Origin of the sequence: Mycobacterium sp. E1386 (assembly GCF_001672745.1) — a bacterium.
In the GTDB taxonomy this organism is placed as follows: domain Bacteria; phylum Actinomycetota; class Actinomycetes; order Mycobacteriales; family Mycobacteriaceae; genus Mycobacterium.
The window spans coordinates 1-50,574 of the sequence record NZ_LZKH01000141.1 but is presented as its reverse complement, the minus strand read 5'-3'; the positions used below and the strand labels follow the sequence as shown (position 1 = coordinate 50,574).

Here is a 50,574-nt window from a genome sequence, read left to right as displayed (position 1 = left end):
CAGATCGGGGTATGGGCGCCGCTGTTGCTGTTGGCCCTGCGAATCCTGCAGGGCTTCGCCCTGGGCGGCGGTGGGCAGCACCCCGATCAACGCCGTGGCGACGCCCATGATCAGCATGGTCAGCGCGAGGCTGCGCTTGCGGCCGATCCGGTCGCCGATGTGGCCGAAGACCAGCCCGCCGACCGGCCGCATGACGAACCCCACGGCGAACGTCGCGAAGGCCAGCAGCGTGCCGACCAGTGAGCTCTCGCTGGGAAAGAAGACCTTGTTGAACACCAGGCCCGCGGCGGTCGCGTAGAGGAAGAAGTCGTACCACTCCACGGTGGTCCCCAACAGGCTGGCCGCGACGACGATGCGCAGCCGCCCGCGTTGCTGCGCGGCGGACTCGTCGACCGCGCCGGCGCTCGCGTCGAGGCCTGCGCCGGTCGCCGGCGCGGGCAAGGTGGCGGCCATGGTCTTAGTGGGCCGAGGCGACCGCGAACGGCGTCGCCGATACCGGGTGCGACTGGCGGTTGGGATGGCGCCACAGGCCCATTCGCTCCAGCAGCGGCAGGACGCCCTCGCCGAACCAGTAGGCCTCTTCCAGGTGCGGATATCCCGACAGGATGAAGTGGGTGATGCCGAGTTTGGCGTATTCGGCCAGCCGTTCGGCGACCTCGGCGTGCGACCCGACCAACGCGGTGCCCGCTCCGCCGCGGACCAGCCCCACGCCGGCCCACAGGTTGGGCCCGACCAGCAGCCGGCCGCTGCTGCCGCCATGCAGGTCCAGCATGCGGCGCTGCCCCTCCGATTCGCTGCGGGCCAGGCTGGCCTGTACCCGCTCGACGTCGGCGGGGTCGACGGCGGCCAACAGCCGGTCGGCCTCGGCCCACGCCTGCTCGGACGTGTCGCGGCTGATCACATGAATCCGCAAGCCGTACTGCAGGATTCGGCCGGCGTCCACGGCCAGCCCACGGATCCAGTCGAGCTTCTGCGCGACCGCCGTGGGCGGCTCACCCCAGGTGAGGTAGACGTCGCTGTGCTTGGCGGCAACCGGGCCGGCCGCCGCCGACGATCCGCCGAAGAACACGGCCGGCACCGGGTCGGGCGGATTGTTCAGCTGCGCGCCCTCGACGCGAATGTGCTCTCCCGCAAAGGTGACCGGCGCCGACGAGGTCCACAGTTGACGCACCACGTGCAAGAACTCGGCGGTGCGCGCATACCGCGCCTCTTTGTCCAGGAAGTCCCCGTAGGCCCGCTGCTCGTGGGGTTCGCCGCCGGTCACGACATTGAGCAGCAGCCGCCCGCTCGAATGCCGCTGGAAGGTCCCGGCCATCTGCGCGGCCAGGGTGGGGCTCAGCAGCCCGGGCCGGAAGGCGACCAGAAACTTCAGCGTCTCGGTGGCCTCGACCAGCATCGCCGTCGTCAACCAGGCGTCCTCACACCACAATCCGGTGGGGGTGAGCACGGCCTCGAAGCCATTGTCCTCGGCGGCCGCACAAATCTGGTGCAGGTATTTCAGCGTGGCGGGCCGGTCCCCGGACATCGGAGTCCCGTGTCCGCCCGCCACCAGGTTCCGGGAATCACCGTAGGTCGGCAGAAACCAATGGAACGCCAAACTCATCCTCAACCTCTTTCAATCCACGACGCCGGGCACGAAAGCTCCATCCTGCGAAACTTGCGGCCGGCACGGGAGGGTTGAAACCGTCGAGATTGCATCCCCGTCCGGCGGCCGTGCCGCCGCGGCGGGTGGCGCCCGCCCGGGCGAACAGACGTCCCCGCCGCATATCGCTTGTTACCTTGTGGCACAAAGGAATAGCAGCGCGTGGAGACACCCGGCGGGCGTCGCGATGATGGCCGTAGCACGGTACCGCAACTCGGCCGGCAGACCCGCCGTCCGGTGCACCGCAGGTAACCGGTTCATGACCGATCGGTCACGCGAGATCACACAAACATTCCATTTCGGCGTGGCTCGGGCGGGAATTCCCGGTCAGCGCGGCATCATTGCGATCATGCCTGACCTGACACGCCGGGCGGTGCTGAGAATGGGAGCCAGCACCGGCCTGGGAGCCGCTGGCGTGTTCGCCTTAAGCGCCCTGCTCGACCCGGTCAGGCCGCTAGCGGCGACGTTGCCGCAGGCCCCCGCCCCGTTCGAGCCGTCGGCGGCCAGCAGCAACCTGCCCACCAGGCTCACGGGTTCGTTCGTGTCTGCCGCCCGCGGGGGGGTGAAGACGAATTACGTGATCGCGTTGCCGCCGGGCCAAACCGGGATGCTGCGACCCGTGATCGCGCTGCACGGCAAGGACGGCGACGCGAACATGATGCTCGACTGCGGTGTCGAGCATGGCCTGGCCCAGCTGGTCAAGGAGGGCAAGCCGCCGTTCGCGGTGGTGGGCGTCGACGGCGGCAGCGACTCCTACTGGCACAAGCGGGCCGACGGCACCGACTCCGGCGCGATGGTGCTCGACGAGCTGCTGCCGATGCTGTCCACGATGGGCTTCGACACCTCCCGGGTGGGATTCATGGGCTGGTCGATGGGGGGCTACGGGGCGCTGCACCTGGGTGCCAAGCTGGGGCCGGCGCGGACCGCGGGGATCTGCGCGATCAGCCCGGCGTTGTACGCCTCGTTCGCCGACAGCGCTCCGAAGGCGTTCGACAGCGAGGACGACTTCACGCAGAACAGCGTGCTGGGCGTGCCCGCGCTGTCGCAGATCCCGCTGCGCGTGGACTGCGGCACCTTCGACCGCTTCTATCCCGCCACCCGCCAATTCGTCAGCCAACTCAAAACGCCACCGGCGGTCAGCTTCACGGTCGGCGGACACGACATGACCTGGTGGCGTCTCATGTTGCCCGGCGAACTCGCCTGGATGGCGACCTAGCGGAGACCCCATGAGCGTCCGGCCTAGCGAACTCCCCACCCGCCACACCGAGCGGGCGGTGAAGCGGACCGGATTTCGCCCCGACATCGAGGGCCTGCGGGCAGGTGAACGGCTATGAACTTCTGGCGGTCGACGTACGTCATATCAGCGAAGGGTTTTGGGAGGTTGTGGAGATGACTCCGCTGCTGCTGGCCTGCATTGCGGCCGCCGCTCCGATCGCCGGGTTCGGCTTGCTGAACTTGCAAGCCCGCCTGGAGCGATGGGACTACGAGCGGCACGCCGAAGACTGAACCCGGGTCGTAGCTGCGCGTAGCGGCCGGCGGAGTTGCGCGTTTTCGCTGATGTTTTCCCCCTCAACGTCCCCGCATGCTGGCTAACATGATCGACATTCATTCGTCGGCGGACACGCCGCTGCTGGACTGGAGCGAGCAGAGCGTGAGCGAGCTGCCCACAGGGACCGTGACTTTGCTGCTCGCCGACGTGGAGGGCTCCACCCGGCTGTGGGAGACGCAGTCCGACACCATGACCACGGCGCTCGAGCAGCTCAATCAAACCGTGAACGATCTCGTCGCCGCCCACGATGGGGTGCGGCCCGTCGAGCAGGGCGAGGGCGACAGTTTCGTGGTCGCCTTCGCCCGCCCCAGCGACGCCGTCGCGTGCGCGCTACGACTCCAGCTGGCCGTGCCGCCACCGATCCGGTTACGCATCGGCCTGCACACCGGGGAGGTGCAGCTGCGCGACGCCGGCAACTACGCCGGGCCCACCATCAACCGGACCGCGCGGTTGCGCGACCTTGCTCACGGCGGGCAGACCGTACTGTCCGGTGCCACCGAACCGCTGGTGCTCGACCGGCTACCGGCGGATGCCTGGCTGACCGACCTGGGCGTCCACCCGTTGCGCGACCTGCCGCGGCCGGAACGCGTCGTGCAACTCAACCACCCCGGCCTGACCAACGACTTCCCGCCGTTGCGAGGGGCGAATGACGTTGCCAATGCCCATCTTCCGACACAGCTGAGCAGCTTCGTCGGCCGGGGCACGCAGATCAGCGACATCGGGCAGATCTTGAAGGAAAACAGGTTCGTGACCCTGACTGGGGCGGGGGGTGTCGGCAAGACGCGGTTGGCGGTGCAGGTCGCCGAGCAGGTTGCCGACGTCTTCCCCGGCGGGGCCTGGTTCGTCGATCTCGCCCCCGTCACCAATCCCCTCGTCGTGCCGGTCACCCTCGCGCGCACCCTGGGTCTTGCCGACCAACCGGGCCGCTCCACCATGGAGACGGTGTCGAAGTTCGTTCGGGACCGCAAAATGCTGTTGGTACTCGACAATTGCGAGCACCTACTGGATGCCAGCGCCGCTTTGGTCGTGGCCCTGCTTGATGCGGGCCCGGAGGTCACGGTGCTGGCGACCAGCCGGGAGCCGGTCGGCGTCGCCGGAGAGCTGACCTGGCGCGTGCCGTCGCTGTCGGTCGACGACGAGGCCGTCGATTTGTTCGTCGACCGCGCCCGCCGCACCAGACCGGATTTTCAACGCACCGAAGACAATTCGCCCGCCATCGCCGAGATCTGCCGGCGCCTGGACGGCATGCCGCTGGCGATCGAGCTGGCGGCGGCGCGCACCCGCACCCTGTCCCTGACCCAGATCGTCGACAGCCTCCATCACAACTTCCGCCTCCTGGCCGGGGGTGCGCGCAACGCGGTTCGCCGCCAGCAGACGCTGCGCGCTTCCATCGACTGGTCCCACGCCATGCTCACCGAGCCGGAGCGCGTCCTGTTCCGCCGCCTGGCCGTGTTCATGGGCGGTTTCGACCTGGACGCCGCGCACGCCGTGGGCGCCGACGCCGGCGTGGAGCACTTCCAGCTCATCGACCTGCTCGGGCTGCTCGTCGACAAGTCGCTGATCGTCACCGAGGAAATCGACGGCGCGATGCGATACCGCCTGCTGGAGACCGTGCGCCAGTACGGCCTGGAAAAGCTGGCCGAGTCGGGCGAGGCCGAGGCCGTCCGGATCCGGCACCGCGATCACTACACCGCGGCCGCCGTGACGCTGGAAGCCCGGATGCGCGGCGACGGGACACCGTTGGTTCCGTGGGCCGAACTCGAGATGGCCAACCTACGGGCGGCCCACGCGTGGAGTTGCGACGCCGGGGAGTTCGAGTCGGCGTTGCGGCTCGTCTCGGCCTTACAGCGGCTGTGGGTGACGCGTGCACGGTTCCGCGAGGGCGTAGCCGGGTTCGAGGCCGTCTTCGGCGACGAGCGTTACCGCGACGCGGACGTCGCGCCCGAGGTCTGGATACGGGCGGTCGCCGACGCGGGCTTGCTCGCGGTCTGGTACTCCGTTCCGGCCAGCCTCGAGCGAGCGGAGGAAGCGCTGGCCGCCGCGCGGCAAGTCGGCGATCAGAAACTCATCGCCCACAGCCTGCGCACCTGCTGCATGCTGGCCTTCAACGACCCCGAGCTGGCCGCGCCGCTGTTCGCCGAGGCCGTCGACATGGCTCGCGCCTCGGGGGACCTTTCGGCCCTTTACCACGTGCTCGCCTACCAGTGCTTCGCCGGCAACGTCGCCGGCGATCCGGTCGCCTCGCAGGCGGCCGGCGAGGAGGCACGAGACCTTGCCGACCGGCTCGGCGACAGCTTCATGTCGCGGTATAGCCGAACGTTCCTCAGCAGTGCGCTGTCGATGCAGGGCAAGCTAGCCGAGGGCCTCCTCGTATCCACCGCGCTGGTCGAGGAGGCTCGAGCCGCCGACGACCGCCCGATGGAGGTATTCGGTCTGATCACCCTGGCACAGGCGCTCTCGTGGACCGGTGACGCCGCGGCGGCGAGGGCCGCGGCCGAAGCCGCGCTGGAAATCTCGGCCACTCTGGGGGGTTTCCACGAGGACACGATCTACGTGGCCTTCGCCAACGCCGCCCTGGCCCGCGGTGATGCCGCGAGCGCGACACGGGCCTGCGAGGCGGCGTGGCGGCACACCTATCCGTTGAAGGAGCTGTTCACCAGAAGCCTGGTGCCAATGGCCGAGGCTGCGATGAGCTGCGGCCATCTCCTCGCCGCCCGCCGCTGGGTGGACGACACCGTCGCAACGGTTCCCGGGTGCTATCGGGCGGCGGCGCTGACGGCGCGGGCCCGGGTCGCCGCCGCCCAGTGTGAGCCGCAGCAGGCTGAACGCGATCTCCACGAAGCCGTTTCGCTCGCCGAGCGCACGGGCGGCCACCTGTATCTACCCGATACCCTCGACTGTCTCGCGGCGCTGGCCGCCGTTACCAATCCTGAGCATGCCGCGCGGCTTTTCGGGGCGGCCGAGGCCCTGCGGCAGCGCCACGGCACGGTGCGCTTCGAGGTGTTTCAAGCGGACTACGACGCTTCGCTGGCGCAAGCGCGGGAAGCCTTGGATCCCAAGGCTTTCGAAGCCGCATGGGCGGAAGGCGCCGCGCTGTCCACCGCCGAGGCCATCAGCTACGCGCAGCGGGGCCGCGGTGCGCGCGGGCGACCGGCGAGCGGTTGGGAGTCGCTGACCCCCACCGAACTCGACGTCGTTCGGCTCGTCGGCGAAGGGTTGCCCAACAAGGACATCGCGGCGCGGCTGTTCGTTTCGCCGCGCACCGTGCAGTCTCATCTGACGCACGTCTACACCAAACTCGCCGTGTCATCGCGGGTGCAGCTCGCTCAGGAAGCGGCCCGGCACGGCTAGGTCAGGTCGACAGCTGCGTGCGGATCAGCGGCGCGATCTTGTCCGCCATGTATTGATGGCCCGCGTCGTTCGGGTGCACACCGTCCGCCCCGATCAAATCGGGCCTACCGACGAACCACCGTTCGGCGATCGGATCGACCCAGGTCGCCCCCGCGCCCGCGGCCGCCGCGCCGAGCGCGTCGCGAATCTGCAGGATCGGGAGCGGCACGTCGGCGGTCGGCCACGGCGGCCCGATCACCAGGAACCGTGCGGACGGCGCCAGGCTGCGGGCCACATCGAATGCGCTGCGGGCCTTTTGACCGATCACACCCGCATCGATGGGCTCATCGTTGCGGGAACCGAAGAACACCACCAACACGTCGTCGCGCTGCACGGCCCTCGCGGTCAGGTCCTCGAAGACGCTGCCATGGTCGCCCGGCATGCCGTAGCCGGCCCTGCCCTCGGCCGCGACGTCGGCCGAGATCCGTTCGCCGCGCGCCGCGAGCACGTCCCAGGCGCGGGCGGGCCACGACCTCGGGCCCAGCCCACCTTCACCGGTTCCGGTGGTATAGGAGTCGCCGATGACGGCGATGTGGTTCAACCGGAAATCCAGGGTCAGTGTGTCGTACGTGCGCACCTGAGCCGGGTAGGCGATGCCGACGCCGACCAGAAAGGTCAGGCCGATGACAAAGGTGGCCAGACGACTCACCACTACCTCCCCCGTCAACGGCATCGTCATGTGCCACTGGATTTTCATCGATTATCCGCCGCCGGCTCGCGGCGGTGCGCTAACGCAACCGTCACACCGCGCGGACCGAAACAGCTTCCAGCGAACGGTCTATCGGATGGACCTTGCCCTTCGGCGGCTCGTCGGGATCGCTTCTCGCGGTGACGGCTTTGACGTCGACCATCCGGCGCATCCAGCGGCGGGCGGGCTCTTCGACGAAGTGATACATCACGATCGAGATGATCACGGCGATCGCGAGCAGGCCAATGATGTTCCATTTCCAGGGATTTTCCTGCGGCCGCAGCTCGAACTGCTCGACGGACCAGCCCCACGCGGTGTGCACCAGCTCGTGAACCATGTACAGGCAGAACGAGATCTGCCCGCCGTACACCATCAACCGGGTGGACAGCACCCGCGGCAGGCTACCGACGCCGATGGCCAGCGTGATCACCAGCGGAATGAACAGGATGTCGACCACCCCGCCGCTGTCGTTCTCCACCACCCCGGAGATCGGGTGCGCGTCAAACCAATAAAGGACGCCGACCATGGTGCCCAGCAGAAGCAGAGACAGGTAACCCGCCACGCGGCGGCCGCGATCGGTCAGCCGCAGCCGGCGCACCGCCGCGCAAGCAAGCGCGCCCGCGGTGAACTGGGTGACGATCCGCGGAAGCCAGCTCCACGGGGTGTAGAAGTGGCCACTGGCCAGGAGCATGACCACGGGCGGCAGTGCCGCCGCGAACGCCAGCACCATCAGGCTCCGCGCCCGCGTTGCCTGCTTCATCCGCAGGATCACCAGCACCAGCAGACCGAAAAGCAGATAGGCCAGCCATTCCGCGCTGATCGACCAGGCCGGCCCATCCCAGCTCGAATCATCGAAAAACGGCACGAACCACAACTGCACCAGCAGGATCTGGCGCACGTAGCTGATCGCGGTGAGCTGAGCGGCGTCAGGCGACGGTACGTGGCCGACATGCAGAGTGAAGATCACCCAGAGGGCGGCGAGATGCAGGGTGACCAGGTACACCGGCCAGACCCTGGCCAGCCGCAGCCACAGGAAGTGCAGGGTCGCGCGCGTCGACCATGACCGGCCCATGCGGTCGAGGTAGTTCCAGGTCAAGACGAATCCGCTGAGGATGAAGAACAGGTCGACGCCCTGCGCTCCGCAGTTGAGCACCGGCGCGAGGGCGTCGTGGAAATCGGTCCCGACGTCGCCCAGCATCGGGCGGAAGTGGAACAGCACGACCCACAGGGCGGCGACGATGCGGAGTCCCGTCAGGGCCTTGATCTCGCCCCTGATCTCTCCCGTGATATTTCCACCGCGCACAGCGCTTTTCTTTCCGCCTGGACTCTGCTGTTCCGTTCGCCTTCTAGGTCGGCTGACCGGGCGACCACGCGATGTCACAAGCCCCCGCCTCGCAACCGGTAGCCATGGCAGCCTAGCAGCGCAATGGCCCGGGCGCGCGGACGGTTGTGGTGTGGCACGCGGCCTTTCGCCGATAATCCGCGCCCGGCGACCTTTGCTCGCAAAAGGCGGAAATCGCGGTGACAATCGCTTCTTAGCAAAACGTTAGATGCGGCTTTCACCCTCCTTAACCTTGGGGTTTAGCGTCAGAACACATAGCGAACGCCACGGAGAGCGAGGGGTGTTCATGACGATCGCCGACGTCCTGACGCAGGAGCAAAACGGCATCTTTCACTGCGACGGCGCTTGGATCCGGGCCCACCGTCGCCAGCTGGCGACCGTGGTGACGATTCGGGGTGAAATCAACGCACTCAATGCCGACCGAGTCGCCGGACACATTCGCCGCTTCATCCTCGGAGAGGACCGTGTGGTGCTCGACATGAGCGGCGTCACCCAATTTGCTGGGCCGGAGATTTCGCTTTTGCAAACCTTCGATGACGACTGCCGCGCCGAAGGGGTGCAATGGACGCTGGTCGCCAGCCCCGCGGTCACCGAGTCGCTGGATGACGGCGGTTTTTCGGACGAACACTCGGTGCCCGAGGCCCTGCACGACCTGGCCGACGCGATCGCCAGGCGTCGGCGGCTGGCGCTACCGCTGGTCAGGACGTCGTAGAGCGTCGCTCCCGGAGGTGCCGGCCGGTTCCGACCACCGCCAGCACTGCGGCACTCGTCAGCAGCAACAGGGTCAGCAACAGCAGCTGCGGGTCATACACCGTTGACGTGGTGAACGGCTGCCCATCCGCGATGGGAGCCACCGCCACCGAGTGATGCGAGTGCGACCAGCTCAGTCCCGCGCCGACGAGCGCGGCGCAGGCCAGGCCGAGTTCGACCAGCACCGCGGTGCTCCATCGGGAGGCGCTCACTGTTCGAGTCCGGTGTCGTCGTCGCGGTCGCCGTCGATGGTGTCCGAGCGGGCGGGTTCGACCCGCTCCTGGACCAACGGGGTCAGCGCCGCGCGGAGCTGACGATGCCGGCGGGCCCAGGCCTGAACGGTGCGTTTTCCGGTGAGCTGGAGCCCGATACCGATCCGGCCGCGGGGCACCCCGACCAGTTCGCCGAGCGCCCGCGCCGCCTGCCACCGGGCCAGCTCCTTGCCGGAGGCTTCGTGGTTCTCGGGTTCGGGATACACCCTGAGGATCTCGCGCACCAGTATGGTTTCGGTGCCCTGACGCAAGGCGTCTTCGGTGAGCTCGACCGAGACGTGAATCCGTGCCGCCTTGACCTGCAACCCGACGAACCCCGACACCAGGACCAAAAAGATCACCGGTATCAAGAACGACACGGGCGCGCCGCTCCAGATCTCGATCAGGATCATCGCGCCCGCGGCCACCGGCCCCCACGCCACCCACCACCAGCTGGCGCCCGGTTCATAGAACAACGGCTTGGGCTCGGCGCCCCTCACTGTCGGCTGTGATGTCAAAGCACGCCCCATCTCACGAAAGCCAACCGGCCGCGTCCGCGGCCCAATACGTCAGCACGATATCGGCTCCGGCACGGCGGATGCTGGTCAACGACTCGAGTGCCGCCACCCGCTCGTCGATCCAATTGTTCGCGGCTGCAGCGCAAATCATGGCGTACTCGCCCGAGACTTGGTAGGCCGCCACCGGCACCGGCGAGACGTCCGCCGCGGCGGCCACCACGTCGAGGTAACCCATCGCGGGTTTGACCATGATGATGTCCGCGCCCTCGTCGAGGTCCAGCCTGATCTCGCGCAGCGCCTCGCGGAAGTTTCCCGCCTCCTGCTGATAGGTGCGCCGGTCCCCGGACAGGCTGGAACTGACCGCTTCCCGGAAGGGACCGTAGAACGCCGAGGCGAACTTCGCCGCGTAGGCCAAGACCACCACATCGGTGAAACCCGCGGCGTCCAGGCCGTCGCGGATCGCCGCCACCTGACCGTCCATCATCCCGCTCGGCCCCACCACGTGCGCGCCCGACTCCGCCTGTGCGACAGCCAGTTTCACGTACCGAGCCAGGGTCGCATCGTTGTCGACCCGGCCCCTGGCGTCCAGCACGCCGCAGTGGCCGTGGTCGGTGAACTCGTCCAGGCAGGTGTCGGCCATCAGCACCGTCGCGTCGCCGAGATCCTTGGCCAGGTCCCGCAGGGCGAGATTGAGGATGCCATCGGGGTCGGTGCCCGCCGACCCCGTCGGGTCCTTGTCCTCGTCGCGCGGCACGCCGAACAGCATCAGCCCCCCGACCCCGGCGTTGACGGCATCGGCCGCGGCGCTGCGCAGCGAGTCGCGGGTGTGCTGCACGACGCCGGGCATCGACGCGATCGGCCGCGGCTCGTCGATACCGTCGGCGACGAACATCGGCAGCACCAAATGCCTTGGCTCCAAGGACGTTTGCGATACCAAGCGACGCAACGCGGGGGTGGAGCGGAGCCGACGCGGGCGCTGCCGCGGAAATGCGCTCATCAGCGGCGACCCGTCGCGCCCGGCTCCGCCCTCGTGTGGCGACCCGTCCCCCGCAAGCGGGAGGTGCCCCCAGCGCCCGGCTCCGCCGCGCTTGCGATCACCACGGCCGCGCTTGCGATCGCCGCAACCACTAGCGCCTGCGGCTCTTCTTACGCGGCGGTGGCAGCGCACCCTCGGCGCGCAACCGCGCGGCGTGCTCGGCCAAAGCGTCGACCAGCGGACCGACCGCGGCCGTTTCCGGCTGCACGTCCACCCGCAAACCGAATTCGGCGGCGGTCTCGGCGGTCTTGGGACCGATGCAGGCGATGATCGTCCGCGCGTGCGGCTTGCCGGCGATGCCGACCAGGTTGCGCACCGTGGAGCTGGAGGTGAAGCACACGGCGTCGAACCCGCCGGTCTTGATCATCTCCCGCGTCTCCGCCGGCGGCGGGGCCGCCCGCACCGTCCGGTAGGCGGTGACGTCCTCGATCTCCCAACCGCGTTCGCGCAGCCCCTCGGCCAGCGTCTCGGTGGCGATGTCGGCCCGCGGCAGCAGAACGCGGTTCACCGGGTCGAAAATGCTGTCGTAGGGCGGGAAGTCGTCCAGCAGACCCAGCGACGACTGCTCCCCGGCCGGCACCAATTCGGGGCTGATCCCGAAGGCACGGACCCGATCGGCCGTGGACTCGCCGACACAGGCGATCTTCACGCCCGAGAAGGCCCGGGCGTCCAAACCGAACTCGCCGAACTTCTCCCACACCGCGCGCACCGCGTTGGTGGAGGTGAACACCACCCACTGGAAACGACCGTCGACCAGGCCCTTGACGGCCCGCTCCATCTGGGCGGGGCTGCGTGGCGGCTCGACGGCGATGGTAGGCACCTCGATCGGCAGCGCACCGTAGGACGTCAGCCGCTCGCTCATCTCGCCGGCCTGATCCTTGGTGCGCGGCACCAACACGGTCCAGCCGTAGAGGGCGCGGCTCTCCCACCAGTTCAGCTTCGCCCGGCTGGCCACCGTCTTGCCGATGGTCACCACCAGCGGTCCGGTCAACGGGCCCGCCGGGTCGGTCGCGCCCAGCACGGCCGAGTCGGTCAGACCGCCCAGTGTGGTCTCGATCGAACGCTGCTGGCAGGTGGTGCCGTGTGCGGTCACCACGCACGGAGTGGTCTCGGCCAGCTCGTGCTCGATCAGGGTGCGCGCCGCGTCGGCCAGATGCGACGTGGTCGCCTGCAGGATCAGCGGGCCGGGCGCAGCGGCCAAGGCATCCCAGTCCACGTGTGGGTCGCGGACGTCGGCAACGGTGTGCGACGAGCCCAGCGGCAGCCCCGCGTAGGTGGGCACGGAGTCCGTGGGAGCCAGGCCGGGCACGATCTCGATGTGCAGGTGGCTCCGCGCGACGGCGTTCACCTCGGTAATGACCGCGTCGACCGTCAGCGGATCCCCAGCCACCAGCCGCACCACGTCGGCGCCGGTGCGGGCCTCGGCGGTCAGCGTCTTCGCCACCTCGGCGGGCTCGCCGAGCGCCGGACGGACGTCGGGGCCGGCCGATATCACCGCGGGTTGCTCCGGGCCGGTGGCGGCGTCGCCTCCACCAGCGGGGGCTTCGGCGGGCGCCGGGCCCGAAACCGGTGGCAGGTCTTTGCCGATCAGCGCCAGCACCGGCTCCGGCACGTCGGGGTCGGTGAACACCAAGGCGGCGTTCGCCAATACCGTGGCGGCCCGGGTAGTCAGGAGTCCCGGATCGCCGGGACCTGAACCCACGTACGTGATGCGGCCGGGTCTCGGCTTGCGCCCTCGCGTCGTCATTGTCGCTCCCACGTCACTCGCAATTAATTTCCTCGTGCCGGGTCCTGCCGCGCTTCCTGCATGAGTTCTCGGGCGCCGAGTTCGAACAACTCTGCGGCGACCGAAACCCCCAGCTCACGCGCCCGATCGGCGGTGCCGATGCCGGACGCGCGGATCACGTCGGATCCGTCCAGTGCCGCCACGCACCCGCGCAGCGACAGCTCTTCGAAGACTCGGCCTTCCTCATCGATGGACTCGACCACCTCTGCGATCGCGCCCACCGGTGCGGAACAACCGGCCTCCAGTTCGGCCAACAGGGCTCGCTCCGCAGTGACCGACGCACGCGTGTCGGCGTCGTCCAACTCCGCCAGCACTGCCACCAACTCATCGCCGGCGCGGCATTCGACGGCGAGCGCGCCCTGAGCCGGTGCTGGCAACATCTGCACCGGCTCTAACGTCTCGGTGACATCGTCGAGGCGACCGAGCCGGGCCAGTCCGGCCCGAGCTACCACGATCGCGTCGAGATCACCATTGCTTACCCTGTTCAACCTGGTATCTAGGTTGCCTCGTAGGGGGCGGATTTCCAAACCGAGACCCAATGCTCTAAGCTGCGCGGCCCGGCGCGGGGACGACGTGCCCACCAGCGAACCGGCCGGCAACTCCCCGAGCACCAGCCCGTCGCGGGCCACCACCACGTCGCGGGGGTCGTTGCGCGGCGGGATGGCGGCGATGGTGAACCGCGGGTCGTCCGCGGTGGGCAAATCCTTGTGCGAGTGCACCGCGGCGTCCACCCGGCCGTCGTTGATCGCCTCGCGCAGCGCGGTGGTGAAGGCGCCGACGCCCAGGGTCTCGATGGGCGCCGACGAGCGGTCGCCGGCGGTGCTGATGATCACCAGCTCCGCGGGATGACCGTTAGCGATCAAGGCGTCCCTGACGAGGCCGGCCTGGGTGGTGGCCAAGAGACTGCCCCGGGTACCTATCCGGATCACGTTCGCCAATCGGCTACTCGGCCGACGGTTCTTGCGTTCCGGCGTCGAATCCCGTTGATATGACGGGCAATTCACCTGCGGCGACGGCATCGACGGCGGTCTGGTCGAGTTCGAAGAGTTCACGCAACGCCTCGGCGTAACTGTCCCCGCCGGGGGCGCTGGCGAGTTGTTTGATCCGCACGGTGGGCGCATGCAGCAGCTTGTCCACCACCCGCCGCACGGTGCGCGCCACCTCCTCGCGGTGGGCGCTCTCCAGGCCGGGCAGCCGGTTGTCCAGGCGCAACAGCTCCGCCTCCACCACGTCGGCGGCGCGCTGGCGCAAGGCCGTCACCGTCGGCGTGACCTCGGCCATGCGCTGCCCCGCCAGGTAGGCGGCGACCTCGGCCGCCACGATGTGGCGCGCGGCGTGGACATCGGAGGCCGCGGCGTGCGCCGACGGCTCGTGCTGCACGCGGTCCACGTCGACGACCCAGACACCGGGCAGACCGGCGACCGCGGGGTCCACGTCACGCGGCATGCCCAGGTCGCAGATGACCAGCGGGCGGGTCGACTCGTCGCGGCGCGCGGCGGCCAGCGCATGGTGCACGTCGGCCAGCGTGACGACCGGACTCACCGCGCCTGTGCAGCTGACCATGACGTCGGCGTCGGCCACCGCGTCGGCCAGGCGGTCGAGTGACATCGCGTCGGCCTGCACACCGGATTCGCGGAGTTTGCGGGCCAACCGCTGCGCGCGGGACAACGACCGATTCAGGACGTGCACGTGCCGGATGCCGGCCCGGGTCAGGTGGGCCGCCGCCAGGGCGCCCATCGCTCCGGCGCCGACCAGCACGGCGGTCTTGCCCTGCAGCCCGCCGAGCCGGCGTTCGGCCATGTTCAGGGCGACCGACACCACGGAGGCCCCCGCCGCGTCGATGGCGGTCTCGGAATGCACCCGCTTCCCCACCGACAGCGCCCGCTGGGCCAGCTCATGCAGCACCCGGCCGACCGTGCGGTTGCTTTCCGCGGTGGCATACGCGCGGCGCACCTGGCCGAGCACCTGCTGCTCACCCACGACCGCGGAGTCCAGCCCGCTGGCCACCGCGAACAGGTGCTCGACGGCGGCCTCGCTGTAACGGACGTACGCGTACTTGGTCAGGTCCCCCATGGACATTCCGGAGTGATCCGACAGCACCTGCCCGATTGCCGCCAGCCCGCCGTGGAACGCGTCCACCACCGCGTAGACCTCGACTCGGTTGCACGTCGACAGCACCATCGCCTCGGTCACCAGCGGCGACTGCAACACCCGGTCGACGATCTTGCCCTGATCGGATTCGTCGATGGTGAGTTGTTCCAGGACGGAGACCGGCGCACTGCGGTGCGAAACCCCGAAAAGCAAGACGCTCACGGCAGCATCACCTGGCCAGCTCCCTTGCTTTCTCCAGTAATTGAACTGGTTTCCAAGGTAATCGTTTATCAGGTGGGCTACCAAATAATTGCCCGTTGGCCCTCATCGAGCGAGATCCGCGCGCAGCCGGGGCTCGTCTATATCCCAGTAACTGTGCTCGCGTCCGTCGAGCAGGATCACGGGCAGCCGGTCGCCGAACTCGGCCCGCAGCCCCGGGTTGCCGGCCGAGGCGGCGGCGTCGACGTCGATCGTCGACAGGTCGAAGCCCAGCTCAGCCGCCAATTCGGCGAGCCGGGTGTGTACGCGTTCGCAGATGGTGCAGCCGTCGCGGGTCAACAGCTCCACCTGCGGCCGCCGGGGGGCGTCGGTCATGGCCACCAGTGTGGCACCGGTGACTTGTGAGGCCGCCTACCAGGCGTTATGTTCCGGCTATGGCTGACGAGACCCTGCGGGTTGATCCGGTGGTGATGCAAAGCCATGCCGTCTCCATCGCCGGCGCGGCCGAGCATCTCTCGGCCGAGTTGAGCCGGCTAGACGATCAGGTAAGTCAGATGCTCGGCGGTTGGCAAGGAGCGTCGGGTAGCGCGTACGCCTCGGCGTGGGAGCTTTGGCATCGGGGCGCGCGTGAAGTACAGCTCGGGTTGTCCATGCTGGGCCATCTCGTGGGGCAGGCCGGCGAGGGCTACCAGGCCAACGAGGCCGGATCCGCCCAGGCGGAGCGGGCGGTGCGTGGTGGCTGAGGCGTTCCGGGTGGATCCCCAGGCGTTGGCCGACGCCGTCCAGCGGATGGCGGAGTTTCAGCGCTACGCCGAGGACATGATCGCCGAAATCGATTCTCGCGTAACGCGTTTGCACACCGCGTGGACGGGGCAGGCCGCGGCCGCTCATGCCGAGGCGCACCAGCACTGGGTGCGCGGCGAGGCGATGATGCGTGAGGCGCTGGCGCAACTCGCGAAGGTGGCCACGACCGCGCACGGCAACTACACCGGCGCCATGTCGACGAATCTCGGCATGTGGTCGTGACCAGATGGCGCCGCTGGCGTGTGACCCGACGGCCCTAGACGCCGCCGGTACCGCCGTGCTGGCCGCCGGCGAGTCACTGGGATCGGTGATTTCGACCTTGACGGCGGCATTGGCCGGCAGCGCCGGCATGGCCGGCGACGATCCGGTGGGCGCGGCGTTGGGCCGCTCGTACGACGGTGCGGCGACCAAGTTGTTCGACGCGATGGCCAGCACCCGGAATGGGTTGTGCAGCATCGGCGACGGGGTGCGGGTGTCGGCCCGCAACTACGCGCTGGCCGATGCGCAGTCGGATGTCACGGGCCGGGCCGCGGGTCTGCCGACGCCGCCGGTGACCGCGCCGTTGAGCGTTGGGGCGAAGCCGCCCTCGGCTGTCGGCGCCGGTAGTGGCGCCCCGGCGGGCTGGGGGTGGGTGGCCCCCTACATCGGAATGATCTGGCCCACTGGCGATTCGGCGAAATTGCGGGCCGCCGCGGCGGCGTGGACCAGCGCGGGGGCGAGTTTCATGGCCACCGAGACCGCGGCGGGCGGCGGGACAATGGCCGCCATTGGTGCCCAGCAGATCCCGGAGGGCGCTGCCATCAACAAGGCGTTGTCGGATGCCTCCGAAGCCACCATCAACGTTGCACGCCAATGCCAAACTATCGCCGCCCAGCTCAACAGCTACGCCGCGAAGCTCGACAAGGTACACGCGGCGATCCTGGATCTGCTGTCGCGCATTTGCGATCCGCTGACCGGAATCAAAGAGGTCTGGGAGTGGCTCACCGACGAAGACGAAGACGAGATCAAGAGGATCGCCGACGACATCCGCACGGTCGTCAACAACTTCGCTCAGGAAGCCGAGACGCTGGGCGATCAGATCAACGCCACCATGTCCGCGGCCGCCGCCGCGATAGAGGGAATGAGCCGTTGGGCGGGTAAAGAGTGGGACCACTTCCTGCACGGCACCCAGGTGGGGAGAGTCCTCAACCACGTCGGCCGGTCCCTGAAAGGCGTCGGCGTGGAGGGCTACGACTTTCTCCAGGGCCTCAACCAATTCAGCCCGACCCGCCTTCAATCCGATCCGGTGGGCTTCGTCAAAGACACGTTGGGAATGGTGGAAGGGGAAGCCACTCTGGCGGGGTTGGGCCCCGACGGTCTACACGGTGCCGGCCAGGCGTGGAAAGCGTTGGGTAAAAACATCATCCACTGGGACGATTGGGCCTCACACCCGGACGAAGCATTCGGAAAGACCCTCTTCGACGTCGGAACCTTGGCGCTGCCCGGGGGACCGCTGTCGAAGCTCGGGAAGTGGGGCCGCGACGCCGCCGCTGCGCTCAAGGGCGCACGGCTGCCGGAGGGCGTGAAACCGCCTTCGGTGAAGCCGCCGACGGAGGCACTGCCGACGGGTCCCAAGCCGCCGGAATCGGGACCACCCGCACCCCCGGCCAAGCCGGAGCCCGGCAGGCCCGCACCTCCCGCCGCGGGCAAGCCCACGCCCGGGCCCTCCGACGGCCCTCTTCCGCACAGCCCGACGGAGTCGAAGCCGCCGGTCGGCGAGAAGCCCCCCTCGGGTGAGGCGCCCAAGCCGGCCGCCGCGCCACCCGGTCCGGCTGACAAACCGGCGGTGCCCGCGCCGGCCGAACAGGCGCCACTACCGCACTCGAAGCCAGCCGAGCCGGTGCCAGCCCACGCGCCGGCTGCTCCCGGCGGCGAACCGATCGCGCCACCCAGCGCGGGTCTGCCATCGCCGCCGGAGGCCCACCTGCCGACGCCACCTTCGGTGCCGATGGGTGGCGGGCCTGCCGAAGCAGCGCCTCCCGGCCTCGGTGAAATGCCCCACGGTGGGGAACCGGGTGCGCACCCGCCCGAGATGCCGGGCGGGAGCCACCACGACGGTCCGCCGCTTGGCGATGGCGGCCAGGCGCACCCGCCCGGGGAAGGATCGCCGCACCCGCCCCACGACAACGCCCCGGCACATCAGCCCGGCGAAGGCGATGGGCCACATGATGGCGACGGCCACGCACCGCACGACGGCACGCCTTCAGATGATCCAGCTGATGGACACCTACCGCATACAACACCGTCCGATTTGCAGCCTTGGTATCAAGAGCAGCTAACGCTTGCCGAATCCCCTGAGCGGCTCGTGCGCGACCTCATAGAGCACGGGTGTCCCCGCGATCTTGCCGAATCAGCGCTGCACAGCCCCTATTCAGGAATGACATCGCAAGAAATTCTAGATAACTATTGGAATCACGCTGAAGGGACGTGGAAGTGGCCGCTGGAGAATGGGTTCGCCGATGGGAAATGGCAGACAGCTCGCAGCATCCCAGAAGACGTATGGCTGGACAGAATTGGAGAGGTAAGCGATCAGCGAGGCGATTTTATGGGCGCAGTCGGCGATAGTTATCCTGAACGCAGCCTGGCCCCCGGCTCATCAGGGGATTACCATCGATTCCACGGCACAGGTCAGGAATTACCCGAGGGCTGGCAAGTCAGGTACGGAAGAGTGGGTGATGAGTTTGGCCAGCCAGGCGGTGGAACACAATGGGTGGTTGTTGACAAGAACGGCAAGACTGTTCTGATCAGATGGTTACTTGTAAACGGTTACCTGGCTCTAGGATAGCTCGGCAAGCAAGAAGGGGTGTTCAGAGTTGGCCGAAAACTTCAGCACAGAGGGCGAATATGGTGACTTTATCGCCCATTACAACCTTTGGCGCAAGATTGCCAACAACGCCGGCGACGGACCCTACGACGAAGCGGAGAGACAAGGTGACCGTCTATACTTCCGCTCTGACTACTCAAGGAAAGTTGAAAAATGGCCCGAATGGGCGGAGCAAGGCGACTGGGGAGCTTGGATAATCGCGCGCACACAGCTGGGTTACTTCAGCGTTTTAAGCTCGTTGAAGCACGAAAGAGCGTCGCAGCGGGATGAGGAAGTCAGGGTATTGTTTTCAACATTCTCGGACGCAGGAAAATACATCATTATGCGCGTTGCAGATAGCGCCCGCGTGAGCCTTCGTTTACAAACGCAATTCGTCAAATGGAACCACAGCGGCCTCGACCCTCGTATAGCGATCGAGGCCGCGGATCCGGACGTTATCAATCTTCTCAAAAGCGAGTACCCTGGTCTTGAAGAAGGCTTTGCGGAGCAATATCTCAAACGCTACACGCTCACAACACGGCCCGATTCGTATGGATTTGCATTCCCCGAAGACGAGCCAAGAATGCAAGTCCTGCTTTTATCGTTCGAGGAGTTAACCGAGGCGCTGCTCGAAGGTATCCCCGAAGACATCGCTTTAATCGCGCGATCCCAGGATAATGAGTATTAAGCGTATACGAAACGTATGGCTGATTACACGCTCGACCTCACCACGATCCCACCATTCCTGCACCGACTCGTAAAGTACTGGTACGAGTGGGAGGAAATCTATCTGCGCCGTCAAGGCCGCTCGCCCGGCGACGCTCAGCGACAGCCAAGGGGATGGGAATCTCAGGAGCAAATTTTCTGGGGAAGACGGACGCCCAAAATGACGGGCAGCCACGAGTTAGCCTTCATTGACGACGGCGATGTATCTTACTATTTGACTTGGAAGGGTGGGCAATTTTTCATCGATAGCGAAGAACGGGGTTCGCGGCGTACCTACTGGATGTTCAGAAACTACGGCGACGCCGAAAAATACTTGGCATTTTTGATTAGTCAGATGGCTCGCCCTGGGAAGTACACCAATTCTCCCAGCTTCCGCTGGTATCGAGAGGGTCTTAATCCCGTGGTCTCGCTCAGTAAGCCCGATCCGGCCAATTATCCTGGGCGCGTCAGCATGACGGTCGATGACGAACCGAGTGATCGGGGATGGATGCCAGAGCATGGTGCGATCGCGGCGTCACATCTGATCGTTCTAACTTTCGAGGATCTCGATTCCGTGCTGCGCCAAGGCGTTCCGTCCGATTGGTTCACACTCAACATTCGCAGCGCCTGAGCACCTGCCCCACACAGAATCTCCCCAGCGAGCGTCACGCTACCTTCACACTCGGCGTCGAGTGTGCGGCTGGCTTCACACTCGGCGGCACGGCATAGCTGACGCCCCCAGGCCATCTCCCCGATAGGGTTGAACATCGGGACCCACTGGGTCGCCAGGCAACACAGCGATCTAGGAGGTTTGGCGATGACTTCCTCTGACCCGGTCAACGGGGACCTCAGCCGCGTTGACTTGGAGTCGTTGGCCGCCGACGCCAGCGCCGCCCGCGCGCTGGAAGGCCTGCGGGAGGAAACCGCCGACGAGGACCGCCCGCAGCCGCCGGTCGACCTGACCGCGGCCGCCTTCTTCGACGTGGACAACACGCTGGTGCAGGGCTCCTCGGCGGTGCACTTCGGCCGCGGTCTCGCGGCGCGCAACTACTTCACCTACCGCGACGTGCTCGGCTTCATCTACGCCCAGGCCAAGTTCCAGATCCTGGGCAAGGAGAACAGCAACGACGTCGCCGCCGGCCGGCGGAAAGCGCTCGCCTTCATCGAGGGCCGCTCGGTCGAACAACTGGTGGCTCTGGGCGAGGAGATCTTCGACGAGATCATCGCCGACAAGATCTGGCCGGGCACCCGCGAGCTGACACAGATGCACCTCGACGCGGGCCAGCAGGTCTGGCTGATCACCGCCACGCCGTACGAACTCGCGGCGACCATCGCGCGGCGGCTCGGCCTGACCGGCGCCCTGGGCACCGTCGCGGAGTCCGTCGACGGGGTGTTCACCGGCCGGCTGGTCGGCGACATCCTGCACGGGACCGGAAAGGCGCACGCCGTCCGGTCGCTGGCGATCCGGGAGGGCCTCAACCTCAAACGGTGCACCGCCTACTCCGACAGCTTCAACGACGTGCCCATGCTGTCGTTGGTGGGCACCGCGGTCGCCATCAACCCGGACGCGCGGCTGCGCACCCTGGCCCGCGAACGCGGCTGGGAGATCCGCGACTTTCGCACCGCCCGCAAGGCCGCCCGAATCGGGGTCCCGTCGGCCCTGGCGCTCGGGGCGGCCGGTGGCGCACTGGCCGCGGTAGCATCCCGGCGGCAATCGCGCTGATAGGCTGCGCCGCTGAGACCTATTCGAGCGGAGAGCGACAGCGGTATGACAATCCCCAAGGGAGCCGAAGGGCTCATCGGCAGCCATTACCGGGCGCCGGATTACTTCCTGGTCGGCCGCGAGAAGATTCGGGAGTTCGCGCTCGCCATCAGGAACGACCATCCGACGCACTTCAGCGAGGCCGACGCCGCCGCCGCCGGGTATGACGCGCTGGTGGCCCCGCTCACCTTCCTCGCCATCGCGGGTCGGCGCGTGCAGCTGGAGATCTTCACCAAGTTCAGCATCCCGATCAACATCGCGCGAGTCATGCACCGCGACCAGAAATTCAAGTTCCACCGGCCGATCGTCGCCGGGGATAGGCTTTATTTCGACACCTACCTAGACTCTGTCATTGAGTCCCATGGCGCCGTGATCACAGAGATCCGCAGCGAGGTTACGGATGCCGAGGGCAAACCGGTGATCACCAGTACAGTCACGATGCTGGGGGAAGCCGCAAACAACGAAACCGACCACGAAGCAACCGTCGCGGCGGTCGCGTCCATATCAGCGGGAAAGTAGGTTCGAATCTATGACTTCACAGGGGGAAACGGGTAGCACCCAGCTCAAGCCGCCGGTCGAGAAGGTCCGGTCCCACTACGACAAGTCGAACGAGTTCTTCAAGCTCTGGCTCGACCCGTCGATGACCTACAGCTGCGGATACTTCGACGAGAACCCGGACCCGCAGAATCTGACCAAGACGCTGGAAGAGGCGCAGTACGCCAAGCGCAAGCTGGCCCTGGACAAGCTGAAACTCGAGCCCGGCATGACGCTGCTCGACATCGGCAGCGGCTGGGGTTCGACCATGCGGCACGCGGTGGCCGAGTACGACGTCAACGTCATCGGCCTGACGCTCAGCGAGAACCAGTACGCGCACTGCGTGGCCGAGTTCGAGAAGATGGACAGCCCCCGCCGCAAGGAGGTGCGGATCCAGGGCTGGGAGGAATTCCCCGGCGACGTACCGATCGACCGCATCGTGTCGCTGGGCGCGTTCGAGCACTTCGCCGACGGAGCGGGCGACGCCGGGTACGAGCGTTACGCCACCTTCTTCAAGAAGTACTACGACCTGCTGCCCGACGACGGCCGGATGCTGCTGCACAGCATCGTGGTGCCCACCGCCGAGGAGGGCAAAGCGATGGGCTTGCAGGTGAACATGACCCTGCTGCGGTTCATCAGCTTCATCCTGAAGGAGATCTACCCGGGCGGAAAGTTGCCCCAGGTCAACCTGGTCGACAAATACGCGACGGATGCGGGTTTCAAGATCGAGCGCCACCACTTCATCGGGAAGAACTACGTGCCGACGCTGACCGCCTGGGGGGATGCCCTCGAGGCCCACAAGGAGGAGGCGATTGCCCTGAAGGGGCAGGAGACCTACGACATCTACCTGAAGTACTTGCGGGGCTGCTCGGACCTGTTCCGCGACGGCTACACCAACGTCTGCCAGTTCACAATGGTCAAGTAATCCAAGCGCAAAACGCCCCGAAGCCGTTGGCTCCGGGGCGTTTCGCGTTAGGAGGGGTTCAGCCGAAGAAGATGTTGCGCCGGCCGGCGAGCAAGCGGTACAGCGTCTGCTGGATCGTCTCGCGGACCTGATCGGTCAGCTCGAAGGTGACCATCGGGTCCTCGGCGTCGGAGGCGGCGTAGTCGTTGGTGTAGATGGGCTCACCGAACGCGATGCGCCACTTCGACGGCAGGGGCACCAGACCCGCCGGCCCCGCCAGCGGGAACAGCGGCGTGACCGGGAAGTAGGGCAGGCCAAACAGCCGGGCGAGCAGCTTCACATCGGTCAGCATCGGATAGATCTCTTCCGAACCGATGATCGAGCAGGGGACGATGGGCGCCTTGGTGCGCAACGCGGCCGTCACGAAGCCCCCGCGGCCGAACCGCTGCAACCGGTAGCGGTCCTCGAAGCGCTTCCCCAGGCCCTTGTAGCCCTCCGGGAAGACGGCGGTCAGTTCGCCGGCGGCGAGCAGCCGGTGCGCGTCCGTCGTGCAGGCCATGGTGTGGCCCGCCTTGCGGGCGGCCTCACCCACCACGGGCAGGTCGAACACCATGTCGGCGGCGAGCAACCGCAGGTCTCGCTGGGCGGGATGCTCGTCGTGGACGGCCACCGACAACATCAGCCCGTCGAACGGCAACACCCCGGCATGGTTGGCCACCACCAACGCGGCCCCGTCGCTCGGCAGGTTTTCTATTCCGCTGACTTCGACCCGGAACCACGACCGGAAGAAGAACCTCAGCAACGGCCGGACGATCGCGCTGTTGAAGTGCGGATCGAAGCCGAACTCGTCGACGGTGTAGTCACCCGTGATGCGCTGACGCAGGAAGCCGGCAACGGCGGCGACGCGCTGAGCGAGTTCGTTGAGCGGGGCCTCCGCCGACCCCGCGCCCGCGGCACGCCGATGCTCGTCGATCTCGCGGACGACGGCGGCGATCTGTTCGGCTGAGGCCCGACCGTGCGGGTCCGAAAGCAAGGAAGGATGCTGGCGAGCCGACTCCGCCCGCTGATCGGCTCTTTTACGCGCCGCTACCCGACCCCGATTTGTATGCAGTGGAATGACATTGGCTCTGGTTTCACCAGCCACGATACCTACCTGACCCCACCCCACGGAACTGGATTTCGGCTACCCCAGCGCTGAGCTAAAGATATGGCGCGACCCTCCAGGGAGCGTACCCGATCTGGGTCGATAATGGGAGTCATGCCGCGGCCGCGGACGTAGTCGTCGAAAGCCTCCGCCGTCGTCCATTTCGGCTGGTACCCGAGCTCCGTTCGCATCCGGGTGGTGTCCATGACCCGGCCGTAACTCAGGTAGGCGAACTGATCGCGGCTGATCTCGTTGTAGCGGTTGGCCCGCCTCAGCGAATCGAGCGCCCAGACGCCAAAACCCGGTACCGGCAACGGAATCCGGCCGGCCCGGCGGATCGCCTGCGACAGCATGATGATCCCGTCGGCGCCGATGTTGAAGGTGCCGGCCTTGCCGGCCATCGCCGCGCGCTCCAATGCGCCCAGCGCATCCTGCTCGTGCAACAGCTGAAGGCGCGCGTCGCGGCCGAACATCGTGGGCACCAGCGGCCCTGCCAGGTACCGCGACAGCGTGGTGTCCATGGCCGGCCCGATCATGTTGGCCAGCCGCAGGATCGTCACGGCGATATCGGGGCGGCGCCGGCCCAGGCCGCGCGCGTAGGCCTCGATGTCGAGACTGTCCTTGGCGAAACCTCCGCGCAGCGGCCGGCGGCTGGTGCTGTCCTCGGTGAACATCACCGGATCGTGAGCGCTCGACCCGTACACCTCGGACGTCGACTTGAGCACGACGCGGCGCACCGAGGGCGCCTTCTGGCAGGCCGCGAACAGCTGCATCGCGCCCATCACGTTGATTTCCTTCAACGCCGCGGTACCCCCGGACCGCGGGGCGTACGACGCGGCCGCCGCGTGCACCACGGTGTCGACGTCGCCGTTGCGAATCACCTTGGCGATGAAGGGGTTGCGGATGTCGGCACGCACGAACTCCGCGCGGCCCATGCGGCGCAGCATGTCCTTGCTGGGCGCGATCGCGTCAACCGCGATAACCGCGTTGATCATCGGGTTCTGCGCGAGCCGAGCGGTCAGGTAGCCGCCCAAAAACCGGCACGCACCGGTAACCAGCACAACCTTGGGGTAGTGCACCGTGTTGCTCGCGGTGTCGCCGGTACCGGCGCCATCCCCACTCGACTGATCCACCCAAACAGCCTATCCGCCGGGAGAGACCGCAGCGCTACGCCGCGGGCGGGCCTACTTGCCGAGTTTTCTGCGCTGCACCCGCGTGCGGCGCAACAACTTGCGGTGCTTCTTCTTGGACATGCGCTTGCGCCGCTTCTTGATTACTGAACCCATGAACTCCGCTATCTGACCCGTGACCTGCTTGCAGGATTGACCCGGACACTTTACCCGGCTGGACGCATCGAACACCAAACCGGCGTCGACGACCGCCGAGTCAAGAGCGAAGTGCTGTTTCGGGTCAGCCCGCGTCGAAGTAAGACGTCTCCAGCATGTCGTGCACCGCCTTGGCGTGCACCCGGAAAGACCGCCCGACCCGGACCGCGGGCAGCTCGCCGTTGTGCACCAGCCGGTACACCGTCATCTTGGAGACCCGCATCAACGCCGCCACCTCGGCAACCGTCAAGAATTGTGTCCTGCCCTGGCCCTCGCCGGAACCGGCGTCCCGCTTACCAGCAGAATCTCGCGCCGATGGCCCGTTCGTAGACGTCATCGCAACCCAATCGTGTCAGGCCCGCGCAATGCCAGCGGCTTCCCCTCCGCTGGCACCCACACGTGCATACAAAGAGGAGAATAGCGGGACTAATGGGGTTACTGGTACTGGTGGGGGACAATCAGTTTAAAATTCTTGGATTACTCCGATGTAATTCTTAGCTGCTCAGAGCGCATTTTGGCGGCCTGAACGGCCGCATCGACAGCCGCCCGCAACCCACCCTTTTCCAGTTCGCGAAGCCCCGCGGCGGTGGTGCCACCGGGTGAGGTAACGGTCGCCCGCAGCTGGGTCGCCGTGGCGTCCACCCGCAACCCGGGCGCCTCCCCCTCGCCCGGCTGCCGCTCGGCGTCCATCCGTTCCAGCAGCATGGCCGCGGACCCGGCCATCGTCTGCGCCGTCAGGTCGGCGGCCACGTCCCGGCTCAGGCCCGCGGCGACCCCGGCGTCCACCAGGGCCTCGACCATCAGGAAGAAGTACGCCGGGCCGGAGCCCGACAGAGCCGTCACAGCGTCCATCTGGCCTTCCGGCACGGTCAGCACGCCGCCGACCGAGTCGAACAGGGCCGATACCCCCTCGAGCTGCGGGACGGTGACGAACCGGCCCTTGGCCAGCGCCGTCACCCCGGCGCCGACCAACGCCGCCGCGTTCGGCATCGCGCGGACCACCGGCGTTCCGGCCGGGAGCTTCGACTCGAAATACGAGATGCTGATGCCGGCCGCGACGGTCACGAACACCTGCTCGGCACTGTCACTCTCGGACGCGGCGGCCGCCTTCGCCAGCTCCGCCATCACGGGCTCGACGTCGCCGGGCTTCACCGCGACCACGACGAAGGACGCGTTCTCCACCGCGTCGGCCACCGAAGTGATCAACACCGAATAGGTGTCGGCCAGATACTGGGCGCGTTCCGGAACGCGTTCGGCGACCACCAGGTCTTTCACCTGCCGGCCCGCGCGGAGCAGACCCGACAGCAGTGCCTCCCCGATACTGCCGCCACCGATGATCGCGATTCTTGCCATGCCCGACAGCATCGCAGACAGCGGCGGCTACCCGGCGGCAGGGACCAACGCCAATTGGCGGGCTTGCACCACCAGCCGGCCCAGGCTGTCGACGACGGTGTGGTCCTCGTCGAACCAGTCATGCCCGATCTCGGTGCACGTGGCGATGATTCGCAACCACCCATCGGCGGGCAGTCCGCGCAGAAAGGCGGTCAGCTGGACGGTGGGAGCCCAGCCGGTGCGCTCCACGGCGAAGGTGACCGGGGCGGACAGGTCCCCGCACATGAGCGCGAACAGCGCGTCCGGAGCCACCCCGCGCGGGCGCGCCCACATCTGGATCACCGGCGGGCCGCCGCCGGCTGACGGCCCCAGCGTCGACAGCACCGGCCGCACATCGCAGCCTTCGCCGAGGTGCACCAGGCCGGCCAAGGGATGGCCGAGCCCGATAGGCGCGATGTCGTCGGGGGGCTCTGGCGCCATCAGGCCCACGACAGGGTTGGCCGACAGCAGCGGCTTGGCATCACCGTCGGGCGGAAAGTGTTCCGGCTCGCCGAGATTGACCACAGCGTGCACCGCGGTGCGGTCACCCTGAGTGAGCTCGACGTCCACGACGCTGATCCGGCGGCCGCGCTTGCGGATCGAGGTCACCAGCCGCATCGGGCCCGGATCGGGGGCCCACAGGAAGCTCGCCGACACCGCGACGGGCTGCTGGGCCGGTTCGAAGCCGGCCGGCGATTGTGCGCCGCAGGCGGTGCGGGCGGCGTTGGCGCAGAGCGCGAGCATCGCGCCGCCGTGCACCTTCGGACCGATGGTCCAGTGCTTGTTGAGCTCGCCCTCAAAGACGCCGGGGCCAACCTCCCGCAATGCCATTGCGGTGGTGAATAACGCGTTCATGGTCTCCTGGGTGATCAGCGCAGCAGGTGCGTGCGGGCGAACTGCAACGATTCGGCGAGCATGCTTTCGCGCTCATTGGCGCTGCGCGCGCTGGACGTGGACACCTCCAGGATGACGTGGCCGGCGAAGTGGCTGCCGGCCAGCATCTGGCACACCTCGGCGGTGGGCTGCGTGCCACGGCCGGGGACCAGGTGCTCGTCGGCGGGCAGGCCGCTGCCGTCGCACAGGTGCAGGTGGACCAACCCGCCGCCCATGCGCTGCGCCATGTCCAGCGAGTCGCTGCCGGCGGTCGCGGTGTGGGACAGGTCCAGCGTGTAGTGCTCGTGGTTGCCGTCCAGCGGGTCGTACGAGGGCGCGAACGCCGATATCGCCGGCCCCGGGCCGCCGCCGCGCCGGCGCATCCGCTCCAACGATTGACCGGACCCGAAGAACCGGTCCGCGCGGAACGGGAACATGTTTTCCACCGCGATCATCACGTCGCTCGACGCTTCCAGCTCGGCGACCTGGTCGCTGAATCCCTCGGCGTAGCGACGCTGCCAGCGAAACGGCGGGTGCACGACGACGGTCTGCGCGCCGAGTTGCTCCGCCGCCCGCACGCTGCGGTCCAGCTTGGGAATCGGGTTGGCGCCCCACACCCGCTGCGAGATGAGCAGGCAGGGCGCGTGCACCGACAACACCGGGACGCGGTAGCGCCGGGACAGCTTCTGGACGGCGTCGACGTCCTGGCTCACCGACTCGGCCCACACCATCAGTTCGACACCGTCGTAGCCGAGCCGGGCCGCGTACTCGAAGGCGGCCTCGGCCCGCAATGGGTACACCGAAGCCGTCGAAAGTCCGACTTTGATAGCTGGGCGCAACGGTCTGTGTGGTTCCGGGTCCGCCTAGCCCGACTGCAGCGACAGCGCCAGCGGGCCCAGGGTGATCAGTGACCCCACCGCGACCGCGATCAGCGTGCTGGCGATGTCCTCGGTCTTGCGCACCACCCGAACGCCGGCGACCAGTCCCAGGATCACCAGCACCGAGAGCACCAAGGCCACGATGCTGTTCCAGCGCCACAATTGGTCGAAGGCGACGAACAATCCCGCGCCGAAGGCGACGGCCAGAATGGACTGGAATACGACCAAGCTGCCGCGCCACAGCGACTCGAGCCTGCCCTGTGCCGGGTGAATGTCGGTGGCCGCGTCCGCGCGCCCGGTCTCCTCGTGGAGCTCGCGCTCCTCGTCCCCGACGAATCCGGTGGCCAGCGGGTCGGCGTCGTCTTCGGCCTCGTCGGTCTCGGTCCGCAGGAAGGAACGCACGTATGCGGAGTCCTCCAGGACGGGCTCGGCGTCGCGCACCTCCGAATCCATCACGTCCACCGGGAGATCGCTGTAGTGATCCAGCGGGTCGGGATTCATGCCCTCGGCGCCCGACTGCCCGGTGCCGTTGGTCTCCCCCGCCTCGACGTGGCTCAGGGGACGCGGGTACGCGCTGCGCTCAGGCCCCGCCGCCTTCCTGGGTTGCGACGGCGACTTGGGCCAGCGCGGCTCCGGCTGCGACCAGTAAGCGGTGGCCGGCTTGTCTTCGGTTTGCTGCTCGGGGGCGGCAACGACGGGTTCGGCGGTGGGCCGTTCGGCGGTCCGGGGGTCCTCGTCGTCGTCCCGGATGACCGGAATCTCGCCGGTCAGCTCGGCGACGGTCACCGCGTCGCTGTCGCCGCGCCGCCGGCGCCGCCGACGCGTGACCGCAGGGGCACCGATGGTTCCGTTCTTGGCCAGAAGTTCGGCCACCGAAATTGGCCGAGTGCCGGGGCTCTCGGTCTCGGAATGTGGTCCGGTCATGCTTTGTCGCCTCTCGATCGGTTCCCGTCCCGATCACCTGCCTGGCCTCCAGCATCGCGCACGGACCGCCTCATGAGGGGCGTTCCGTCGGCTTCGCTGTCGAGTTTGCGCAAGATGAGACCTTCCCGTAATGCCCACGGGCAGATATCCACCGATTCGATCGACAGCGCTCGCATACTCGCCTCCGCCACCAGCGCGCCCGCCACAATCTGCGGCGCCCGCTCGGCGCTCACCCCTTCCAGTTCGGCCCGGTCAGCGGTCGTCATCCTAGAGATGAAAGATATGAGTTGCCTGAGGCCGTTTGCTGTGAGCGTCCTTTTCGCCCGCGGTCCGGCCGCCGACGGCGCCGCGCCGGTGAGCCGTGCCAGGGAGCGGAACGTCTTCGACGTCGCCACCGCCAGGTCGGGGGCGCCGGCTTCCAGCACGGTCACTGCGGAATCGGCGAGCTCGGCGTCCAGCCAGTCCCGCAGCATCCCCACCCGGCGCCGGCCGGGCGGGTCGTCGGGCAGCCATTCGCGGGTCAAGCGGCCGGCACCCAGCGGCAGGGACAGGGCAACCTCGGGCTCCTCGTCGACGCCGCTGGACATTTCCAGCGAGCCGCCGCCGATGTCGAGGTTGATGATCCGCCCCGCGCTCCACCCGTACCAGCGGCGCACGGCCAGAAAAGTCAGCCGCGACTCGTCGACGCCACTGAGCGCCTCCAGCTCGACACCGGTTTCTTTGCGGACGCGGCTCAGCACGTCGTCGGAATTCACCGCGTCGCGCAGCGCGGACGTGGCGAAGGCCATCAGCTCGGCGCAGCCCGAGCTGTCCGCGATCTTGGCGAACTCGTCGATGGTGGAGATAAGTTTCTCGGCGCCGCGCTTGGTGATCTTGCCCGAGCTGTCGATGGACTCGGCGAGGCGCAGGGTGGCCTTGGTCGAACTCATGGGCGTGGGATGCCCACCACGGTGCGCGTCAACCACCAGCAGATGCACCGTGTTGCTGCCCACGTCGAGTACGCCCAATCGCACGGGAAACAACCTAGTCGGCAACGATGCGGCCCGCTGTGGAGGTTGCCGATGTTGCACCGTCGGGCCCCGAGTGTCAGCGGGCCGAAGAGCCGGAATCGTCGACTAACGTGGACCCGTGGCGAATCCCTATCCGGAGCCTGGGCACGAGGTCGAACTCGACTTCGCTCGTGAGTGGGTGGAGTTCTACGACCCGGACAATCCCGAGCACCTGATCGCGGCCGACCTCACCTGGCTGCTGTCACGCTGGACATGCGTGTTCGGCACGCCCGCCTGCCACGGCACGGTTGAGGGACGGCCGGACGACGGATGCTGCTCGCACGGGGCGTTCTTATCCGACGACGACGACCGCGCCCGGCTCGACGACGCCGTGCAGCAGCTGACCGACGAAGACTGGCAGTTCCGCGAAAAGGGCTTGGGCCGCAAGGGATATCTGGAGCTCGATGAGCACGACGGACAGCCCCAGTACCGCACCCGCAAACACAAGGACGCCTGCATCTTCTTGAACCGGCCCGGCTTCCCCGCCGGCGTCGGTTGCGCGCTGCACAGCAAGGCCCTCAAGCTGGGCGTCGCGCCGTTGACCATGAAGCCCGACGTCTGCTGGCAGTTGCCCATCCGGCGCAGCCAGGAGTGGGTGACGCGGCCCGACGGCACCGAAATCCTCAAAACCACTGTCACCGAATTCGATCGGCGCGGCTGGGGTTCCGGGGGTGCCGATCTGCATTGGTACTGCACCGGCGACCCGGGCGCCCATGTCGGCGCCAAGCAGGTGTGGGAGAGCATGGCCGACGAGCTCACCGAGCTGCTCGGCGCCAAGGCCTATGCGGAGCTGGCGGCGATGTGCAAGCGCCGCAGCAAGCTGGGGCTCATCGCGGTCCATCCAGCGACTCGCCTCGCCGAGTAGCCTCAGTCTTGCTGTAAGACAAGATCATTCGCTGTGCGCTGGCGCGCAGGTATTCCTCCACCGCAGCGGCGGCCGCAGCCTCGTCGCCCGACAGCACGGCGTCGGTGATGGCACTTAGGCCGGCGACCACCGGCGCGGCGTCGTCATAGGCGGCGGTGAGGTCATGCTCGCGGCCGCCGAAGGCGTGCTCGACCCAGCGGTACAGCAACACGAGCGCGCGGTTGCGGCTGTGATGAATGAGCACCCGGAAGTAGGCGAGGTCGGCGGCCTGGCGCGCGGCGGCGCTGTCGGCCTCGCGGACCGCGGCCAACGCGGCACGTAGGGCCTCGGCATCCCCGGGGGCACCGCGCCGCGCGGCCGACCGGCCGATCAACGGGCCCAGGGCGGCCCGGATCTCGAACAGCTCCACCAGGAACTCGGGGCCCAGTCTGCGGACCAGCGCCTCGACCACCGCGGGGTGGGTGAGCGCCTGCGGGTCAGCGACCACGTTGCCGCTGCCATGCCGGGCCTCGATCAGACCCATCTGCTGCAGCCTGGCCAGACCTTGCCGCAGGGACGTGCGGTTGACGCCGAGCTGTTCGGCCAGTTCGCGCTCGGGCGGCAAGGCCGAACCGGGCGGAAACGCGCCGTCGAGGATGGCGTCGGTGATGGACGCGGCGATCTGTTCATCGACGCGTTGGCGGTCGGGCGGGCGCAGCGGACTTGACTGGTTCATTGGCTCAACCAATATAGTGGACGGATCCACGGAAGGTGAGGCATGGACGGCGAGATGCGATCGGCAGTGGCCCCGCGCTGGCGCGGCAAGGCCGGGCGCCTGGAAGTCTGGTACGCCACCCTCTCGGATCCGGTGACCCGCGCCGGGCTGTGGGTGCACTGCGAGACGGTGGCCCCGCTGTCCCGCGCCGAGGATGCCTACGCGCACGGTTGGGCCACCTGGTTCGCCCCCGACGGGCCACCCCGCACCGAGCGGTTCGGACCAGTGCCCGCTCGTCCGGCGACCGGCCCCTGGTGGTTCGACGCCGACGGCGTCCGCGTGGGCGACGAACGGCTGAGCGGACGCGCCGGATCACTCGCCTGGGATCTGTCGTGGGCCGACACCGGCGCACCGCTGTGGACGTTTCCCCGCGCCGCCTGGGAGCGCGAGCTGCTGCCGGGCGCCCAGGTCGTCCTCGCCCCCACCGCCGACTTCACCGGCTCACTGACCGTCAACGACGCCGCCGCGCGCATCGAGGGGTGGCGCGGCGGCGTCGCCCACATCTACGGCCACGGCAATGCCAAGCGCTGGGGATGGGTCCATGCCGACCTCGGCAATGGTGACGTGTGCGAAGCGGTCACCGCCGTGTCGCACAAGCCGGGCCTGAACAGGCTGGCACCGCTGGCGTTCATCCGGTTTCGCATCGACGGAAAGGACTGGCCCGCAAGCCGGCTGCCGTCACTGCGGATGCGGACGACGCTCGGTCTGGCGCACTGGCAGCTGGAGGGACGCATCGGCGGTCGCCGGGTGCTCATCCGGATCGACCAGCCGGCGGAGCGGTGCGTGAGCCTGCAATACACCGATCCCGACGGCGGCAAGGCGGTGTGCACCAACACCGAACAGGCCGACGTCCACATCGAGATCGATGACCGGCACTGGTCGGTGCTGGGCACCGGGCACGCCGAAGTGGGCCTGCGCGGTGCCGCGGCACCCGACGTCAACGAAAGGATTCCGACATGAGCTTTCTGCTGGACCCACCCCTGCTGTTTGCCTCCGGCGTGCTCATCGAGCGGCGGCTCCCCGCCGACCGTCGCGATGTCGCGGAGGCCGCCACACTGGGTGTCTTCTTCGGTGGGTCGTTCGGGTTGTACAACAACGTCCCCGGACTGGGGGTGTTGTGGCGGCCCTTCCGCGCCCGCAATGGCCGCGACTTCATGTGGAACAGCGGGGTTTTCAGCGTGAACACCGCTGAGGCGGACTGGCCCCTGCATGCCGCGGCGGGCGCGATCTTCGCCACCTATCCGTTCTTCATCAAGCTGGGCCGCCGGCTCGCGCGGGTGATATGAACCTGGTCGCGTCGTTCGGGAGCGCGCTCCTGCCCGAGGAATGCGGCGGCCCGCCACCGCCCGAGCTGACCGACCGCGTCGAGCGCTACCTGCGACAGCTGCCGACGACATCGCGGGTCGCGATGCGCGCCGGGATGCTCGCGCTGGCCGCGACGAGCTACGTCACCACCGGCCGGTCCCTGTCCCGCCTCGGACCCGACCGGCGCGCGCAGGTGGTGCAGCGGGTCGCCGCGCTGAGCCCGGACGCCGCTACGGCCGTCGAGGCCATGAAGGCGGTCGTGCTCTTGGCCAACGGCGCGGAAAACTATGCGCCGGAACTGCTTTCGCACGCCAAAGAGCACGGAACGGCCCGGCCCGACGCGACGTTGAACGTCGTCCCCTCGGCCGAGAGCCGTTCGGTCGTCACCGCGGACGCGGTGATTGTGGGCTCCGGTGCCGGCGGCGCGATGGTGGCCCGCACCCTGGCGCGGGCCGGACTGGACGTCGTCGTTCTCGAGGAGGGGCGCCGGTGGACCGTCGAGGAATTCCGCACCACGCATCCCATCGACCGCTATGCCGGGTTGTACCGCGGCGCCGGGGCCACCGTCGCCCTCGGACGTCCTTCGGTGGTGCTGCCCATCGGCCGGGCGGTCGGCGGCACCACGGTGGTGAACTCCGGCACCTGCTACCGCCCGCCGGCGGCCGTGCAGCGGCGCTGGCGTGACGAGTTCGGGCTTGCCCTGGCCGATTCCGACCGACTGACCGAGCGCCTCGCCGACGTCGAGCGCACGCTGCGGGTCGCCCCGGTGCCGCTGGAGGTCATGGGCCGCAACGGACGGCTGCTGCTGGATGCCGCCGCCACCCTGGGCTGGCGGGCGGCGCCCATTCCGCGCAACGCGCCCGGCTGCGAAGGGTGTTGCCAGTGTGCGATCGGCTGCCCCCGTAACGCCAAGTACGGCGTTCACCTCAACGCGCTGCCCGAGGCGTGCGCGGCAGGCGCGCGGATCATCTCCGATGCCCGCGTCGAGCGGGTGTTGCATCGGCATGGGCGCGCCCGGGGCGTGCGGGCCCGCCGGGCCGACGGCACGGCGCTGGACGTCCTGGCCGACACGGTCATCGTGGCGGCCGGCGCCACCGAAACGCCAGGGCTGTTGCGGCGCAGCGGCTTCGGTGCGCACCCGCGGCTCGGGCGCAACCTGGCGCTGCATCCGGCGACGATGCTGGCCGGGCGTTTCGAGGAAGACGTCGTCGCCTGGCACGGGGTGCTGCAGAGCGCCGCGGTTCACGAGCTGCACGAATCGCATGGCGTGTTGATCGAGGCGACCTCGACCCCACCGGGCATGGGCTCGATGGTCTTTCCCGGCTATGGCGCCGAGCTGCTCGGCTGGCTGGACCGGGCCCCGCGTGTCGCGACGTTCGGCGCCATGGTCGCCGACCGCGGCGCCGGTTCGGTGTCCTCGGTGCGCGGCGAAACGCTGGTGCGCTACAACATCTCTCGCGACGACATCGCCAAGCTCGTCGTCGCAATCGAGGCCATGGGCAGGCTGCTGTTCGCGGCGGGGGCGACCGAGGTGCTCACCGGTTTACCGGGCGCGATGACGGTGACCTCGCTGCCCGCCCTGCAGGACGCGCTGCGCCGCAGCGACCCGAAAGGCTTGCACCTGGCCGCTTTTCATCCGACCGGTACGGCCGCCGCGGGCGTCGACGCTCAGCTCTGCCCGGTCGACGAGACCGGGCGGTTGCGCGGCGTGGACGGCGTATGGGTCGCCGACGCCTCGATCCTGCCGAGCTGTCCGGAGGTCAATCCGCAGATGTCGATCATGGCGCTGGCGTTGGGCGTGGCGGACGAAGTGGTGGGCGCCCGCAGCTGATCGTGGCCATCAGTGCCTGTCGGAACGTGCGTCCCGGCGCGGAATCGACGCTCAAAGCCGTTGAGGGCAGCGCTGATTCGACCTCCCCGGCGATCGTGGTCCAGGCCCGCGGCACCGACAGCGGACCTAGCGAGGCCGCGTCGCCGGCCCCCGCGGACGGCGTGCCGACCCCGGACGACGGGTGAAACGGCCACCGCATGTCCCCTCCTGCCACGATCTGCTACCCCGAAGCGGCAGCTGCCACGTCGGCACCCGAAATGCCTTGCGCCCATTCCAACAGCCCATCCACGTCGAGCTGAGGTTGAATGCCCGCGGTGCCGGCAAGTCCGGGCCCGGCCAGCACACCTAACGGGGCCCCCAATGCGCCCGACGGGCCGGGGATGGGGGTGAGCGTGGCGACGCTGACGGTGCCGAACACGTTGGTGATGGAAGCGCCGGCGGGGCCGGCGAGGGCGGTGGCGGTGTTCCCGAACGTTTCGATGGCGACCTGTTCCCCGCCGACAACGGGAAGTGTGGCCGAGCCGTTCACGAGGCTAACCAGCACCTCCTGGAACGATCCCGGAGTGAGGACGAGTGGGGCGGAGTCGGCGGTGACGTCAACGCCGCTCGGGATCAGAACACCGCCCTCGGAACAGTCGATCAGCGTGTGAATGGTGCTGCCGGGGTTGACGATAACGGAGCCGAAGCTGATGAGATCGGTTCCGGACCCCGTGATCGTGATGGAGCCGCTGTTGACGTACATGCCGGTATTGGTGCCGATGGCGATGGTGTCACCCGCCGGGACGGAGACCGTTTCGCCCGGAGCCACGGGCGTGACGGTGTCGGCGGTCGCGGAGCTCAGGGTGTGCATCGTGGCGTTGGTCGAGACCACCTGCTGTGTGGCGTTGCCCGCGGTTTGAGACATCACCTGGGCCTGGGCGCCCGGACCTGCGGGGTTGGTGGTCTGCGGCGGCTCATCAAACGGGGTCAGGGTGCCGGCGGCCTCACACGCGGCCGCATAGCCGTACATCGCGGTGGCGTCCTGGACCCACATCTGCATGTATTGGGCTTCGGTGGCCGCGATCGCCGGGGTGTTCTGCCCGAAGAAATTGGTCGCGATCAGTGCCATCAATTGCGCCCGGTTGGCCGCGATCACCGGCGGCGGCACCGTCATCGCAAACGCCGCCTCGTAGGCCGCCGCTGCCGCGTAGGCCTGGACGCCGGTCTGGGCGGCCTGCGCCGCGGCAGTGGACAACCACTGCACATAGGGTGTGGCCGCCGCCGTCATCAGCAGCGACGAGGGGCCGGACCACGCCTGGCCGGTCAGCGCCGCCAGCTCGGCCGCGTAGCCACTGGCAGTGGACTCCAGCTGGGCGGCCAACGCGTCCCAACCCGCGGCGGCCGCCAGCATCGGCCCCGATCCCGGTCCTGCATACATCAGTCCGGAGTTGACCTCCGGAGGCAGCGAAGCAAAGTCCATGTCGGCTTCCTCTCCGCGGCGAGCAAGCGCGGTTTCCAACGGTCATAGAATAGTTTTTCAACGACCATAGAATAAGTCCAGCCGTGGTCGAGCGCCAGCGATTGCGGTAAACGGCGTGAAAATAAGCGGCGTCCCCGTCCGGCCCCCGAGGTGCGCCGCCGGCGAGTGGGCGTCGCCTGCTACGTCTGCGGCGGAGCCGCGTGGCGCGGTTGGTACAGGAGTGCGCGCACCAGCGGGCGCGGCCCGACGGAGCGAAGCATCTCGCTGGCCGGGCGGACCCGGACCCGCTTCGGCCACCAGAACCAGCGTCCCATCATGGTCATGATCGACGGCGTGATGAGCGATCGGACGACGAAGGTGTCGAACATCAGGCCGAGCCCGATCGTCGTGCCGAACTGGCCGATCGCGCGGAGATCGCTGGAGAGCATCGTGGCCATGGTCACGGCGAACACCACACCGGCCGCGGACACCACCGGGCCCGTCACGCCGACGCCGCGGATGAGTCCGGTGTTCAGGCCGGCCCCGATTTCCTCCTCGATCCGCGACACCAGCATCAAGTTGTAATCAGACCCCACCGCCAAGAGCACGATCAACGCGAATTCCGTTGCCACCCAGTGCAACTGGAAGTGGCACAGGTGTTGCCAGATCAATGTCGAGAATCCGAACGCTGCGCCTAGCGACAGCACGATCGTGCCGACGATGACGCCCGCTGCTACCAGGGCGCGGGTGACGATCACCATGATGATGAAGATCAGCACGATCGACGCCACCGCGGCGATCAGCAGGTCGTACCAGGCGCCGGTGGCGATGTCGTTGAATGTCGCGGCGGTGCCGCCGAGGTAGATGTCGGCGTTCTCCAGCGAGGTGAGCTTCAGCGCCTCCTTGGCCGCGTTGCGCTCTTGCTCGACGGACTTGATGCCTTCCGCGGTTGCCGGGTCTAGGGCGTGAGTGATGATGAAGCGCGCGGCCTTTCCGTCGGGCGACACCATCAGGCTCAACCCGAACTGGAAATCGGAGTTCTGGAAGATCTCCGGCGGCAGGTAAAACAGGCTTTCCACGCGAGCGTCGTTGAACGACTTACCCATCACAGCATTGGTGTCGGTCAGCCGGTCGAACTGGTCGATCAGACTGTTGAACGAGCTGTAGATGGTCAGCGTGGTATCCCGGATCGCCTTCGACACAGCGATGTTCTCCGGAATGATCGCCAACAATTCGCGCGTGGCCGCGGCCGTGTTGGTGAGATCGCCGGTGAGGGCGTGGAACTTCTCGGCGAGCTGATCAAACCCGTCCAAGGCATCGAACAGGCTACGCAGCGACCAGCAGATCGGGATGTCGTAGCAGTGCCTCTCCCAGTAGAAGTAGCTGCGGATCGGTCGCCAGAAGTCGTCGAAATCGGCGATGTGGTCGCGAATTTCGTCGGTGATGGCGGCGGTCTCCGCCGTGGTCTTTGCGCTGTCGTCCGTCGCGTTGGCGAGCTTCTGGGTGATCGCGTACTGGCGTTCCAGCAGGGAGATCTGGGTGTCGAGGAAACCGGTGATCTTCTTGATGTCGCCGACGCGGTCTCTCAGGTAGTTGAGGTTGTCACGGATCGGCGCGGTTTGCACGCTGAGCTGGAACGGAATTGACCCGTCTTCGATCGGTGGGCCGAGCGGTCGGGTGATGCTCTGCACCCGTTCGATGCCCGGCACCCGGAAGATGGCACTGGCAACCTTGTCCAGCACCAGCATGTCTCGGGGATTGCGCAGATCGTGGTCCGATTCGATCATCAGCAGGTCCGGGTTGAGGCGGGCCTGGGTGAAGTGCCGATCGGCCGCGTCGTAGGCCTGCACCGAGGCGGCGCTATGCGGCAGGTAGTAGAGGTCGTTGTAGCGCGGGGTGAAGCCCGCGAGACCAAGGGCGCCAACGATGGCAAGAATGACGGAAACGGCGAGGATGGGCGCCGGCCAGCGCACGATGGCCGTCGCCAGGCGGCGCCACCGGGTGTAGTTGAACTTGCGCTTGGGGTCCAAAAGACCGAAGCCGCTGGCGACTGCGATGAGAGCGGGCGTCAGCGTGACCCCGGCCGCCACCACCACCAGCAGACCTATCGCGCACGGGAACGCCAGCGAACTGAAGTAAGGCAGCCGAGTGAACTTCAAGCAGGCCAGCGCCCCAACAATGGTCAGACCCGAGCCCAGGACCACCTTGCTGACACCGGCGAAGGTGTCGTAATAGGCGGCTTCCCGGTCCAGACCGCGTTCACGGCCCTCCTGGTAGCGGCCCACCATGAAAATCGCGTAATCGGTACCCGCCGCGATCGCGAGTGAGGTCAGCAGGTTCACGGCGAAGGTCGACAACCCCATGACGCCGGTTTCGCCCAGCAGCGACACCACGCCGCGGCCGGCCGCGAGTCCCACGAAGAGGATCACCATGGTCAGCAACACGGTGCTGATGGACCGGTAAACGAACATCAGCATGATCGCGATGATGACGACCGTGATGATCGTGATCTTGGCCAGGCTCTTGTCACCGACAACGATCACGTCGGCGGTCAGCGCTCCCTGGCCCGCGACGTAGGCCTTGACGCCGGCGGGCGGCGTGGAGTCCGCGACGATCTTGCGCACCGCGGCAACGGATGCGTCGCCGACCGCTCCTCCCTGATCGCCTTTGAGGTTGACCTGGACGTAGGCGGCCTTATGGTCGTAGCTCTCCACACCTGAGGACGTGAAGCGCTGTCCCCAGAAGTTCAGCGCGTGCTCGACGTGTTCGTGGTCGGCCTGGATCTTTTTGACTAGGTCGTCGTAGAACCGGTGCGCGTCCTCGCCGAGCGGTTTATCACCGACCAGGGTGACCAGGACGAGGTTGTCCGAGTCGTACTCCTTGAACTTCTCGCCGATGTGCTTCATCCCGGTGACCGACGGTGCGTCGGACGGTGAGAGCGGAACGGAGATCTCCTCGGCAACCTTCTCCAACTGTGGGACGAAGACGTTGACGCCGACCGCGATCAGCACCCAGCAGACGACGATCGGCAGCGCCAGGACGCGGACGGCGCGGGCGATGCGCGGCTTGTGCTCGACTTCCGTGGGTTGTGCGACGGGTATTTCGTCGGTGTCGCTGGTGTTGTCGGTCATGCGGACTTGTCCAGGCAGGAGACCTGCGCATTGCGCGTCTCGGCTTGCCGTTGATCGACCAATTTGCCGTCGACCGTGATCCGGCAGCCGATGGAGGGGCTGTCACCTTGCGCGACGACGTAGGCGAAGATGCCGGGCATCTGGGCGACGATCGTCGTCGACCACGGCAACGTGGTGAAGTTGGCCTTCTGCGGTTGCGCGTCGGCATCCATCCAGTTGACGACGCCGGTGGTCCCGGGTGGCCCCAGGATTTCGTAGACGGCGGTCTTGGCGGCGTACGGCGGGGTCGCATCCCGCGGATCGGGCTTGGGCAGGCCGGGCCCCGGGAAAACGCCGTTGAGACGGTCCACCGCGACGCCGCCGATGATCACCGCCACCGCCACGACCACGGGAACCCATGCCCGCTTGAGCAGCGTCAACACCGTTCCCCCCGATCACCATTGCCCAACGGGCCGATGCTAAGGCACTTCATCTGTTCGAGCATTTCGTCGCGTGCGCCACGGCTACCCCGAACGCCAACGCCGCCGGATTAATTCCTGCGGCACCCCGGCCGCGCCCACGGCCACGCCGCCGCTCGTCGTACCCGCCCGGACACCCGGCCGGCGTCGCGGTGATAGAACGGCCTGCGCCGCAAGCCATTCCGCCGCGAACCGCCGATCTACCGCCTATTGACCTGTCACACCGCCGATTTCATGGAAATGACCGCGCCGGTGGTGTCGAACCGCGGCGAGACCAACAACGGACGACGGCCGAGTTAGTTTCAAAAAGTAATTCGCTGAAGGAGGGAATTGTCGGTTGAATTGCCCACCTGGCGATTGTGCGGAATGCGGAAATCGGCACCGATCAAGGGGCGCCGAGCGTACCCTGGCGACATGGCTACCAAGGTCAGGACCTGCGTGCATTGCGGCCACACGTTCGATCCCAATGACCGACCGCGCGACTTGTCCGACCCCGATTGGCTTCCGGCCGCGTCAATTTATTGTTCGCATGAATGCAGCGACCGGTTCCATTGCGAAATGACGCATTGCTGCTCGACCCATGCGAAAAAGAAGGGCCATCGCGAGGCCGCCAAGGCGGCGCGATAATCCGCGCTTCGACCGAATCGAGAGACTGGGTCTAGCCCTCGAGCTTGTAGCCCAGCCCGCGCACGGTCACCAGGTGGACCGGGTTGGCCGGGTCGGCTTCGATCTTGGACCGCAACCGCTTGACGTGGACGTCGAGCGTCTTGGTGTCGCCGACGTAATCAGCGCCCCATACCCGGTCGATCAGCTGTCCGCGCGTCAGCACCCGACCGCTGTTGCGCATCAGGTACTCCAGCAGGTCAAACTCCTTGAGCGGCAACGTGATTGTGTCGCCGTTGACGGAGACGACGTGTCGCTCGACGTCCATCCGCACCGGGCCGGATTCGAGCACACCGTCGCTGATTTCGGAATCGTCGTCACCGCCGCGGCGGAGCACCGCGCGGATCCGGGCGATCAACTCGCGCGCGGAATACGGCTTGGTCACATAGTCATCGGCGCCCAGCTCTAACCCGACGACCTTGTCGATCTCGCTGTCCCGTGCGGTCACCATGATCACCGGCACGCTGGAACGAGCGCGCAGCTGCTTGCACACGTCGGTCCCCGACATCCCGGGCAGCATCAGATCGAGCAGCACGATGTCGGCGCCGCCACGGTCGAACTCGGCCAGCGCGGCTTGCCCATCGGTTACGACCGTGGCCTCGAAGCCCTCCTTGCGCAACAGGAATGCCAGCGGATCGGCCAGCGACTCCTCGTCTTCCACGATCAAGACACTGGTCATCGACTTAGTTCTTCCTCTCGTTGTGACCTGTTGGGCCGCACGTCGCGACCCTGCGGTTGCTCGGGTTGTTCGTCATTGTCGGTGTAGGCCGGAATAGACAGCGTGAATGTCGATCCGGTCCCCGGCTTGCTCCACACGCCGATGCTGCCGTTGTGATTGGCCGCGACGTGTTTGACGATGGCCAGGCCCAGCCCGCTGCCGCCAGTGGCGCGCGAGCGTGCCTTGTCCCCCCGGAAGAACCGCTCAAAGACCCGCTCCTGGTCCTCCAACGCGATCCCGATGCCACGGTCGGTGACGGCGATCTCGATATTGTCGCCGCGGCGCCGGCGGCTGATCGAGACCGGCGAACCGGGCGGCGAATAGGCGATCGCGTTGGACACCAGGTTGGCCAGCGCGGTGACCAGAAGCGTCTCGTCGCCCAGCACCCGCAAGCCGCTGGGCGCATCCGTGCGAACCTCGATATGCGCGTTGTCGGCGGCCACCTTGTGGCGTGAAATCGCCTCGGACACAACGGTATCGACGTCGACCTCGGTGACGTTGGGTAGCCGCTCCGCGCCTTGCAGCCGGGACAGCTCGATCAGCTCGGCGACCATGTCCCCCAGCCGGTTGGCTTCGACGAGCACCTTTTCGGCAAAGCGGCGAACGGTTTCGGGGTCGTCCGCGGACGCCAATAGGGCCTCGGCCAGCAGGGCCATGGCGCCGACCGGGGTCTTGAGCTCGTGGCTGACGTTGGCCACGAAATCACGCCTGGTCGCTTCCATGCGCGCATAGTCGGACTGGTCGTGGGCGAATACCACGGCGAACCGGCGGTCCTCTTCGCTAAGCAGCCGGGCCTGCCCGTGCACCGATAGCCCGGACCGCCCCGCCGCGCGTTTGGCCGGCCGCAGGTCGAATTCAACATCGACCCCGCTCAGCGCCTGCTGGGCCGCCTCCCACGCCTGGTCGTCAAGCTGCCGGTCGCGCACCAGGCCCAGTTCCCTGGCCCGATCGTTGAGGTAGACGACATCACGGTGGGAATCCACCACCGCGACTCCAAGCGGCATCAGCGCGACGATGCGTTGCAGCATCTGCGCGACGGTGATCCCGGTCCATTCGGTGCTCGCCCGCTGACGGCGGCGGGCGGCTTTCGGAGACAGCCGGGTCCCGGCTGCTACCCCTATGGCCAGCCCCAGCACGGACAAGACCCCGGCCAGCAACAGCGCCGAGAACACAGTCACATAGCAAATCCTACAAATCTTCCTGAACGCCGCCCTAGCGGAACGAGGCCAAAATCGGACAAGTCACACTTTGCGCTTCAGGTGTTCCACTTCCGTTAACGCGATGTTCGGCAAACAGGCCTTTAAAACTCGCAATGGCGCCGCGGCCGGCGTTACCCGCGTCCCTGGCTGGCAACCGCCGCCGCACCCGCCGCGGCCGCCTCCGGGTCCAGGTAGGTGCCACCCGGCACCACCGGCCGCAGGTCGGCGTCCAGGTCGTAGCGGAGCGGGACCCCGGTCGGGATGTTCAGCCCGACGACGTCGTCGTCGGACATCCGGTCGAGGTATTTGACCAGGGCTCGCAGTGAGTTGCCGTGCGCGACGATCAACACCGTTTTGCCACTGCGCAAGTCCGGGACGATGACGTCGGTGAAGTACGGCAGGAACCGGACCACCACGTCAGCCAGGCATTCGGTCAGCGGGCCGCCGCCGATGTTCGCGTACCGGGGGTCGGCGTCCTGGCTGAATTGGCTGCCCTTCTCGATCGGTGGCGGCGGCGTGTCGTAGCTGCGCCGCCAGGCCATGAACTGCTCGTCGCCGTAGCGTGCCTTGGTCTCGGCCTTGTCCAGGCCCTGCAGCGCCCCGTAGTGGCGTTCGTTGAGCCGCCAGCTGCGCCGCACCGGGATCCACAGCCGATCGACGGCGTCCAGCGTCAGGTGCGCGGTGGTGATCGCTCGGCGCAGCAACGAGGTGTAGAGCACGTCGGGCAACAGGTTCTGCTCGGCCAGCAGCTCGCCGCTGCGCACCGCCTCGGCCCGGCCCTTTTCGGTCAGCCCGACATCCACCCAACCGGTGAACAGGTTCAGGGCATTCCAGTCGCTCTCGCCGTGGCGCAGCAGCACCAGCGTGGCAGTGTCTCCCATGCCGGCTAGCTTATTCGTCGTCCTCGTCGATCAAATGAGCGAACGCCTCAAGGTTCTTCAGCGACTCCCCGCGCGACACCCGCCACTCCCACTCTTTCTGTATCGACGAGCGAAAACCCAACTCCAACAACGTATTAAAGTCCGAATCCACCGCTTCGAGCACCTGCCCGAGCACTCGGTCGATCTCGTCGGCGTCCACCGACGCCAGCGACATGCGGCCCACCAGGTAGATGTCGCCGACCTTGTCCAACGTGTAAGCCACCCCGTAGAGGCGGCGGTTCCGCTTGAGCAGAAAGCGGTAGACGCCCTCGTGGTTCTCGTCGGGCTTGCGGCACACGAACGCCTCGACGCGCACTGAGTGCTCGCCGACGCTCAAGATGGTGTTGGTCTTGAGTTTGCGTTCGCCGGGCAGTTCCACCACCAGGCCGGACAAGCCGCCGTGCGCCCCCTCGTGTTTCGAGTACTCCAGGCCGCTCGCCCGCAGCGCGTCCTCGATCACCTGCTCGACGGTGGACGTCATGCGCCCACGCCGCTTCGCTCGGCGGTGTAGGCGCGGATCGCGCGCCGATAGCTGGCCAGCAGCGCGTCGGTGGTGTTGTCCCAGGAAAACGTGGCCGCGTGCTCGGCGGCCGCGCGCCTCATCGCCTCGGCCTGTGGCGCGCGCAGCCGCAGCACCCGGTCCAGGGCGTTCGCCCACTGATCGACGTCGTGGCCGGACACCAGCGTGCCGGTGGTTCCGTCGCGCACGGCCACCGGCAGACCGCCGACCGCGGCCGCCACCACTGGCGTCCCACACGCCTGAGCCTCGACGGCCACCAGGCCGAACGACTCGGAGTAGCTGGGCACGGCGACCAGGCTGGCGGCCTGAAACAGAGTGGCCAGGTCCGTGCGGGATTGCGGGGGCAGGAAGGTCACCCGCGCCGCGATGCCGAGTTCGTCGGCCAGCCGCCGCAGCCCGTCCGGGGACGCCATGCCGCTGCCCGACGGACCGCCGGCCACCACGATGCGCACGCCCGGCAATTTCGCGGCCGCGCGCAGCACGATGTCGGGTGCCTTCAGCGGCTGGATCCGCCCGACGAAGGCCACCACGTCCTCGTCGAGCGGTAACCCCAGCGCGGCCCGGGCCGCCCGGCGGTCACCCGGGCGGAACACCTCGAGATCCACTCCCGGGTGGACGACATCGATGCGCGCCGGGTCGGCGCGGTGGATGGAGATCAGTTGTCTGGCTTCATCGTCGGTGTTGACGATCAGGCGGTCCGCCTCGTCGACGACCTGCTGCTCACCGACCGTGCGCAGCGGCGGCTCGGGCGCGTCACCCGCGGCCAGCGCCGCGTTCTTGACCGCGGCGAGCGTGTGCGCGGTGTGCACCAGCGGCACCGCCCAGCGGTCGCGGGCCAGCCAGCCGACCTGCCCGGACAACCAATAGTGCGAGTGCACGATGTCGTAGTAACCCGGTTCGTGCGAAGCTTCCGCGCGCAGCACCCCGGCGGCGAACGCACACAACTGGGTGGGCAGGTCGTATTTGTCCAAGCCCTCGAACGGCCCCGCCACCACGTTGCGCACCAGCACGCCGGGCGCCACCCGCGCGACGGGAGGGTCGGCGGACGCGGTGGCCCGGGTGAAGATCTCCACCTCGATGCCGCGCCGCGCCAGGTGCAGCGCCGTCTGCAGCACGTAGACGTTCATGCCCCCGGCGTCGCCGGTTCCCGGCTGGGCCAATGGTGAGGTGTGCACCGCCAATACGGCGACGCGGCGCGGTTTCAGCCGGAATACGTCGTCGTGCCGCACTCTGTCATCTTTACCAGGAAGCTCCGTTCACCAGCGCAACGCCCAGCACATGGCTTCGCGCTAAGCGGAAGACTCGTCGACATCGACGTCGCGCAGCCGCGGATTCAGCGCCCCGGCCCGCCGCATCGCCCCGAGCGGATCGGCGTAGAGCCCGCCCAGCGACACGGTCCCCGCACCCGCCTCCTGCACCCGGTTTCCGAAGACGGTGACGCGGACGTCGCGCGGCGGCAACACCGAGCGCTCGGCGAAGGCCGCCTCCACGTGCTCCATCGCCTCGGGGTACTCGGTGAAGGCCTGGCCACCGACCACCAGTTCGTCGGGGTTGAGCATGTCGCGCAGCAACGCCACCGCCTCCCCGAGCACCCGCCCCCGCTCGTTCAGCAATTCTCTCGCCTGCTCGTTGCCGGCGCGGGCCAGCCGGAGCAGGTCGGCGATGCCGGCGGCGGGCGCGTTGGGCCGGCTCGGGGAAGCGAACGGCAGGACTCGCAGCCGCCGGGCGGCGGCCAGCACCGCCTCGTCGCTGACGGTGGATTCCAGTTGGCCGGTGCCGCCCAGCAGCTCGGAGTGGACGGGCAGCGTCGCGATGGTGCCGGGACCGCTGGCCGGGCAGTGCACCCGTCCGCCGATCACCAGCGCGTAGCCCACGGTCTCGCGGGCATAGACATACAGACTGGTGGGCGAGCTGGGCAGGAAGCGCCGCATGCCGAGCAGCAGCTCGGCCCCGGCCATGGCGTCGACGTGCGAGGCCACCGACACGGGCAGTCCCAGCGCGTCAGCCAGCACCGGGCCGACCGGCGCCTGCCGCCAACCGAGCCGCGGGTGGTCGACGTGACCGGTCGCGCTGTCGACGGTCCCGCCGATCGCGACACCGACCCACAGCGGGCGGCGCCGATGCCAGCGCCGCAGATAACGAGCGGCGCTTTCGGCCAGCGACGCCAGCGCCGGCCCGGCCGGGCTGAGCGGTGTCGGCGTCTCAACGGTGTCGAGCGTGCGACCGAACAGGTCGGTGGCCACGATGCTGGTGGTCCGCGCGCCGATGTGGATGCCCAGCGTCACGAATGGTTCGTGGTTGACCTCGACCGGCACGCGTGGGCGTCCGATCGCGCCGGAGACGGCCAGGTCGGCGCGTTCCCGCAACAGCCCGGCGTCGAGCAGGGCGATGACCTGACGGTTGACCGTCGCGATGCTCAGCGAGGTGACGCCGGCGATGACGTCACGCCCGACCGGGCCGCGCAATCGGACCGCCCGGAAAACCGAGGCCGCCGCCGAGTCGGCGATGTGCAGTGCCGGCGGCACGATCTGACGACGCACCGACCGGTGACCCTTGTAGCTGGCACGGGTGGGCGAATGATGAGTCTGGGTGAGGGTATTCGAGCGCACGAGCGTCCTTTGTCCGATTTTTGTTGGCCGTCACTGGCCACACCTGAAAAGTCAGGAGCGGCAAAGTGCGCGACAACAACACGCACCCGCCGCGCAAAGACACGCGGTGGTGGTGGTGCTGGACAGGGCGCTGAGGTGCACGAAGAAAATTTAGCACGCTCACTAAGGTTGTTTCTATGGTTGGAAATGTCAGGAATGAACGGGTCGCGGTGGTCACGGGCGCCAGCTCGGGAATCGGGGAGGCGACGGCCCAGACCCTTGCTGCGCAGGGCTTTCACGTGGTGGCGGTGGCGCGCCGGGCGGACCGGATCAACGCCTTGGCACGGGAGATCGGCGGAACCGCCATTGTGGCTGACGTCACAGACGACGCGGCGGTCGCCGCTCTCGCCGACGAGCTGGCCCGGGTGGACGTGCTGGTCAACAACGCCGGCGGTGCCCGCGGGCTGGCACCGGTCGCCGATTCGGACTTCGAGCACTGGCGGTGGATGTGGGAGACCAACGTGATGGGCACGCTGCGGGTCACCCGGGCGCTGCTGCCCAAGCTCATCGACTCGGGCGACGGCCTGATCGTCACGGTGACTTCGGTTGCGGCACTTGAGGTTTACGACGGCGGCGCCGGGTACACGGCGGCCAAACACGCCCAGGGAGCGCTGCACCGCACGCTGCGCGGCGAGCTGCTGGGTAAGCCGGTGCGGCTGACCGAGATCGCGCCTGGCGCGGTCGAGACCGAGTTTTCGCTGGTTCGCTTCGACGGCGATCAACAGCGCGCCGACGCCGTCTACACCGGCCTCACCCCGCTGGTTGCTGCCGATGTCGCCGAGGTGATCGGCTTCGTTGCTTCGCGGCCGTCCCACGTGGACCTCGACCTGATCGTCATGAAGCCACGCGATCAGGCGTCGGCCACCCGGTTCAACCGCCGGGGCTAGTCGCCGGGCTCGAGGAGGTGGTCGCCGTCGTGGGCGTGCCGGACAGGCTCGGCGCGGTCGACGGCGTAACCGGCGCGGTCACCGGAATCTGCGTGGACGGCGGGTGCGCGGTGGGAGGCGGGAGCGCCGACATGGCGACCCAGGTGTCCCAGTCGACGGCCCAGTCCCAGAGGTCACCGTCGGAGTAGGACAGCTGGATCGAGCTGCCGGTCACCTCGACCGGGTCGCCGTACATCGCCGACTGGAAGTACTGCTCGGCGTCGCCGGTAGACAGGTTGATGCAGCCGTTGGTGACGTTGCTGTTGCCCTGCGCGCCCGAGCTGGCCGGGTTGGCGTGGATGAACTCGCCGTTGTTGGAGATCCGCACCGCCCAACGTTCGTGCACATGGCTGTAGCCGGCCGCCGGGTTGGACATGTAGAAGTCGGCGTACTTCTCGGTGACCACGTGGATGCCGTTACGGGTGACGTTGCGCGCCTTGTCGGCCTCGCCGTAGCTGCACGGGAAGTCCATGATGACGCCCTCGTCCCTGACCACCTGAATGCGGTGCGAGGTGACCTCGGCCTTCACCACCTGCCGGCGGCCGATCTGGATGTTCAGCGAAATGTCCTCGGCCCCGTACGCGCTGTCTCCGAATGGCAGGCCGTACAACTTGGCGTCGACGTTGACGGTCGTGCCCGCGGGGTAGTACTCGCGCGTGCGCCAGTGCACCCGGGCGCCCTGCGCCTCGTCGGGCAGCCACGCCCAGCTGCCCTCGACGGGCGGGTTCGTGGTGACGGTCAGCGCCTTCTCGACGGCGGCCTTGTCGCTGATCGGCGCGTCGAATTGGATGATGATCGGCGCCGCCACCCCGACGGTCTGGCCGTCGGCCAACTGGAACGCCCCACCGATCTTCTTGGTGGGAGACACCGTGGTGAACTTGCCGGTCACCGGGATCGCCTTGCCGTCGTGCCCGACGGCCGAGCCGCTCCACGTATAGGTCGCGTCGTAGCCCAGCGGCTCGGTGGTGGTGTAGACCGTGCGGTCGGAGTTGAACTTGCCCGCCACGGGCTTGCCCGCCGAATTCGTCAGCGCCACGTGCTGGAACCAGCCGTCGCTGATCTGGACGCTGACCGGCGCGATCGGCACCACGTTTTCGGTCGCATCGGCCGGCTGAAACTTCAGCTGCGCCGCCGGCTGCTCCTTCTTCTCGGCCTGCTTGCCCGTGGTGCCGCCACACGCGGCCAACAGGCCGGGGGCGAAAACCCCCAGTCCGAGGGTCGCCAAAGCCACACGCCGGTTGATCGGCGGCGGGCGGTGCGACGTGTTCACGAAAGTCAAAGATACCGGGCAAAATCCACCAACCCTGCCGCGACAAATCGGGCCCGGTGCGGTCTTTGGCAGGATTCGGAGCTATAGCCTGCACCCGAGCAGGACCGGCTCGGGTTCCAATGTGACACCAAACACATCACGAACCCCGTCGCGGATGACGCGGGCCAGCGCGATCACCTCGTCGGCGGTGGCGCCGCCGCGGTTGGTCAGCGCCAGCGCGTGCTTGGTGGACAGCCGGCATCGGGCCGCAGGATCGTCGGGATAACCCTTGGCGAAGCCGGCCCGCTCCACCAGCCAGCCCGCGGCCAGCTTGACGCCGTCCGGCGCGGGGTAGTGCGGAACCGGCCCCTGGACGCTCGCGGCCAGCCGCTCGTACACCTCGGGCGCGACCACCGGGTTGGTGAAGAACGACCCCACGCTCCAGGTGTCGTGGTCGTCCGCGTCGAGCACCATGCCCTTGCGGCCCCGCAGCGTCAGCACCGCCTCGCGGACCGCCGACGGATCCGCCCGCTCGCCGCCGCTCAACCCCAACGCGGCGGCCAGTTCGCCGTAGCGCAGCGGCGCACTGCGGCCCGACGCGTCCAGGGCGAACTCGACTTCCAGTACGACCCAAGGGGTTTCGGGCGCGGCCCGCTTGAACACGCTGGTGCGGTAGCCGAAGCCGAGCTCGCCGCCCGGCACCCAGCGCACCTGCCCGCTGCCGCGGTCGAGTATCCGGACCCGGGTGATGGTGTCGGATACCTCCGCACCGTAGGCCCCGACGTTTTGCACCGGGGTGGCCCCGGCCGACCCCGGGATCCCGGACAGGCATTCCAGTCCGCCCAGACCGTGCTCGATGGCGCTGACCACGACGTCGTCCCACACCGCGCCCGCCTCCGCGCGCACCAGGCCGCCGTCGATGGTGATGGCGCTGTTGGCCAACCGCACGGCGGTCAGGTCGGCGCACATATCGGCGATCACCAGGTTCGACCCGCCGGCGAACACCAACACCGGGGCCTGTTCTCCCCCACGGCTTTCGGCGTCCAGCTCCCGCACCGTCGCGATCACCTGTTCGGTGCTGGCGCAGGTGATCAGGCGGCGCGCGACCGGCCCCACCCGCAACGTCGTCAGCGGCGCGAGCGGGACCGCCTCGGCGACATGCGCGCCGGCGAATGTTGAACCGGCATCGCTGGATTTCATGGCCCGTAACGGTAGCCTCACCTGCTATGCCGCGTTCATTCGACTTGTCGGCCGACTACGACGGCAGCGTTGAAGAGGTGCATCGGGCGTTCACGGACGAGACCTATTGGCGGGCACGGCTGGCCGGGTCCGGTGTCGACCTCGCCACGCTGGAATCGATGCGGGTCGGCGGTGAAACCGGGGACGACGACACCGTCGAGGTCGTCACCGTGCAGGTAATCCACAGTCACAAGCTGCCGGGGATGGTCACGCAGTTGCACAGCGGCGACCTGCGCATCAGGCGCGAGGAGATCTGGGGGCCGGTCGCGGACGGCGCCGCGCAGGGTTCGGTCCTCGGGTCGATCTTGGACGCGCCGGTGAATCTGAAGGGCA

At 67.8% G+C, this 50,574-nt stretch carries 51 protein-coding genes and 1 pseudogene; 18 read left to right on the top strand and 34 right to left on the bottom strand.

Translation table 11 applies throughout. The features are described 5' to 3' along the window. Together A5709_RS14895 and A5709_RS14890 are read right to left on the bottom strand one after the other, a co-directional pair. Nucleotides 1–453: MFS transporter (locus tag A5709_RS14895; protein WP_231986976.1), on the bottom strand; the 453-nt coding region annotated here is incomplete at its 3' end. Nucleotides 454–457: 4 nt separating this feature from the next. Continuing rightward, the gene (locus A5709_RS14890) at nucleotides 458–1,603 is read right to left on the bottom strand and encodes an LLM class flavin-dependent oxidoreductase (RefSeq protein WP_068011802.1); all 1,146 of its coding nucleotides are present in this window, start codon (nucleotides 1,601–1,603) and stop codon (nucleotides 458–460) included. Nucleotides 1,604–1,991: 388 nt separating this feature from the next. Between A5709_RS14890 and A5709_RS14885 the strand changes: the two genes are divergently transcribed. Continuing rightward, nucleotides 1,992–2,858 (top strand): esterase family protein, encoded by an 867-nt coding sequence (locus A5709_RS14885; protein ID WP_304442540.1) that lies wholly within the window; start codon nucleotides 1,992–1,994, stop codon nucleotides 2,856–2,858. A gap of 366 nt (nucleotides 2,859–3,224) precedes the next feature. Then, nucleotides 3,225–6,542, top strand: coding sequence for a LuxR family transcriptional regulator (locus A5709_RS14875; RefSeq protein WP_068120514.1), 3,318 nt, complete (start codon nucleotides 3,225–3,227; stop codon nucleotides 6,540–6,542). 1 nt (nucleotide 6,543) lies between these two features. On the opposite strand, the gene A5709_RS14870 is transcribed toward A5709_RS14875, so the two are convergent. Both A5709_RS14870 and A5709_RS14865 read right to left on the bottom strand, forming a co-directional pair. Continuing rightward, a complete protein-coding gene (locus tag A5709_RS14870; RefSeq protein ID WP_067946220.1) occupies nucleotides 6,544–7,230 on the bottom strand; it encodes a GDSL lipase in 687 nt (228 codons plus the stop codon). A gap of 91 nt (nucleotides 7,231–7,321) precedes the next feature. Next, nucleotides 7,322–8,572 (bottom strand): acyltransferase, encoded by a 1,251-nt coding sequence (locus A5709_RS14865; RefSeq protein WP_068011800.1) that lies wholly within the window; start codon nucleotides 8,570–8,572, stop codon nucleotides 7,322–7,324. A 325-nt stretch (nucleotides 8,573–8,897) separates the two neighbouring features. Here A5709_RS14865 and A5709_RS14860 point away from each other — a divergent pair, with 325 nt between their 5' ends. Then, the gene (locus tag A5709_RS14860; RefSeq protein ID WP_068120518.1) at nucleotides 8,898–9,323 is read left to right on the top strand and encodes an STAS domain-containing protein; all 426 of its coding nucleotides are present in this window, start codon (nucleotides 8,898–8,900) and stop codon (nucleotides 9,321–9,323) included. Here the strand turns inward: A5709_RS14860 and A5709_RS14855 are convergent. From A5709_RS14855 to A5709_RS14825, 7 genes and pseudogenes are all read right to left on the bottom strand, one after another. After that, entirely contained in the window at nucleotides 9,310–9,573 is a 264-nt protein-coding gene (locus A5709_RS14855; protein WP_068011799.1) for a hypothetical protein, read from the bottom strand. The genes A5709_RS14860 and A5709_RS14855 overlap by 14 nt on opposite strands. Then, complete coding sequence (locus tag A5709_RS14850; RefSeq protein WP_068120512.1) at nucleotides 9,570–10,142, bottom strand: DUF3093 domain-containing protein; 573 nt, start codon at nucleotides 10,140–10,142, stop codon at nucleotides 9,570–9,572. The genes A5709_RS14855 and A5709_RS14850 overlap by 4 nt, the downstream gene beginning before the upstream one ends. A gap of 1 nt (nucleotide 10,143) precedes the next feature. Beyond that, nucleotides 10,144–11,127: a porphobilinogen synthase gene (gene hemB / locus A5709_RS14845; RefSeq protein ID WP_068120510.1), complete on the bottom strand. Its 984-nt coding sequence runs from the start codon at nucleotides 11,125–11,127 to the stop codon at nucleotides 10,144–10,146. A gap of 130 nt (nucleotides 11,128–11,257) precedes the next feature. After that, nucleotides 11,258–12,913 carry a uroporphyrinogen-III synthase gene (locus A5709_RS14840; RefSeq protein ID WP_068011796.1) on the bottom strand — a complete coding sequence of 552 codons (1,656 nt, stop codon included), beginning with the start codon at nucleotides 12,911–12,913 and terminating at the stop codon, nucleotides 11,258–11,260. A gap of 23 nt (nucleotides 12,914–12,936) precedes the next feature. Further along, complete coding sequence (hemC, locus tag A5709_RS14835) at nucleotides 12,937–13,881, bottom strand: hydroxymethylbilane synthase (RefSeq protein WP_068011819.1); 945 nt, start codon at nucleotides 13,879–13,881, stop codon at nucleotides 12,937–12,939. 13 nt (nucleotides 13,882–13,894) lie between these two features. Then, on the bottom strand, nucleotides 13,895–15,265 hold the full coding sequence (locus A5709_RS14830) for a glutamyl-tRNA reductase (protein ID WP_067944743.1): 1,371 nt from the start codon (nucleotides 15,263–15,265) through the stop codon (nucleotides 13,895–13,897). A gap of 7 nt (nucleotides 15,266–15,272) precedes the next feature. Continuing rightward, nucleotides 15,273–15,637 (bottom strand): annotated as a pseudogene (locus A5709_RS14825) (glutaredoxin family protein). Between the two features lie 59 nt (nucleotides 15,638–15,696). Between A5709_RS14825 and A5709_RS14820 the strand changes: the two are divergent. Continuing rightward, nucleotides 15,697–16,005: a WXG100 family type VII secretion target gene (locus A5709_RS14820; protein WP_067944745.1), complete on the top strand. Its 309-nt coding sequence runs from the start codon at nucleotides 15,697–15,699 to the stop codon at nucleotides 16,003–16,005. Continuing rightward, complete coding sequence (locus A5709_RS14815; protein WP_068120517.1) at nucleotides 15,998–16,288, top strand: WXG100 family type VII secretion target; 291 nt, start codon at nucleotides 15,998–16,000, stop codon at nucleotides 16,286–16,288. The genes A5709_RS14820 and A5709_RS14815 overlap by 8 nt, the downstream gene beginning before the upstream one ends. A gap of 417 nt (nucleotides 16,289–16,705) precedes the next feature. On the opposite strand, the gene A5709_RS29105 is transcribed toward A5709_RS14815, so the two are convergent. After that, entirely contained in the window at nucleotides 16,706–16,834 is a 129-nt protein-coding gene (locus tag A5709_RS29105; protein ID WP_255403423.1) for a hypothetical protein, read from the bottom strand. Between A5709_RS29105 and A5709_RS14810 the strand changes: the two genes are divergently transcribed. The 6 genes from A5709_RS14810 to A5709_RS14785 all read left to right on the top strand — a co-directional run bounded on the left by A5709_RS14810 (nucleotide 16,824) and on the right by A5709_RS14785 (nucleotide 22,834). Continuing rightward, the gene (locus tag A5709_RS14810) at nucleotides 16,824–18,890 is read left to right on the top strand and encodes a TNT domain-containing protein (RefSeq protein ID WP_231986975.1); all 2,067 of its coding nucleotides are present in this window, start codon (nucleotides 16,824–16,826) and stop codon (nucleotides 18,888–18,890) included. The genes A5709_RS29105 and A5709_RS14810 overlap by 11 nt on opposite strands. A 28-nt stretch (nucleotides 18,891–18,918) precedes the next feature. Then, nucleotides 18,919–19,596, top strand: a complete 678-nt coding sequence (locus tag A5709_RS14805) for a hypothetical protein (protein WP_231986974.1) — start codon at nucleotides 18,919–18,921, stop codon at nucleotides 19,594–19,596. Between the two features lie 15 nt (nucleotides 19,597–19,611). Further along, entirely contained in the window at nucleotides 19,612–20,244 is a 633-nt protein-coding gene (locus A5709_RS28090; RefSeq protein WP_156768051.1) for a hypothetical protein, read from the top strand. A gap of 186 nt (nucleotides 20,245–20,430) precedes the next feature. Continuing rightward, nucleotides 20,431–21,336, top strand: a complete 906-nt coding sequence (locus A5709_RS14795) for an HAD family phosphatase (RefSeq protein WP_068011792.1) — start codon at nucleotides 20,431–20,433, stop codon at nucleotides 21,334–21,336. Between the two features lie 45 nt (nucleotides 21,337–21,381). Continuing rightward, a complete protein-coding gene (locus A5709_RS14790; RefSeq protein ID WP_067944748.1) occupies nucleotides 21,382–21,894 on the top strand; it encodes a MaoC family dehydratase N-terminal domain-containing protein in 513 nt (170 codons plus the stop codon). Nucleotides 21,895–21,904: 10 nt separating this feature from the next. Then, nucleotides 21,905–22,834 carry a cyclopropane mycolic acid synthase family methyltransferase gene (locus A5709_RS14785; protein WP_068120506.1) on the top strand — a complete coding sequence of 310 codons (930 nt, stop codon included), beginning with the start codon at nucleotides 21,905–21,907 and terminating at the stop codon, nucleotides 22,832–22,834. 58 nt (nucleotides 22,835–22,892) lie between these two features. Here the strand turns inward: A5709_RS14785 and A5709_RS14780 are convergent, their stop codons facing one another. The 9 genes from A5709_RS14780 to A5709_RS14740 all read right to left on the bottom strand — a co-directional run bounded on the left by A5709_RS14780 (nucleotide 22,893) and on the right by A5709_RS14740 (nucleotide 30,341). Continuing rightward, complete coding sequence (locus tag A5709_RS14780) at nucleotides 22,893–23,981, bottom strand: lysophospholipid acyltransferase family protein (RefSeq protein ID WP_197520152.1); 1,089 nt, start codon at nucleotides 23,979–23,981, stop codon at nucleotides 22,893–22,895. Beyond that, on the bottom strand, nucleotides 23,963–25,090 hold the full coding sequence (locus A5709_RS14775; protein WP_068120499.1) for an SDR family oxidoreductase: 1,128 nt from the start codon (nucleotides 25,088–25,090) through the stop codon (nucleotides 23,963–23,965). Before A5709_RS14775 ends, A5709_RS14780 begins: the two co-directional genes overlap by 19 nt. Nucleotides 25,091–25,141: 51 nt before the next feature. Continuing rightward, entirely contained in the window at nucleotides 25,142–25,243 is a 102-nt protein-coding gene (locus A5709_RS27525; protein ID WP_003402602.1) for a 30S ribosomal protein bS22, read from the bottom strand. A gap of 124 nt (nucleotides 25,244–25,367) precedes the next feature. After that, nucleotides 25,368–25,619 (bottom strand): cell division/environmental response transcriptional regulator, encoded by a 252-nt coding sequence (locus A5709_RS14765; protein WP_067944752.1) that lies wholly within the window; start codon nucleotides 25,617–25,619, stop codon nucleotides 25,368–25,370. Between the two features lie 140 nt (nucleotides 25,620–25,759). After that, complete coding sequence (proC, locus tag A5709_RS14760; protein WP_197501068.1) at nucleotides 25,760–26,635, bottom strand: pyrroline-5-carboxylate reductase; 876 nt, start codon at nucleotides 26,633–26,635, stop codon at nucleotides 25,760–25,762. 27 nt (nucleotides 26,636–26,662) lie between these two features. Continuing rightward, nucleotides 26,663–27,508 carry a thioesterase family protein gene (locus A5709_RS14755; protein WP_067944754.1) on the bottom strand — a complete coding sequence of 282 codons (846 nt, stop codon included), beginning with the start codon at nucleotides 27,506–27,508 and terminating at the stop codon, nucleotides 26,663–26,665. A gap of 14 nt (nucleotides 27,509–27,522) precedes the next feature. Then, nucleotides 27,523–28,365, bottom strand: coding sequence for a sugar phosphate isomerase/epimerase (locus tag A5709_RS14750; protein WP_067944755.1), 843 nt, complete (start codon nucleotides 28,363–28,365; stop codon nucleotides 27,523–27,525). 24 nt (nucleotides 28,366–28,389) lie between these two features. Beyond that, nucleotides 28,390–29,328: a hypothetical protein gene (locus A5709_RS14745; protein ID WP_067944756.1), complete on the bottom strand. Its 939-nt coding sequence runs from the start codon at nucleotides 29,326–29,328 to the stop codon at nucleotides 28,390–28,392. Beyond that, on the bottom strand, nucleotides 29,325–30,341 hold the full coding sequence (locus A5709_RS14740; protein ID WP_067944757.1) for a Ppx/GppA phosphatase family protein: 1,017 nt from the start codon (nucleotides 30,339–30,341) through the stop codon (nucleotides 29,325–29,327). Before A5709_RS14740 ends, A5709_RS14745 begins: the two co-directional genes overlap by 4 nt. Before the next feature lie 115 nt (nucleotides 30,342–30,456). Between A5709_RS14740 and A5709_RS14735 the strand changes: the two genes are divergently transcribed. Next, nucleotides 30,457–31,242, top strand: a complete 786-nt coding sequence (locus A5709_RS14735) for a hypothetical protein (RefSeq protein ID WP_067944758.1) — start codon at nucleotides 30,457–30,459, stop codon at nucleotides 31,240–31,242. On the opposite strand, the gene A5709_RS14730 is transcribed toward A5709_RS14735, so the two are convergent. Next, nucleotides 31,205–31,957 carry a FadR/GntR family transcriptional regulator gene (locus tag A5709_RS14730; RefSeq protein ID WP_068120498.1) on the bottom strand — a complete coding sequence of 251 codons (753 nt, stop codon included), beginning with the start codon at nucleotides 31,955–31,957 and terminating at the stop codon, nucleotides 31,205–31,207. The genes A5709_RS14735 and A5709_RS14730 overlap by 38 nt on opposite strands. A 42-nt stretch (nucleotides 31,958–31,999) precedes the next feature. On the opposite strand from A5709_RS14730, the gene A5709_RS14725 reads away from it, so the two are divergent. From A5709_RS14725 to A5709_RS14715, 3 genes are read left to right on the top strand one after another with little or no spacing between them, the layout of a single operon-like run. After that, a complete protein-coding gene (locus A5709_RS14725; protein ID WP_068120496.1) occupies nucleotides 32,000–32,956 on the top strand; it encodes a hypothetical protein in 957 nt (318 codons plus the stop codon). After that, entirely contained in the window at nucleotides 32,953–33,282 is a 330-nt protein-coding gene (locus tag A5709_RS14720; protein WP_068120490.1) for a hypothetical protein, read from the top strand. Before A5709_RS14725 ends, A5709_RS14720 begins: the two co-directional genes overlap by 4 nt. Then, a complete protein-coding gene (locus tag A5709_RS14715) occupies nucleotides 33,279–35,132 on the top strand; it encodes a GMC family oxidoreductase N-terminal domain-containing protein (protein ID WP_068120488.1) in 1,854 nt (617 codons plus the stop codon). The genes A5709_RS14720 and A5709_RS14715 overlap by 4 nt, the downstream gene beginning before the upstream one ends. Here A5709_RS14715 and A5709_RS29270 read toward each other — a convergent pair. The 4 genes from A5709_RS29270 to A5709_RS14695 all read right to left on the bottom strand — a co-directional run bounded on the left by A5709_RS29270 (nucleotide 35,080) and on the right by A5709_RS14695 (nucleotide 40,120). Further along, the gene (locus tag A5709_RS29270) at nucleotides 35,080–35,331 is read right to left on the bottom strand and encodes a hypothetical protein (protein WP_082953509.1); all 252 of its coding nucleotides are present in this window, start codon (nucleotides 35,329–35,331) and stop codon (nucleotides 35,080–35,082) included. The genes A5709_RS14715 and A5709_RS29270 overlap by 53 nt on opposite strands. A 21-nt stretch (nucleotides 35,332–35,352) precedes the next feature. Then, entirely contained in the window at nucleotides 35,353–36,591 is a 1,239-nt protein-coding gene (locus A5709_RS29160; RefSeq protein WP_082974037.1) for a PPE family protein, read from the bottom strand. Nucleotides 36,592–36,770: 179 nt separating this feature from the next. Continuing rightward, nucleotides 36,771–39,701 (bottom strand): RND family transporter, encoded by a 2,931-nt coding sequence (locus A5709_RS14700; protein WP_068120485.1) that lies wholly within the window; start codon nucleotides 39,699–39,701, stop codon nucleotides 36,771–36,773. Then, nucleotides 39,698–40,120 (bottom strand): MmpS family transport accessory protein, encoded by a 423-nt coding sequence (locus A5709_RS14695; RefSeq protein ID WP_197520151.1) that lies wholly within the window; start codon nucleotides 40,118–40,120, stop codon nucleotides 39,698–39,700. The genes A5709_RS14700 and A5709_RS14695 overlap by 4 nt, the downstream gene beginning before the upstream one ends. 453 nt (nucleotides 40,121–40,573) lie before the next feature. Between A5709_RS14695 and A5709_RS14690 the strand changes: the two genes are divergently transcribed. Next, complete coding sequence (locus A5709_RS14690; RefSeq protein WP_067944766.1) at nucleotides 40,574–40,786, top strand: ferric uptake regulation protein; 213 nt, start codon at nucleotides 40,574–40,576, stop codon at nucleotides 40,784–40,786. 31 nt (nucleotides 40,787–40,817) lie between these two features. Here A5709_RS14690 and regX read toward each other — a convergent pair whose 3' ends face one another. The 6 genes from regX to A5709_RS14660 all read right to left on the bottom strand — a co-directional run bounded on the left by regX (nucleotide 40,818) and on the right by A5709_RS14660 (nucleotide 46,719). Next, on the bottom strand, nucleotides 40,818–41,501 hold the full coding sequence (gene regX / locus A5709_RS14685; protein ID WP_007167631.1) for a two-component sensory transduction protein RegX: 684 nt from the start codon (nucleotides 41,499–41,501) through the stop codon (nucleotides 40,818–40,820). After that, a complete protein-coding gene (locus A5709_RS14680) occupies nucleotides 41,498–42,718 on the bottom strand; it encodes a cell wall metabolism sensor histidine kinase WalK (protein WP_156673382.1) in 1,221 nt (406 codons plus the stop codon). Before A5709_RS14680 ends, regX begins: the two co-directional genes overlap by 4 nt. Before the next feature lie 152 nt (nucleotides 42,719–42,870). Then, nucleotides 42,871–43,620, bottom strand: coding sequence for a phosphoglyceromutase (locus A5709_RS14675; protein WP_067944768.1), 750 nt, complete (start codon nucleotides 43,618–43,620; stop codon nucleotides 42,871–42,873). A 10-nt stretch (nucleotides 43,621–43,630) separates the two neighbouring features. Next, complete coding sequence (locus A5709_RS14670) at nucleotides 43,631–44,140, bottom strand: YbjN domain-containing protein (RefSeq protein ID WP_068120483.1); 510 nt, start codon at nucleotides 44,138–44,140, stop codon at nucleotides 43,631–43,633. Then, complete coding sequence (gene mshA, locus A5709_RS14665) at nucleotides 44,137–45,408, bottom strand: D-inositol-3-phosphate glycosyltransferase (protein ID WP_068120482.1); 1,272 nt, start codon at nucleotides 45,406–45,408, stop codon at nucleotides 44,137–44,139. The genes A5709_RS14670 and mshA overlap by 4 nt, the downstream gene beginning before the upstream one ends. Nucleotides 45,409–45,468: 60 nt before the next feature. Beyond that, nucleotides 45,469–46,719: an ROK family transcriptional regulator gene (locus tag A5709_RS14660; protein ID WP_197520150.1), complete on the bottom strand. Its 1,251-nt coding sequence runs from the start codon at nucleotides 46,717–46,719 to the stop codon at nucleotides 45,469–45,471. 245 nt (nucleotides 46,720–46,964) lie between these two features. On the opposite strand from A5709_RS14660, the gene A5709_RS14655 reads away from it, so the two are divergent. Next, nucleotides 46,965–47,714 carry an SDR family NAD(P)-dependent oxidoreductase gene (locus A5709_RS14655; RefSeq protein WP_068011774.1) on the top strand — a complete coding sequence of 250 codons (750 nt, stop codon included), beginning with the start codon at nucleotides 46,965–46,967 and terminating at the stop codon, nucleotides 47,712–47,714. On the opposite strand, the gene A5709_RS14650 is transcribed toward A5709_RS14655, so the two are convergent. Next, nucleotides 47,698–49,071, bottom strand: a complete 1,374-nt coding sequence (locus tag A5709_RS14650; protein WP_369827336.1) for an Ig-like domain-containing protein — start codon at nucleotides 49,069–49,071, stop codon at nucleotides 47,698–47,700. The genes A5709_RS14655 and A5709_RS14650 overlap by 17 nt on opposite strands. Nucleotides 49,072–49,104: 33 nt before the next feature. Continuing rightward, nucleotides 49,105–50,202, bottom strand: a complete 1,098-nt coding sequence (locus tag A5709_RS14645) for a UDP-N-acetylmuramate dehydrogenase (RefSeq protein WP_068120477.1) — start codon at nucleotides 50,200–50,202, stop codon at nucleotides 49,105–49,107. A gap of 26 nt (nucleotides 50,203–50,228) precedes the next feature. On the opposite strand from A5709_RS14645, the gene A5709_RS14640 reads away from it, so the two are divergent. Next, nucleotides 50,229–50,574: DUF2505 domain-containing protein (locus A5709_RS14640; protein WP_067944775.1), on the top strand; the 346-nt coding region annotated here is incomplete at its 3' end.

Coding starts and splice junctions, on each gene's coding strand:
- A5709_RS14890 (WP_068011802.1), bottom strand. CDS start 1,603: ATGAGTTTGGCGTTCCATTGGTTTCTGCCGACCTACGGTGATTCCCGG.
- A5709_RS14885 (WP_304442540.1), top strand. CDS start 1,992: ATGCCTGACCTGACACGCCGGGCGGTGCTGAGAATGGGAGCCAGCACC.
- A5709_RS14875 (WP_068120514.1), top strand. CDS start 3,225: ATGCTGGCTAACATGATCGACATTCATTCGTCGGCGGACACGCCGCTG.
- A5709_RS14860 (WP_068120518.1), top strand. CDS start 8,898: ATGACGATCGCCGACGTCCTGACGCAGGAGCAAAACGGCATCTTTCAC.
- A5709_RS14850 (WP_068120512.1), bottom strand. CDS start 10,142: ATGGGGCGTGCTTTGACATCACAGCCGACAGTGAGGGGCGCCGAGCCC.
- hemB (WP_068120510.1), bottom strand. CDS start 11,127: ATGAGCGCATTTCCGCGGCAGCGCCCGCGTCGGCTCCGCTCCACCCCC.
- A5709_RS14840 (WP_068011796.1), bottom strand. CDS start 12,913: ATGACGACGCGAGGGCGCAAGCCGAGACCCGGCCGCATCACGTACGTG.
- A5709_RS14820 (WP_067944745.1), top strand. CDS start 15,697: ATGGCTGACGAGACCCTGCGGGTTGATCCGGTGGTGATGCAAAGCCAT.
- A5709_RS14810 (WP_231986975.1), top strand. CDS start 16,824: ATGGCCGCCATTGGTGCCCAGCAGATCCCGGAGGGCGCTGCCATCAAC.
- A5709_RS29105 (WP_255403423.1), bottom strand. CDS start 16,834: ATGGCGGCCATTGTCCCGCCGCCCGCCGCGGTCTCGGTGGCCATGAAA.
- A5709_RS28090 (WP_156768051.1), top strand. CDS start 19,612: ATGGCTGATTACACGCTCGACCTCACCACGATCCCACCATTCCTGCAC.
- A5709_RS14795 (WP_068011792.1), top strand. CDS start 20,431: ATGACTTCCTCTGACCCGGTCAACGGGGACCTCAGCCGCGTTGACTTG.
- A5709_RS14790 (WP_067944748.1), top strand. CDS start 21,382: ATGACAATCCCCAAGGGAGCCGAAGGGCTCATCGGCAGCCATTACCGG.
- A5709_RS14785 (WP_068120506.1), top strand. CDS start 21,905: ATGACTTCACAGGGGGAAACGGGTAGCACCCAGCTCAAGCCGCCGGTC.
- A5709_RS27525 (WP_003402602.1), bottom strand. CDS start 25,243: ATGGGTTCAGTAATCAAGAAGCGGCGCAAGCGCATGTCCAAGAAGAAG.
- A5709_RS14765 (WP_067944752.1), bottom strand. CDS start 25,619: ATGACGTCTACGAACGGGCCATCGGCGCGAGATTCTGCTGGTAAGCGG.
- proC (WP_197501068.1), bottom strand. CDS start 26,635: ATGGCAAGAATCGCGATCATCGGTGGCGGCAGTATCGGGGAGGCACTG.
- A5709_RS14755 (WP_067944754.1), bottom strand. CDS start 27,508: ATGAACGCGTTATTCACCACCGCAATGGCATTGCGGGAGGTTGGCCCC.
- A5709_RS14745 (WP_067944756.1), bottom strand. CDS start 29,328: ATGACCGGACCACATTCCGAGACCGAGAGCCCCGGCACTCGGCCAATT.
- A5709_RS14730 (WP_068120498.1), bottom strand. CDS start 31,957: ATGAACCAGTCAAGTCCGCTGCGCCCGCCCGACCGCCAACGCGTCGAT.
- A5709_RS14725 (WP_068120496.1), top strand. CDS start 32,000: ATGGACGGCGAGATGCGATCGGCAGTGGCCCCGCGCTGGCGCGGCAAG.
- A5709_RS14720 (WP_068120490.1), top strand. CDS start 32,953: ATGAGCTTTCTGCTGGACCCACCCCTGCTGTTTGCCTCCGGCGTGCTC.
- A5709_RS14715 (WP_068120488.1), top strand. CDS start 33,279: ATGAACCTGGTCGCGTCGTTCGGGAGCGCGCTCCTGCCCGAGGAATGC.
- A5709_RS29270 (WP_082953509.1), bottom strand. CDS start 35,331: ATGCGGTGGCCGTTTCACCCGTCGTCCGGGGTCGGCACGCCGTCCGCG.
- A5709_RS29160 (WP_082974037.1), bottom strand. CDS start 36,591: ATGGACTTTGCTTCGCTGCCTCCGGAGGTCAACTCCGGACTGATGTAT.
- A5709_RS14700 (WP_068120485.1), bottom strand. CDS start 39,701: ATGACCGACAACACCAGCGACACCGACGAAATACCCGTCGCACAACCC.
- A5709_RS14690 (WP_067944766.1), top strand. CDS start 40,574: ATGGCTACCAAGGTCAGGACCTGCGTGCATTGCGGCCACACGTTCGAT.
- regX (WP_007167631.1), bottom strand. CDS start 41,501: ATGACCAGTGTCTTGATCGTGGAAGACGAGGAGTCGCTGGCCGATCCG.
- A5709_RS14675 (WP_067944768.1), bottom strand. CDS start 43,620: ATGGGAGACACTGCCACGCTGGTGCTGCTGCGCCACGGCGAGAGCGAC.
- A5709_RS14670 (WP_068120483.1), bottom strand. CDS start 44,140: ATGACGTCCACCGTCGAGCAGGTGATCGAGGACGCGCTGCGGGCGAGC.
- A5709_RS14655 (WP_068011774.1), top strand. CDS start 46,965: ATGGTTGGAAATGTCAGGAATGAACGGGTCGCGGTGGTCACGGGCGCC.
- A5709_RS14645 (WP_068120477.1), bottom strand. CDS start 50,202: ATGAAATCCAGCGATGCCGGTTCAACATTCGCCGGCGCGCATGTCGCC.